Below are 56,264 nucleotides of genomic sequence, written 5' to 3' on the forward strand. Positions count from 1 at the left end.
GGCAGGAGACCTTCACCCATCAACGACTCTTACAGCGTGTCGTCACACTTTCTCAACCAACCTGCCTGGGCAGTACAGCTAGGCCAACCCCAGCTCGCGCATGCGTTCGTCGTGGGTGTGTTGGAGACGGTCGAAGAACCCGGCCAGCTGGGCCAGCCCGGCCGCCCCGGATACCACCAGGTCGACGAGTTCGTCGCGGTCGGCCAACACGTACTGGGCCTGGGTGATCGCCTCACCGAGCAGGCGGCGCGACCACAACGCCAGCCGGCTGCGTTGTTTGGTGCTGGCCGTGACCGCGCCGCGCACCTCGTCGACGACGAACTGCGAGTGCTTGGTCTCGGCGAGCACCGCACGCACCACGTCGCCCACCTCGTCGGGCAGCCCGTCGGCGATCTGCAGGTAGAAGTCGGCGGCCATCGCGTCGCCGATGTAGGTCTTGACCAATGCCTCCAGCCAGGTGCTCGGCATCGTCAACCGGTGGTAATTGTCAAGGGCGTTAGCGTATTTCGACATTGCCGCGACCGCGTCGACACCGCGGCGCTCAAGCGCTTCGCGGAGCAGTTCGAAGTGGCCCATCTCCGCGGCCGCCATCGCCGCCATCGAGATCCGGCCACGCAGATCGGGCGCCATCCGGGCTTCGTCGGTGAGCCGGTAGAACGCGGCCACCTCGCCGTAGGCCAGGACCGCGAAAAGCTCGTTGACACCGGGATGATCGGCGGACAGCCGCGGCGGGGAAGTCTGCGCTTCCGCGTCGGCGGAGGGAACCGAATTCATCACCACACTGTAGGCGTTCCGCGGCGGTGGACCGATGCCCGGCCCGACCAGGTAGTATGAGCCCCAGGCAGTGCCTATTCGGCGCTGCCGCGCAATGTGCGTACACGCGGTTGGCCCGCCTACTAGGCGAGTGCAGGGCCCCCGGCGGTGCCTTCGAATGATGGGCAAAGTATCGACCGTCGCAGTGTGTGCGCCCCGACCCGCACCGCGATCGACTGACATACCGCGCCAACTTCGAAAGGCATCTGCCCGCGCATGACCCCACTGATCTCCACCACCGTCCCCACCACCCCTCCGAGCTTCGCCGAACTGGGCGTTCGCGACGAGATCGTCCGCGCACTTGCCGAGGACGGTATCGAGCACGCCTTCGCGATCCAGGAGCTGACGCTGCCGCTGGCCCTGGCCGGCGACGACCTGATCGGCCAGGCCCGCACCGGCATGGGCAAGACCTACGGTTTCGGCATCCCGCTGCTGCAGCGGGTCACCACCAGCCCGGACCGACCGCTGACCGGTGCGCCCCGCGCGTTGGTCGTGGTGCCCACCCGTGAGCTGTGCATCCAGGTCTCCGGCGACCTGGCTGACGCGGCCAAGTACCTGACCGCCGGCGACCGTCCGCTGTCGGTGCAGGCCATCTACGGCGGCCGGCCCTACGAACCGCAGATCGAAGCACTGAAGGCCGGCGCCGACGTGGTGGTCGGCACCCCGGGCCGGCTGCTCGACCTGGCCCAGCAGGGACACCTGCAGCTGGGCGGCTTGGCCGTGCTGGTGCTCGACGAGGCCGACGAAATGCTGGACCTGGGCTTTTTGCCCGACATCGAGCGCATCCTGGCCCGCATCCCCGACGACCGGCAATCCATGCTGTTCTCGGCGACCATGCCCGGCCCGATCATCACGCTGGCCCGCAGCTTCATGAACCAGCCCACCCACATCCGCGCCGAGGCGCCGCACTCGTCGGCGGTGCACGACGCCACCGAGCAGTTCGTCTACCGGGCGCACGCGCTGGACAAGGCCGAATTGGTGGCGCGGGTGTTGCAGGCCCGTGGCCGCGGCGCCACGATGATCTTCACCCGCACCAAGCGGACCGCCCAGAAGGTCGCCGACGACCTGGGTGAGCGCGGGTTCAAGGTCGGTGCGGTGCATGGCGACCTCAACCAGGTGGCTCGCGAGAAGGCACTCAAGGCGTTCCGCACCGGCGACATCGACGTGCTGGTGGCCACCGATGTGGCCGCCCGCGGCATCGACATCGACGACGTCACGCACGTCATCAACTACCAGTGCCCCGACGACGAGAAGACCTATGTGCACCGCATCGGCCGCACCGGCCGCGCCGGCAAGACCGGTGTCGCCGTCACCTTGGTCGACTGGGACGAGCTGGCTCGCTGGACCCTGATCGACAAGGCGCTCAACCTGTGCTGCCCGGACCCGGCGGAGACCTACTCCAGCTCTCCGCACCTGTTCACCGAGCTGAACATTCCCACCGACGCCGGCAGCTCCATCGGCCAGGCGCGCCGGTCACCGGCCAAGCGGCCCGAAGGCGAGACCCGCGAGACGGCCGCCGACCGACAGCGGGCACCCCGCAACACCACCAGGTCGCGGCGGCGCACCCGCGGGGGCGGTCAGGCGGGCGCGGCCGACGGCGCCCTGCCGACCGTCGAGACGGGTGAGACCGGCACCGCCCCCTCCTCCGACGCCACCGGGCCCAGTGCCCCGCGTCGTCGCCGCCGTCGGCGTCCGAACAAGGCCGCGGCCGCTGCCGCGAACGGCAGCTGAGCTAGGCCGCCCAGATGGTGCGACCCGAGCGGCGCACCTCCGGCGATCTGGTCGCGGCGGCGGTGATCGCGGTCGTGGTCGTCGTTGTCGGGGTGGTCATCTGGTGGACCAGTGACGCCCGCACCACGATCAGCCGGCCCGCATCGGACTCGGCGACCAATCCCCCATCGGCGGCGATGGTGCCGGCAGCGTTGTCTCAACTGTGGACGACGTCCAGTCCGGCCACCTGGGCACCGGTGCTGGTCTCCGGCACGGTGATCACCGGCGAGGGCCCGAAGATGAGCGGGCGCGACCCGGCCACCGGGGAGGAGCGCTGGAGCTATTCGCGCGACGTCGACCTGTGCGGGGTCTCCTGGATCTACCGGTATGCGGTCGCGGTCTACCCCGATGCCCGCGGCTGCGGTCAGGTGAGCTCAGTCGTCGCCGCGGACGGCCTGCGCGGACCGGCCCGAACCAGCTACGCCGACCGGACCGTGCGGGTCACCTCCGAAGGCAGTTCGGTGCTCTCCGTCGGCTCCACCCGCCTGGAACTGTGGCGTTCGGACCTGGTCCGCGTGCTGTCCTACGGGGAGATCGACGCCCGGGTGAAGCCGTCGGCACGCGGCCGCGGCCAGGGCTGCACCCTGGTCTCGGCGGCGGCAGCCTCCTCGGCGGTCTCGGTGTTGGAAGCCTGCCCGGGCCAGACAGACCTGCAACTGACCCTGCTGCGCGCGGGCAAGGAAGAAGACGAGCCGGAGACCCAGCACATCGCCGAGCGCGGAGTGACAGCCGACTCCGGCGCACGGGTGCTTGCGGTGACCGACTCGGACGCCGGCGCCAACACCGCGATCTATCTGCCGACCCCACAGCCCCGGGTGGAGGTCGTCGACCAGACCGGCAGCACGATCGCCAAGACGCTGCTGCCCGCCAAGCCCTCCCCCGACAGCGCCGCACTGCCGGTGTCGCGGCCCACCGGGCTGATCTGCTGGTGGACCGGCGATGCCGTGATGGTGTTCGACTCCGGAACCCTGACCTACCGCTACACCATCCCGCGCTCGGGAGCCGCGGTTCCGCTGGGGCCGGCGGCGGCGATGGCCGGCCGCCTGCTGATCCCGGTGACCGACGGGGTCGGCGTTTTCGACCAGAACACCGGCACTGCCGAACGGATCATCCCGGTCGGTCGTCCACCCGGGGTCTCGACGGTGTTTCCGGCGGTGTCGGGTCCGACCGTGCTGGAGCAGCGCGGCGACACCGTCGTCGCGCTGGGCTGATGGCGGCGACCCGCTTCGCCCAGCTCCGCCGGCGCGAGGGTGCATAGTCGTACGCCGCCAACCGGCGTGTCGCCGTACAGACGCGCACGCTCGCGCGAAAGGGCGGCACGCTCGCGCGAAAGGGCGCTAGACCTCGGGGGTGAACGTGGGCAGCGTCTTGCCGTTCTTCCAGTACTTGAGCAACGCCTCGGCCAGCTGCCGATAGGCCTGCGCGCCCTTGTTCTTGCGCCCCGCGATCACCGACGCGCCCGATGCGCTGGCCTCGGCGAAACGCACCGTACGCGGGATCGGCGGGGCCAGCACCGGCAGCTCGTAACGGTCGGCGATGTCGAGCAACACGTCGCGACTATGGGTGGTGCGCGAGTCGTAGAGCGTCGGCAGCGCGCCCAGCAGACGCAGCTTGGGGTTGGTGATCTGCTGGACGTCGGAGACGGTGCGCAGGAACTGGCCGACACCTCGGTGCGCCAGAGTCTCGCATTGCAGCGGCACGATCACCTCGCCGGCCGCGGTCAGACCATTGAGGGTCAGCACACCCAGTGACGGCGGGCAGTCGATGACCACCACATCGAACTCGTCTTCCAGCTTGGCCAGCGACCGCTGCAGGGCGTATTCGCGGCCGGCCCGCATCAGCAGCATCGCCTCGGCACCGGCCAGGTCGATGTTGGCCGGCAGCAGGGTCATCCCCTCGTCGGTCGGCACCAGCGCGGTGTTGGGTTCCACCTCACCGAGCAGCACTTCGTGCACCGATACCGGCAGCTTGTCGGGGTCGTGCCCCAGCGAGAAGGTCAGACAGCCCTGCGGGTCGAGGTCGACCAGCAGCACCCGCCGGCCCAGCTCGGCCATCGCCGCACCCAGCGACGCCACCGTCGTGGTCTTGGCCACGCCGCCTTTCTGGTTGGCAACCGCCAAGATCCGCATCCCCGTCACACCGACATACTGGCACGGCTTGCCCCGCGGGAGCACCAAACGCCGGTCGGTGTCCGCCGTCGGGCAGAATCGACGGGCGTGGGGATCGAGGAGCACCGACTTCTGCTGCTGCGTCACGGCGAAACCGAGTGGTCCCAAAGTGGTCGGCACACTGGACGCACCGATCTGGAGTTGACCGAGGTGGGGCGGCGCCAGGCCGTCGCCGCCCGAGCGACGCTGACCAAGCTTGCGCTGGACAACCCGCTGGTGATCTGCAGTCCGCGCCGCCGCACCCAGATGACCGCCGAGCTGGCCGGACTGCACGTCGATGAGATCTCTGGCGACCTCGCCGAGTGGGACTACGGGCGCTACGAAGGGCTGACCACCGCACAGATTCGCCAGTCCGAATCCGACTGGCTGATCTGGACGCACGGCAGCGCCGGCGGTGAGTCGGTGGCGCAGGTCAGCGACCGCGCCGACCGGATGGTTGCGTTGGCGCTGCGGCAGCTCGCCTCGCGTGATGTGGTGTTCGTCGGTCACGGCCACTTCTCCCGGGCGGTGATCACCCGCTGGCTCGAGCTGCCGTTGGCCGATGGAGCGCGGTTCGGGATGGCCGTGGCGTCGCTGGCCGTCTGCGGCTTCGAACACGGGGTACGCCAGCTCGTCGCACTCGGGTTGACCGGACCGGGAGCCTGAGGTTGCCGATACCGACGTTCGTGCTGTCCGGACCCGCTGGGACGCTGTCGGCCGACACGATGACAACCGGGTTCGCCGATGTCGCCGCCGCCCAGGCCGCATTGTCCAGCGGCGAAGCATCGATTGTGGTGGGCGCGTTGCCTTTCCGCCCGAATTCCGCCGCGGCGCTGTTCGTCCCACGCGGGGTGCGACGCGACGAGGAGCTGCCGCCCGCGCGTGGCGCCGCGCTGCCGGCGGTCCACGTTGTCGCGCAGATTCCGCAGCCCGACGAGCACCGCGCCCGGATCCGCCGAGCCCTCGACGAACTGACCGCACCGCACGGATCCCTGCACAAAGTGGTGTTGGCCCGCGGGCTGCGCCTGGCCGCCGATGCCCCGCTGGACGCCGACACACTCCTGCACCGGTTGGTCGCCGCCGACCCGAGCGGCTACGGCTATCTGGTCGACCTGAGTGCGGCCGGGCCGGCCTACGCCGGCTCCGTCCTGGTCGGCGCCAGCCCGGAGCTGTTGGTCGCCCGCGACGGCGACCGGGTCACCTGCCGGCCCTTCGCCGGCTCGGCGCCGCGCTCACCGGACCGCGCCGTTGACGCGGCCAACGGCGCCGCACTGGCCGAGTCCGGCAAGAACCGCCACGAGCATCAGCTGGTCGTCGACCAGCTGCGTGCCGCACTCGAGCCACTGTGCACCGAACTCGACATCGCGCCGGCGCCGCAGCTCAGCAGCACCTCCGCGGTATGGCACCTGAACACCCCGATCACCGGCCGGCTGCGCGACACCTCCATCACTGCACTGGATTTGGCGCTGGCTCTGCACCCGACGGCTGCGGTCGGCGGGGTTCCGACCGCCGCTGCGGTCGACCTGATCACCGAACTGGAGGGCGACCGGGGCTTTTACGCCGGGGCGGTCGGCTGGTGCGACGCCGGCGGTGACGGCCGCTGGGTGGTGTCGATCCGCTGCGCGCAACTGTCCGCCGACCGCCGATCAGCCCTGGCCCATGCCGGCGGCGGGATCGTCGCCGAATCCGACCCGGATGAGGAACTGGCCGAAACCGTGACGAAGTTCCACACGATCCTGTCGGCTATGGGCGCCGTTCCGCCCAGCGCAGCGCCGCCGGACTGAACAACGCCGCCAACACCGCCACGGCCGCCGCGCCGACCGCCACGCCGTAGCCCCAGCGGTGTGAGCCCACCCCCAGGTACCAGGCGACCGGCAGCAGCAGCAGATTGGCGAACACCGCTATGCCGCGCCCAACCCGCCGGCCCCGCAGCAGCGCCCAACCGGCTGCCGAGACGGCGGCACCGACGAAGGCGAACCATGCCGCAGTACCGTAGCCATTCGCGTCGTGCTGGTCCGCGCCGGCAAATGCCCGCAGCACCAACACCGCCGCGACCGCCAGCGCGGCCACGCCCTGCACTGCGACGATCAGGCCCGCACCCCATACAGCGCGCGGTGAGTCAGCGACGGCTTTCACGCCGCCAGCGTAACCACCCGGTCCCACATCCTCGATGCCCATAGACTCGTATCCCGTGCGTGCCGTGCTGATCGTCAACCCCAATGCCACGTCCACCACGCCGGCGGGCCGAGACCTACTTGCCCACGCGCTGAAGAGCCGCCTGGACCTGACCGTGGTGCACACCGACTATCGCGGCCATGCGATCGAGATCAGCCAGGCCGCGTGCCGCGACGGCATCGACCTGGTCATCGCGCATGGCGGCGACGGGACCGTGCATGGTGTGGTCAATGGCCTGCTCGGCACCCCCGGCTCGCCACCTCCGGCGCACCTGCCCGCGGTGGCGGTGGTGCCCGGCGGGTCGGCCAACGTGTTCGCCCGTTCGCTGGGCATCGCAGCCGACCCGATCGCCGCGACCAACCAGCTCATCGAGTTGATCAACCCCCCTGGGGGCCGCCCCACGTGGCGCCGGATCGGTCTCATCGACTGCGGCGAGCGGTGGTCGGTCCTCAACGCCGGTATGGGGGTCGACGGCGAGGTGGTGGCCGCGGTGGAAGCCGAACGCGAGAAGGGCAACGCCGTCACCCCGCTGCGCTATATCCGCGCGGCGGTCCCCGCGGTGCTGGCCACCACCCGTCGCGCGCCGACGTTGACCCTGCAACTGGGCGACGACCCACCGGTCGAAGGGGTGCATTTCGTGTTCGTCTCGAACTGCGCGCCGTGGACCTACGCCGACGAGCGATGCGTGTGGACCAACCCCGACACCACCTTCGAGGCGGGCATGGGCGTGTTCGCGACCACCAGCATGAAGGTTCTACCCACGCTGAGGCTAGTGCGGCAGATGCTGTCGAAACGGCCGAAGCTGCGCGCCAAACAGCTCATCCGCGACGACGACGTGGCCGCATTGCGGGTGGATGCGGGCGACACACCGATAGCGACTCAGATCGATGGCGAATATCTGGGGCTGCGTAGCACGATGACGTTCCGCGCAGTACCCGACGCCCTGAGCGTCGTCGCGCCCCTGGTGGAGAAATCCCGCTGACCTGCGGAGATAGCGCTCAAATCGCTCGATGAGCGCACAGTTAAGCCCACTGTAGTACACCCGCGAGGGCATGCTGGGAGCAGCCCCTCGCAAACGTGACCTGGGCCACGTGATAAAGCGCACCCTTGACATCTGTCCAGGCTGTGACACGATCGAGCGATCGGAGCAAGCCGTAATCATTTCTTGCGCCGCTTATAACAGCCGAAAAGCACTAGCGCACTCCGCTGCGCCCAAAGTAAGGAGTTGGAGACCTATGGATTGGCGCCACAAGGCGGTCTGTCGCGACGAGGACCCGGAGCTGTTCTTCCCGGTGGGAAACAGCGGGCCGGCTCTCGCTCAGATTGCTTCCGCTAAGCAGGTCTGCACCCGTTGCTCGGTGGTCACCGAGTGCCTGACCTGGGCGCTGGAGACCGGCCAGGACGCCGGTGTGTGGGGCGGCATGAGCGAGGACGAGCGTCGTGCGCTCAAGCGCCGCAACGCCCGTACCCGGGCGCGCAGCGGGGTCTGACCCTCAGACAGACAACGACGCGGCCCCGACTTGGTCGGGGCCGCGTCGTTTTGTGTCGGGCCCGATTTCACAACGCCTGGCGCAGGCGGCGACCGCCGACCGGAATGCGCAGCACCATCTCGGTCCCGCCGCCCGGTGCGTCTCGAGCGGTCAGCGAGCCGTTGAGCTCCGCCGACACCAGTGTGTTGACGATCTGCAGCCCGAGCCGGTCGGAGGTTTCCAGCCGGAACCCCTCCGGCAACCCGTGACCGTCGTCGTGGACCACGACGTCGAGCCAACGTGCCGAGCGCTCGGCTCGAATGGTCACGGCACGGCGGTCCGCCTCTGCCTCAAAGGCATGCTCGATCGCGTTCTGCACCAGTTCGGTGATCACCATGATCAACGCGGTGGCCCGGTCGGCGTCCAGCGAACCGATCGATCCGATCCGGGCGACGTGGATCGGGATATCCACGCTGGCAACGTCGTTCATCATCGGCAGGATCCGGTCGATCACCTTGTCGAGGTTCACCACCTCGTCGACCGACATCGACAGCGCTTCGTGGACCAAGGCGATCGACGACACCCGCCGCACCGACTCCAGCAGCGCCTCGCGGCCTTCGGTGCTGGCTGTGCGGCGGGCCTGCAGGCGCAGCAGCGCCGCCACGGTCTGCAGATTGTTCTTCACCCGATGATGGATCTCTCGAATGGTCGCGTCCTTCGAGAGCAGCGCGCGATCGCGGCGCTTCACCTCGGTGACGTCGCGAACCAGCACCGCCGCCCCCGCCGGCTGGCCATGCACGATCAGCGGCAGGGTACGCAGCAGCACCACCGCCCCGGCCGCGTCGACCTCGAACCGCATGCTCGATCCGCCCGACAGTGACTCACGCACATGTTCGGCCAGCTCGTGCGCCTCGAACGGGTCCGAGATCAGCGGCCGGGTGATCGCGACCAGGTCGTGACCGGCCAGCTCGGCGGCCAGCCCCATGCGGTGGTAGGCCGACACCGCGTTCGGGCTGGCGTAGCGGACGGTGCCGTCCACGGCCAACCGGATGAAGCCATCGCCCACCCGCGGACTCGAGCGCGACACCGCGATGTCGCCGACGTCGGGGAAGGTGCCTTCGGAGAGCATGTGCACCAGGTCGGCGGCGCAGTCCAGGTACGCCGCTTCCAACCGGCTGGATTCGCGCCCACCCGTCAACGCGGTCTGGTGGGTGAGCACGGCCACGATACGGCCGCCGTGCCGGACCGGCACCGCTTCCATATTGCGTTGTCCGGCAGAGCCTTCCGAGCCTTCGCGCCAAATCGTCCCGGAATCGAACGCCGCAACCGCCAGCGGCATCCATTCCGGGACCACGACGGTGCCGACGGCGTCACTGAGCAGCACCGTGGGCGCGGTATTGGGCCGACATTGCGCCACGCACACCAATGCGCCGTCGGCGTCCGGGTCACGACGAACCCACATCAGGTAGTCGGCGAACGACAGGTCCGCCAGCAGTTGCCACTCCCCGACCACGGCATGCAGGTGGTCCACCGCACTGCCGGGCAAAACGGTGTGTTCGGCGAGCAGGTCACCGAGTGTGGACATCGGCTAGGTTGCGCCGTTCACACCGGCTGCGATCAGCTGATCACGGCGATGAGATCGCCGGCCTGGATCACGTCACCGACCTGCACGGCTACCTTGCTGACGGTGCCCGCGGCCTCGGCCAGCACCGGGATCTCCATCTTCATCGACTCCAGCAGCACCACGGTGTCGCCCTCGTTGATCTCGTCGCCCTCGCGGACCACGACTTCGAGCACGCTGGCCACGATCTCCGCGCGAACGTCCTCGGCCATCTTCACCTCGTTCATCACCCAGTCGACGATTACGTACATCCAAAAAGCTAGGCCCTATCGAACCACAACCGCCTCAGCCCGTCGGGCAGGGCGCTCGGGTAAGCGAACTCCAAGATAAATAAGAGGACGTAGAGAGTTCGATCCGTGATCGTGTCGTGTTTCTCCTGTGACAATTGCATAGCACCGTTACTCGAGTGTTTTGAACGCGTGACGAAATCGCCGTGACGCGGCACAAGTCGAGATCGAACTTGAGGAGTAGCGCGTTGTCTGTAAACCGTTTTGCCCAGCCACGAGTCCGGCTGACGTTGGTCTGCGCCGGCGCGATGACGCTGGCCACGCTCGGATTCGGCGTTGCGTCTGCCAAAGCTGCCCCGACGCTGGTCGATGACCCCATGCCGATTCCGGCCCCGCTCGGCACCCCGGCTCCCGTGGGCGCCCCCAGCCCGCTCGGCGTGCCCACGCCGCTGGGCGCCCCCACCCCGCTCGGCATGCCCGGCCCCGCCGCCGGAAGCTCCGCGGCCGGTGTGAACGCCGCGAACTCCTTCCTGCAGGTACTCAACGGCATGCTCAACAAGGTGGTGCCAGGGGTGGGTTCGATCATGCCGACCGACGTCAGCTCGCTGACGCCGCCCGGTGCGCCCATGTCCGCGGGTCCCGCGCTCGAAACCCCGCCGGCCCCGCCGACCCCGCCGGCACTCGTGCCGCAGACCCTGGCGGGTGCGCGGACCTTTCACTGAGGCGAATACAGGCGCGGTGGCTGCGGTGGCGGGGCCGACGGGAGGCCCCGCCACCGCGTCACACCCGGCGGCATGAGAGACTGGTCAGCCGGTATACCTGCTAGGAGGGCCAATCATGGCAAAACGTGGCCGCAAGAAGCGCGATCGCAAGCACAGCAAAGCCAACCACGGCAAGCGACCCAACGCCTAGAGCGTAGGTCCAGTTCGCTGATCGCCAGCACAGCTGATCGCAAGCCCGGCCGCAGGCCGGGCTTGCTTCGGTTAGCGCCCAAGTCTGGGTCTTTTTAGATCTATGCCGCGACGGCGACCCGCTTCGCCCGGCTCCGCCGCGCTTGCGATCGCCTTAGCCCTCGCGGTGGATGATCGTGGTCCGACTGATCTCCAGCCGCACCCGCTCATAGAGCCGCCGCGGAGCCTTGTCACCACTGCATTTGCTGGCGATCAGCGTCTTGATCCGTTCCTCGACCCCGTAGTGCCGCAGACAGCCCGGGCATTCCTCGAGGTGCTGGCGCAGCTTGGCCTTGGTCTCGGCCGTGCACTCGCCGTCCAGCAGCGTCCATACCTCGGCGATCACCTCCGAGCAGTCGGCGTCGGACCCGCCCCCGGCCGGCGAGGTGTTGCAGTCTCGCGAGCGCTCGGTCACGACGACACCTCCTCGGGAGCCTGGCCATCGCGAATGAATCCACGGTCGCGGGCGACGTCGGCCAACAGACCGCGCAACTGTCGTCTACCGCGGTGCAGGCGCGACATCACCGTGCCGATCGGCGTATCCATGATCTCGGCGATCTCCTTGTAGGGGAACCCTTCGACGTCGGCGTAGTACACCGCCATCCGGAACTCTTCGGGAAGCTGCTGCAGCGCCTCTTTGATCTCGGTGTCGGGCAGCGACTCCAAGGCCTCCACCTCCGCCGAGCGCAGCCCCGTCGACGAATGTTCGGCGGTGGCCGCCAGCTGCCAATCGGTGATCTCGTCGGTCGGGTACTCGGCAGGCGTGCGTTGCTTCTTGCGGTAGCTGTTGATGTAGGTGTTGGTCAGGATGCGGTACAGCCACGCCTTGAGGTTGGTGCCCTCCCGAAACGAACGGAACCCGGCATAGGCCTTGACCATGGTCTCCTGCAGCAGATCCTCGGCATCGGCAGGATTGCGCGTCATGCGCAACGCACCGCCATAGAGCTGGTCGAGCATGGGAATCGCGTCGCGTTCGAACCGAGCGGTCAGCTGCTCGTCGGTCTCATCGGAACGCACCGGGGCCTTGGCTTCTGCCGAAGCTTCGGTTCCGGTACCGGACGCACTCTCGCCGTCAGCCATCTCGATCGCCGCTGTCCCTTCTGTCGCGGTGCCCGCAACCGGCCCAGCCGATAGCTTGCGTTCCAGCAGACCGATCGCCGTTGACATCGGCGACTCCTTTCCGATCCTAGGGCCGTGATCGACGACTTGGCGCAGCGACCACACGAACTGCCTTACTCAACAGCGTCGGCCATGGCGCTATTTCCGGCCCGTATCCTGGCGCGGTGAGTCGCGCGGCAACCCGAGCTATCGCGGCCCTGATCGCCGCGCAGGTGCCCCACGAGGTGCTGCGTTACCGGCACGAGCCGGACCAGCACGCCTTCGGCGCCGAAGCCGTCGAGCAGCTCGCGGCCGAGGGGCCGGACGGCGTGCGGCCCGAGCAGATCTTCAAGACGCTGGTCATCACCGTCCCGCACGGTCTGGCGGTGGCGGTGCTACCGGTGCCGGCGAAGCTGTCACTGAAGGCAGTCGCCGCCGCACTCGGGGTGCCCAAGGCCACCATGGCCGACCCGGCGGCGGCACAACGGGCGACCGGTTATGTGCTGGGCGGGATCTCGCCCTTCGGGCAGCGCAAGGCACTGCCGACGGCGGTGGACGCCTCGGCGCTGGATTTCGACCGGGTGCTGTGCAGCGCGGGCCAACGCGGCTGGGACGTAGCGGTGGCGCCCGCGGACCTGATCCGGTTGACCGGTGCGGTCACCGCCGACATTCAGGCTCCCTGACCGGGCCGTCAGCCGTTCAGCCCTCCAGAACCGAACCGGGTTCGTCGCGGGGGGCGTCACCGAGGACGTCGTCGACGGTCGCGGCGAACGACAATGCGGCATCGATACCCGCGGCGGCCACCACCCGGGCGACGATCTGCTGATCGCTGACCAGGCAAAGCCTGATACCGCGCCGGCGGCAGCCGACCGATGCCTCTACCAGCACCGCGAAGGCGCAGATTCCCATGAACTCCAGTCCACTGGTATCGATGATCAACGGTCCGGGCGCGGTCGCGACCTCGGCCGCCTCGCCGACCAGGCGGCGCCAGACGGTGACGTTGGACGCGTCGATGCTGCCACCCGCACGGACCAGCAGCGCCGAGCCGCGGCGCTCCAGCAGGACGTGCAGCTGGTCTTCCGCAGGGCCCTCCTGGGCGACGAACGCCCTATCCCCGCGAAAGCCGCCGACCACCAATGCGGTGGCGCCAGCTACTGCCGCCCCCTCCGAGGCGGCCGAGGTGCGGCGCCAAACCGCGCAGCGGGTGAGTTTACGCCGTAAACCGGACAGCATGGGGTCGAAGCTACGCCGGTTTGTTTACGTTGTAAACCGGGGCGGGCAGACCCCCAGGGCGGTGTCCGCGAGCCCTCGCGGCCCGGGGTCACCCCACGAATGCGCCGCCGCCCCGCGCGCCGTAGTCAGCGCACGGGGCGGCGTTTGCGCCAGTCAGTCCTTGAAGGCGTCCTTGATGTTCTCGCCGGCCTTCTTCAGGCTGGACTTCCCCTGGTCGGCCTTGCCCTCGTTCCTCAGGCCGTCATCGCCGGTGACCTTGCCGGCGGCTTCCTTGGCCTTGCCCGCGACGTCCTGTGCGGCGTTCTTGGCCTTGTCTGCCAGTCCCATCGTGAAGCTCCTCCCTCATGTGACGTTGCACCACGAGACATACCCCGATGTTTACAACGTAAACCCCAGAAGGCGCCGATTGCCTCAGCGTTGGGCGAGCAGCAGTTCCAGTCGATCCAGCATGGCTTCCAGTGCCTCTTCGAACTCGGCGGTGCTGCGATCCTGCGACAACATCGGCTGCAGGCGCCGCAGGTGCGGGTAGTCGGTCAGATTGCGCCCCGCCCGCTCGCCACCGTCATCGAGCAGGACCTCGTCCGGGTGCAGTGCGGCGCCGCGCGCGGACACTTCCAACAGCAGGTGACCGATCAGGAATGTGGTGTAGGAGCGGTAGGCCGCCACCGCGGCGCCGTCGTCGAATCCGTACGAGATCAGCGTGTCGAGGAAACTTTCCATCCAGCGCAGGCTGCGCAGCGGGGGCCGAACCCACGGCGCCTCCGGCGCTTGGGTGGCGACCAGCGGAAAGACCTCCGGATGATCAAGGGCGATCTGTCGTACGCCGTGAGCCAGCCGCATGAGGTAGTCCTGCCAGCCGTCTTCCTGGCGCCGCGCCGCGAGTTGATCGGCGTAGAGCCGATCGATGATGTGGTCGACCACGCCGCTGAGCAGGTCGCCGCGGCCGTGCACGTAGCGGTAGAGCGCCATCGCCTCGACGCCGCAGGCCGCACCCAAGGCGCGCATCGTCAATTTCGACAGGCCCTGGCGGTCAATGAAGTCGATGGCCATTTCCAGGATCCCGTCACGGCTCAACTGCGGCGACGAGCGCAGGCCGTCGCCCGTGGCCGCAGCGTCCACCCCGCCATCCACCAGACCACCCCTTCTCAGTGCTCCGACACGAAGATCACCCGATCCGCATGTCGGTGGCGATTGGTGCCTCAGTTTACGTCGTAAGCCGGTTGTCAGATGTGAAAGTGCCGGGCCACCGCAAACGGTCCGGCGTTGAGCGCCGGCCACCCGCAGCAGACCTCCACGGCATAGGCTGACAGCCATGCCCAACACAGGCCCGCTCTCCGGGAAAACCATGTTCATTTCGGGTGCCAGCCGTGGCATCGGCCTGGCGATCGCCAAGCGGGCCGCGGCCGACGGCGCCAACATCGCGCTGATCGCCAAGACCGCCGAACCCCATCCGAAGCTCGACGGCACCATCTACACCGCGGCCGCCGAGATCGAAGAGGCCGGCGGACAGGCGCTGCCGATCGTCGGTGACATCCGTGACGGAGACTCCGTGGCAGGTGCGGTGGCCGCGACGGTCGAGCGGTTCGGCGGCATCGACATCTGCGTGAACAACGCCTCGGCGATCAACCTCGGTTCGATCCTCGAGGTACCGCTCAAGCGCTTCGACCTGATGAACGGCATCGAGGTGCGCGGTACCTACGCGGTGTCGCAGGCCTGCATTCCGCACATGATCGGCCGCGAGAACCCGCACATCCTGACGCTGTCCCCGCCGATCCGGCTGGAGCCCCAATGGCTCAAGCCCACCGCGTACATGATGGCCAAATTCGGGATGACCCTGTGCGCACTGGGCATGGCCGAAGAGCTGCGCTCGCACGGGATCGCGTCCAACACGCTGTGGCCGCGTACCCTGATCGCGACCGCCGCGGTGCAGAACCTGCTCGGCGGCGACGAAGCGATGGCGCGAGCCCGCACGCCCGACGTCTACGCCGATGCCGCCTACGCCATCGTGACCAAGCCGGCCACCGAATACACCGGCAACTCGCTGCTGTGCGAAGACGTGCTGGTGGACTCCGGTGTCACCGACCTGTCGGTCTATGACTGCGTGCCCGGCAGCGACCTGGGCGTGGACCTGTGGGTCGACACCGTCAACCCACCGGGGTACGTGCAGTCCTAGTTCCGCATGGTGAGGCGCCAGTGACCGAGGTCTTCGTCGAAAGCGAGTTTGCGCCGCTGCACACCGTGGTGCTCGCCCAGTCCGAACTGGCACTGCCGCAAGACATCCCGGACGCCGAACTGGAATTTCTTCCCTCGGGATCGAACGAAACGATCTCCGCCGGAGAGGATTTCGGTACAGCTTGCCCGCAGCGGCAGCAACTGTGGCTGCAGGAACGACGCAACTTCGAGGCGGTATTGCACCGCTACGGTGTCGAAGTGCTACGTCCGCGGATGTTGACCGCGGCCGAGAAGACCGCAGCCGGCTCCGACGGATACGCCAATTTCTTTGTGCGCGACCCGTTTTTCACCATCGGAGACGTCGTGATCGAGGGATCACTTCGGTTTCGGCACCGCCGCCGGGAGGTCTTGCCGGTCCGCGACGTCCTACTCGAGCGGGTGTATCCGGCGCCGTGTGACTATGTCGCCGTTCCGGCTCCCGAGATCGCCGACGACGGCGACGCGACGCTGGGGCCCGGGCCGTTCCTGGAGGGCGGCGACGTGCTGGTGCTCGACAAGCATGTTTTTGTGGGGACATCGGGGCTGGCGTCGAATGCGCTCGGTGCGCGCTGGCTGGACAAATTGCTCGCCCCGCGGGGCTACACCGTTGAGGTCGTCCGTTTGGCCCCCGACATCTTGCACTTGGATTGCGCGCTCGGTTTGATCCGCGACGGGTTGTTGGTCGTCTGCGAAGAGGCGTTGCTCGACGGGGTCCCGGCCGCGCTGAAATCCTGGGAGCGGATTCCGGTTTCGCCTTCGCAGACCAAGGATCTGGCCACCAACGGTTTGCCGATCTCCCCCGACGTCTATGTCACCGATCCGGTCTTCGGTTGGATCGGTGAGCAACTGGAACACCATGGCGTCACCGCCGAGTATGTCGAGTTCGGAATCAGCCGGTCGCTGGGCGGCGCGTTCCGATGCAGCACCCAGCCATTGCTGCGACGCCCCTAGCCCACGCCCCGCGGCGCGACCTCGGGGAGCAGCGGCTCGCCGGGCCGCCCCGGGATGACCAGCCTGAAGCAGGCGCCCCCGTCCTGGGGAGCGCAGGTCAGCGTCCCGCCGTGCGCGAGGGCCAGCGCCCGCGCGATCGGCAGCCCCAGTCCAGCACCACCGTGGTCGCGGCCGCGGGCGCTGTCCAGGCGCACCAGCCGATCGAAGATCCGCTCGGCATCCTCGCTACGAACACCGATGCCGGTGTCGGTGACGACCACCGCGACAGCACCGCCGTGTTGAGCGACGTCGACGTTGATCTGCCCGCCCGGCGGGGTGTAGCGGCGCGCGTTGTCGAGCAGGTTGGACAGAATCTGCGCCACCCGCGTGGGGTCGACCCGGACTGCTACGGAGTCCAGGCCCGTGCGCCCGATCCGCAGTTGCGGGGCAAGCAGCGCTGCCCGATCCAGTTGGGTGTCGACGATGCCGACCAGGTCGGCGTCCTTGAGCTCCAACGGCAATCCCGCATCGATATAGCTCAGATCCAGCATGTCGGTGACCAGCCGGGTGGCCCGCCGCGCTTCGGTCAACAACAGGCTGGCGCGACGATGCTGGCGCAGCACTTCGGGTTCGATCGCCTCTTCGCCGATCGACGGGCCGACCTGCGCGCTGACGTTTCCGGCAATCTGCTCGGCGGCGGCCTGCATTCCCGCTATCGGGGTGCGCAGTTCATGAGCGGCGTCGGCGAGAAAACGCCGGACCGCGGCCTCGGCGCGCTGTGCCCCTTGCGCGGCGCGCTGCGCTCGCTTCTCGGAGTCCTCCAACTCGTCGAGCATGTCATCGAAAGCTTCTGCCGCCCGGCCAAGTTCGGTCTTGGGGCGGTCGGGGCGCAGTCGCCGGCCCCGGTCCCCGGTGGTGATGTCGCGGGCGAGGTCGGTGAGACGGTCCAGCGGCGCGAGCAGAGCACGACTCGCACCGGCCAGCAGAGTCGACGCGAGAAGCAGAGTCCCCACGCCGGCCTCGATCATCAAGCGCCGCAATCTGCGCAGCGTCTCGTCGGACTCGGTGGTGTCGGCGACCAGGATCACCCGGTCGCCGTTGGCCAACGGATGCACCAGGACCGTCGCGGTGTCATCGGGCTCCAGCGGCGGGGCCGGAATCTTGGACCCGGTGGTCGCGTCGGGCTCGATCGCCGGGTCGCCGTAGCTGGTGCCGTCGGCAGTGACGACCAGCGCGGCGATGATGCCGCCGTTGAGTTGCTCCGACATCTGCTCAGCCGAGATCCCCAGCGCCACCAAGGAATCCGCCCGCGCGGTAGCCGCCGCGAGTCGTTCGTGCACGCTGCGTGTTGCCAACGCGGTCAACGTGGCATTGATCACCAACCCCATGGCCAGCATCAGCATGACCAGCAACGCCAGCACCATCACCGTCAGCCGGCGCCGCAGCGAGGGGGTGGCGGTCATGAAGCCGAAAGTTCCAGCCGGTATCCGATCCCGCGCACCGTATGCAGGATCCGCGGTCCGTGCACCTCGAGCTTCTGCCTCAGCCCGCTGATGTGGACCTGCACCAGGTTGGGGTCGTAGGCCTCATAACCCCACACCGCGTTGAGGATCTGTGCACTGCTGACGATGCGGCCGCGTTGTTCCACGAGGTAGACCAGCACCCGCAGCTCGGTGGCGGTCAAGCCCAGCGGGGTGCCTGAACGGGCGGCCACTCCGGCGTCGACATCGACCATCAGATCCCCGAACTGCACGGCCGCCGGCAGCCGTCCCCGTCGGCGTAGCACCGCACCGACGCGCGACACCAGCTCGGCCAGCTCGAACGGCTTGACCACGTAGTCGTCCGCGCCGCTGTCAAGACCGCGAAGCCGGTCGGGTAAGCCGTCGCGCGCGGTGAGCAACACCACCCCCACCTCGCCCCAGCGCAGGATCACGTCCATCAGCGCGAAGCCGTCGCGCCCCGGCAGCATGACGTCGAGTACCACCAGATCCGGCCGGAAGCCGTCGAGCACCTCCTCCAGACCGTGCCCGTCGCGCTGGGTGTCGGTGAGGTAGCCGGCATCGGCCAGCGCCTCACTGACCATCTCGCGAATGGTCTCGGAGTCCTCCACAACCAGCACCCGCGGCGTCCCCACACTGAAGGGGGTGCCGCCGCGGCGGTCGGCGGACCGGGAATCGGCCATGGTCCATTGATAACACCGTCACGCCGCGATGGGGAGATCCCGGCGGCGCGGCTTTCGCCCGCCATCGCGTTCTTCAGGTTCACTTCAAGTTGGCTCGCTACGGTCACGGCGACCGAGTGCGCCCCGCGCCCTTCGCACCGGCGCGAACCGGGGAAATTCAGGAGGCATGATGACGCCTACTACCAACAGGACTGTCTGACAATGGATTTCGCAATGCTGCCACCAGAGGTCAATTCGATGCGGATGTATTCGGGGGCGGGTGCACAGCCGTTGCTGGCCGCCGCCTCCGCCTGGAGCACGCTGGCCGCCGAACTGAACAGCGTGGGCCTGGCTTACGACTCGATGATCGACGAGCTGACCGCCGACTGGGCCGGCCCCAGCGCCACCGCGATGGCCGCCGCCGCGGCGCCGTACGCCCAGTGGATGCACGCCACTGCCGCCCAGGCCGAACACACCGCCGCGGCGGCCCGGTCCGCCGCCGCCGCCTACGACGCGGCGTTCGCCATGACCGTCCCTCCCCCGGTAGTCACCACCAACCGGACCCAGATGACGTCCCTGCTGGCCTCCAACTACCTGGGGCAGAACACTGCTGCCATCGCGGCCACCGACGCCCAGTACTACGAAATGTGGGCCCAGGACGCCACCGCCATGTATGGCTACGCCACCAGCTCCGCCGCCGCCACCAGGCTGGTCCCGTTCACCCAGCCCCCGCGCACCACCAACCCCGGCGGGGCGGCGAATCAGGCCGGCGCGGTCGGCCAGTCCACCGCCACCGCGGCAGGCAGCCACGCTGATACCGCGGTCTCCGCGGTCACGCAAGCCCTGCAGGGCCTCGGCGCACCGGGGTCGGCGGCGGCGGGATCGAATGCGGCGCTGACGAGCTCGATCGGTTCGGCGGCGGCGATGGAACCCGGGTTGGCGGCGTCCTACCTGGCGCTGGCCTCCAGCCTGTTCGGCACGTTTGTCATCGACTCGGCCGGCACCTTCGGCGTGGACGCGGCCGGCACCTTCGGTATCGACCTGATCGGGGTCGGCGAGATCGAGAGCGAACTTCTGCCGGAGATGGCCCTGGCCAGTGCGGTCACGCCGGTGACCGCAGAGGTGGGCGAGGCAGCCACCCTCAGCGGCCTGTCGGTCCCGCAGTCCTGGGCGACCGCGGCGCCAACGACCACGGTGATCCAGCAGGTTGGTGGCGCGTTGGCGACCGCCGCGCAGGGCGCGCTCCCGACCGCTGCGGCCGGGGCCAGCGCGCTACCGCTGGCCGCCATCGGCGCCGCCGGACTGGCCGGACGGGCCACCGCCGGCGTCGGGCGGGGTCGCGGGGCCACCACGAAGGCGAAGGCAACCCCCAAACGGGCGCCTCGCGCCATGGTCAAGCTGCGCGACCAAGCCGAGAAGCCGGAAAAGCCGCCGGTACGGCCGTTGAGCGGACCGATCACGCGGATCTCCGGCGAGCTGCGCGAGCTGGCCGATCTGCGCGATGCGGGAATCCTCACCGACGAAGAGTTCACCCAGGAGAAGCGGCGCCTCCTCGGCCGGTAGCACCATGGATTTCGCACTGTTGCCACCGGAAGTCAACTCCGCCCGGATGTACTCCGGCGCGGGCGCCGGCCCCTTGCTGGCCGCGGCGTCGTCCTGGGACGCCCTGGGGGCAGAGCTGCACAGCGCGGGCCTGGCCTACACGTCGGTGCTCACCGAACTGGGCGCCGGCTGGGCAGGCCCGAGCGCGCGGGCGATGACCGCCGCGGCAGCACCGTACGCCCAGTGGCTGCACACCGCCGCGATCCAGGCCGAGGAGACCGCCATAGCGGCCCGCTCCGCCACCGCCGCCTACGAGTCCGCTTTCGCCATGACCGTGCCGCCGCCGGTCATCGCCGCCAACCGCAGCCTGCTGATGACCTTGGTCGCGACCAACTTTCTCGGCCAGAACACTCCCGCGATCGCGGCCACCGAGGCCCACTACTACGAGATGTGGGCCCAGGACGCCACCGCTATGTACGGCTACGCCGCCGGTGCCGCCGCCGCCAGCAGGCTGGCCCCGTTCCGGCAACCACCGCGCACCACCAACTCCGCCGCCGCGTCCGCGCAGTCAGCGGCCGTCATGCATGCGGCCGCCACCACCTCGGAGGGCCACGGCGAGGGCGTCGTCACCGGACTCACCCATGCGCTGGAGTCCTCGTCTGCCCTGGCCGAGGCCATCGGCGCCGACGCGATCTTGATCAGCGAGCCCGCCATGGAGGTCGGCATCGCCGGCGTCGAGCTGGTTGTGGACTCGATGGGCACGTTCGGTGTCGACGCGCTCGGCACGTTCCTGTTCGACGCGATGGGCGCCGCCGAGGTGGGCCAGGAGTTGCTGCGGGCTGCGATGGCCGGCGCGCTGCCGATCTCGGCCAACCTTGCCTCGGCGACGTCGATCAGCGGCCTGTCGGTTCCGCTGGCCTGGGCGTCGGCCGCACCGGCGGTGGCGGCTCCGCAGATCGGCATGTCGCTGGCATCCGTCGGTACGGTCGCCGCGACGTCCGCCGTCCCGGCCGTGGCCGCCGGCGAGACGGTGATCCCCGCGGTGGGGATGGCCGCAGCCGGCGTGGCCGGAAGGGCCGGGGCGGGAGCCACCCGGGGCCTGCGCATCCCCACGGCCGCTACCGTCGCCCCGCCGCCGGTGCCGCCGCCCAACGACCTGCCGGAGTTGCCCACGCCCTCAGCGTTCGGGCTGTTGATGGGCGCCGACATCGAACTGCGGGAGCTGGCCGAGCTGCGCAATGCGGGGATACTCACCGACGAGGAGTACGCGACCCAGAAGCGCAGTCTGGTCGGAGGCTAGAGCAGGTAGCCCTGCTCGGGTTGCGGCTCGACCGGCGCGATCAGCTCGGGTGAGTTGTTCCGCACGCTGTTGACCAGCGTCGAGACCTCACGCACCGCAATCCCGGCCGGGTCCGGGGGGCGCGACAGCAGCGTGGTGTCGATCGCAGCGTCCGGATCCAGCCAGGAGTCCCAATGAATCTCGGGCAACAGCAAAGGCATCCGGTCATGAATGTCGGCGAGTTCACCGACGGCCGCGGTGGTGATGATCGCGACGCTGAGTACCGCATCGGAGAGCCGGTTGGGTCGCCAGACCGACCACAAGCCGGCCGCAAACAGCATCTCGCCGTCGCCATGGATGTAGAACGGTGTCTTGCGGGTGCTCTGAACCCCCGCCGCGCGCCATTCGTAGTAGCCGTCCATCGGCACCAGGCAGCGCCGCCGTTCCGCGGCCGCGGAGTACGCCGGTGAGGTAGTGACCTTGTCGGCACGAGCGTTGATCATCACGGGGCCGCCGGGCGCCGGCGCACCGTCGGGACCGGCCTTCGTCCACGGCGGCACCAGTCCCCAGCGCATCAGCCGTAACCGCCGCGACGGCTGGTCGCGGGGTGCATGTGGCTCGCTGTGCCGGCTGACCAGAGTCGCGACGCCGTCGGTAGGCGCCACGTTGTAGTTCGGGCCAACGTCAGCGCTGGCCGGAATCTCGTTGATCGCGTCGATGCGCGTGGCCAGCAACGCCGGATCGGTGGTTACCGCGAAACGCCCGCACATACCTTCATGGTGACAGCTAATCGATCCGGGTGGCGGTGACCGCCCAGAACGGCATGTGCACCAGGTTGTCTTCGAGCAGCGGTTGCAGGTACGCGAAGCGCTCGGCCAGGGCGCGGACTCCTGCCAGCAGGTCCTCGCGGCCCATCGCCTCCATCACCGCGATCATGTCGGTGAAGGCGTTCGGCGCGAAAGTGCCCTGATAGGTCGTGGTCCCGATGTGGTCGATACGCCACCCGGCGGATTCGAGCAGCGGACCGAAGCGCTCGGGCGACAACCCGTCCAACTGCCAACCGTTGACGTTGTGGCGTCCGGCTTCGAACATGAACAGCCGGGCTTGCGGCTTGGTCGCCCGATGCAGGTTGCGCGCATAGCGCAATTGGGTTTCTTCGTCGTCCTGAAACAGGTGGTAGAACGCGCTGTCGACCACCGTGTCGAACCGACCGTCGAACCCGACGAGTTCGACCGCGTCGGCCACTTGGAAGTCCACGGACACACCGGCTTGAGCGGCGTTGCGTCGCGCAACCGCGACGGCGGCCGGGGAATGATCGAGACCGGTCGTCGAATAGCCATGGGCCGCATAATGAATCGCGTGGTGACCCGAGCCGGTTCCGGGGTCGAGGACTTCTCCGCGCAGCGCTCCGCAAGCCACCAGTTGCTGCACCACCGGCTGCGGACGGCCGATCTCCCACGGCTCCGGGGGCCCAGTATCGCTGTTCATCGCCCACAACTGTGCGTGAGCCGGGTTAACGAAATCAGAACGCGCGGTGTACGAACGGCGACAGACGTCCTAGTGATGGCAAGATCGCCGCTGTGCGCCTCTCCGTCCTCGATCTCACGCCGGTCCGCACCGACCAGTCCACCTCAGACGCGCTGGCGGCAACGATGCGACTCGCGCAGCTCGCCGAGAGCCTCGATTACGCCCGCTATTGGGTCGCCGAGCACCACAACATTCCCTCGGTAGCGGCGACCAGCCCGGCGGTGCTGACCGCGATGATCGCCGCCGCGACCTCGCGCATCCGCGTGGGCTCGGGTGGGGTCATGCTGCCCAATCACGCGCCGCTGGCAGTGGCCGAGCAGTTCGCCCTGCTGGAGGCCGCCCATCCTGGCCGCATCGACCTGGGCATCGGACGCGCCGCAGGCGCCGATCCGGTGGCATCAGCGGTGCTGCGCGGTGCGACCGGCCGCGGTGATCGCGACATCGACGAATTCCCCGACAATCTCGCCGACGTGATCGCCCTGCTGGGCACCGCAGGCGTGTCGGTGCAACTGGCAGAACAGACCTATGTCCTGCGGTCGACACCCCACGCGCTTACGAGGCCACGGGTGTTCGTGCTGGGCTCCTCGATGCAGTCCGCCCAAATCGCCGCAGCCAAGGGACTCCCCTACGTATTCGGCCATCACCTGTTCGGCGAGCACACCGATGAGGCACTGGCGTGCTACCGGTCACAATTCGTCCCGAGCGAGCTTGCCGCCGAGCCGACCGCGTTCCTGACCGTCAACACTGTGGTTGCCGAAACACACGACGAGGCAACGGCTTTGATTCTTCCGTACCTGCGGCTACAGGCCCGGACCGCTACCGGGCAACCACCGGGACGCCTAGAACTGGTCGAAGACGCCAAGCAGTCGGCGCTCACGCCGCAACAGCACCTCCTCGCGCAGGGCGAACTCGAGCGCGCCGTGGTCGGTACGCCATCCGAAGCGCTCACCCAACTGAAGGAAGTGGCCGACCGCTTCGGGGTGGACGAGTTGATGCTCAATCCGGTCGCCTCCGCCCGTCGAGGCAGCGCTCCTGCCAGCGCGCCGGGGCGTGAATCCACGCTCCGTCTGTTAGCTGACGCCGCGTCGACAAAGTGAACAATGGGTGAAGGCAAACCAACGCCAGAGGGCTGCTCGGTGAATGTTTCGGGTGCCTTTTCCAACTGTCAATGAACAACTGCTGACAGTCTCCGAAAAGTCCCCTTCGTGGCTGTGTGTCGGGCGTCGGATCGCATAGCGTCGGGTCTGCGCTCAAGGGCGTACGCGATCCGCAATGGAGCGATCGCGGAACCTGAAAAGACTTTCGACGAGGAGCCTTCATGTCGTTCGTCACAACGCAGCCCGAAGCGTTGCTGGCCGCCGTCGCCAATCTGCGAACCATCGGTTCGTCGATGGCCGCGCACAGTGCCGCGGCCGCGGCACCCACCACCAGCGTGGTGCCGGCCGCCGCCGACGAGGTATCCGCGCTGACCGCCGCCCAGTTCGCCGCCCACGCCCAGGCCTACCAAACCGTGAGCGCGCAGGCCGTGGCCGTCCACGAGATGTTCGTGAACGCCCTGAGCAGCGGAGCCAACGCATACGCCGCCACCGAGGCTGCCAACGCAGCAGCGGCCGGTTAGGTCACCGCGATGAACTACTTGTCGTTGCCGCCTGAGGTGACCTCCACCATGATCTACTCCGGGCCCGGCTCGGAGCCCATGGTCGTGGCAGCGTCGGCGTGGAGCGCGCTGGCCGCTGAACTGAAATCTGCTGCGGCCGAGTACCGGGCGGTGATCAGCCAGCTGACCTCCGAGGAATGGCTCGGCACGGCATCGGCATCGATGGCTACCGCCGCGGCGCCCTACATCAACTGGATGGAGCTCACCGCAGCGCAGGCCGAGCAGGCCGCCGCTCAGGGGCGTTCCGCCGCAGCCGCTTACGAGGCGGCACACGCCCAGACGGTGCCGCCGGTTGCGGTCACCGCGAATCGCGAGCTCTTGCAGCAGTTGGTGGCCACCAACATCCTCGGGCAGAACACCCCGTCGATCGCGGCCACCGAGACCGAGCACAATGAGATGTGGGCCCAGGACACGATGGCGATGGTCGGCTATCACACCCAGTCCAGCGCCGCGACCCAGCTCAACGAGTTCACCGCGCCGCCCAACCCGACCAATCCGAGCGGTGACGCCGCGAATGCCAATGCGGTCGCCTCGGCGGCTGGCAACGCCACGGCCACCCAGGCTTCGGGCACCCTGCAGAGCCTGGCGAAATCGGCTGAAAGCACCACTTATGGCGCCGACGACATCCTCAACGACCCGAACTACAACCTGAGCAACCAGCTGATGACCCAACTGGTGACCAGCTCGAACCTGCAGTCGAACAACGTCTGTGCGGTGTGGCGTGGTGTCAGCGGTGTGCTCGGCCTGCAGAAGCTGTTCGCCGACGGCGCGAAGGCCGCATCGTCGGGAGCCGCCGGCGCGGCCTCCGGTGCCGCCAGCGCGGCCTCCGGTGCGGCGAGCGCGGCCTCCGGTGCCGCAGGCGCGGTCGGCGGCCTCTCGGTCCCGGCGGCCTGGGCTCCGCCGCTCGCGGCGGCGTCCACATTGGGCCCGGTTTCCGGCGGCTCCTGGGTGCCGGTGGGTCCCGCTGCCGCGGCGGCACTGCCGTCCGCGGGTGGCATTCTCGGCGGCGCCCCGATCGCGCCGCCGACGGGGATGCCCGGCATGCCCGGCATCCCGGCCGCGGGAGCGGCCGGCGCCGGCTTCCGCGGGTTCGGCGGTCCCCGCTACGGCACCGCGTTGACCGTCATGCCACGCCGTCCCTTCGGCGGATAGCACCCGAGGGGACTTGGTGATCGACTACGGGGCGCTGCCTCCGGAGGTCAATTCCACGCGGATGTATGCGGGAGTCGGCTCCGGTCCGATGTTGGCAGCAGCGGGGGCCTGGGATGTCTTGGCCCAAGAATTGAGCGTGACCGCGGCCGCGGTGGACATGACCATCGCGGACCTGACCAGCGGTCCGTGGCGGGGACCGTCGGCGACCGCCATGGCCGCGGCGGCACTGCCTTTCACCACCTGGTTCAGGGCGACGGCCGCGCAAGCCGAACAGGCGGCCATCCAGGCGAAGGCCGCGGCGGCCGCCTTTGAAGCCGCGTTCGCGATGACCGTGCCGCCGCAGATGGTGTTCGCCAACCGGGCCCAGCTGATGATGTTGGTCGCCACCAACTTCTTCGGCCAGAACACCCCGGCCATCGCGGCAACCGAGGCGCACTACGCGGCGATGTGGGCCCAGGACGCCGCCGCGATGTATGCCTACGCGGGTGGTTCCCTGGCGGCTTCGCAGCTGTCGGAGTTCACCTCGCCGCCGCAGACCACCAATCCGGCCGCACAGGCTGGGCAGGCCACCGCGACCACCCAGGCCGTCAGCAATTCCGCGGTGTCGCAGGCTACTTCCCAGGCGACGTCGCAGGGGCTGACCTCCTTGCAGTCGCTCACTCAGGCGGGCGCGGCCACCGGGGCGCCCGTGGTCCCGGGCACGGGCGCCACACCCCCCGCCGCCGTGTCACCGTGGACGGCGTTCCTGCAACAGCTGGTTACTCCGTTGACGACACTCACCCGCTACTCCAACTCGGCCATGGGACCGTTCCGGCTCATCGACATGGTCGGCCAGGGCCTCAACGGTCACGAGGTATCGGGTCAGGCGGTCGGCGACGTCAGGGCGTTGTTCACCGAACTGACGAAGGTGGCCGATGTCGCGAAAGCGGGCACGGCAGCCTCCTACACGCCGGGGTTCGGCTCGGCGTCGCCGTCGGTCGCGCTGGGCAGGGGCATCCAGGTCGGGGCGTTGTCGGTGCCGCAGAGCTGGCCGATGGCTCCTACGTCGGCCAATCAGGCTGCCGCGACACTGGTTTCCAGCCGGGTGGCCGCTGCGGAGTCCGGCGCGATGCCGCGCGGCGCAATGGCAGGGGTGGCCGGCATGGCAGGTCTGCCCGGGGCCAGTGCCGCCGCCAACGGCGGGCCCACCGGCTTCCGGTTCGTTCCCCGATACGGCTACCGCCACCGGGTGATGAACCGGCCGCCCAGCGCCGGATAGGCGCTGGGCGGGTCAGATCAACGCGCCCAGCACGGCGAGCGGCAGTATGCCCAGGTCAACGGCGAGCGGGAGGCCGATGGCGTTGAGGAGGTCGCCGTCGGCCAACTCCGAGGCGAAGATGTCGTAGTTGATCTGGGGCAAGTTGAACAACAGTGCGGTGCCCACGTCCAGGAACGGAATGCCGGTGTGCGGCGGGAAGGTACCGAAAAGGTCATCCAGCGTGGGGAAGGTCGACCCGAAGTCCGCCATACCAGTGTCGGAGATCGCGTTGATGAAGCCTTCCATCTCGGCCATGAAGCCGGGCGGAGTGTTGGTCGGGTGAAGGATCTCGTCGAAGAAGTCGGCGACGCCTTGCTGCCAGGCGTTGCTCAGCGCCTGCGGCAACTCCTGCATGAGTGCCGACAGCGTCGCCGAATCCGGCAGGAATCCCAACGGAGTTGGCACATCGGCGGGGCCTTGACTCCAGCCGTGCTCGATGTTGCCGTAGCCCAGGTTCACCAGGATGCGCGTGACCGGCTCGAACAGATCGTAGAGCGCCTGACCGCCGCTTCCGAAGAACAGCAGCGGATACAGCAGCGGCAGTCCCTCGGTCGGAATCATGTAGTAGTTGGTCAGCGAATCCGGCGACGCATTCGGCAGCAGGATCGCATCACTGATCTGATCGGGCGTCAGCCCCAGATAAGTGGTGTGCTGGAAGGCAATTCCGAAGATCGCGTTGAGAACCGACAAGAAGTTGATCGGGTATTGAGGGAAGTCGGCGAAGCCGTCGTATTCACGGTTGTAGACCTCTGCCGGGTACAGGTCAGAGGGTGCGGCTCCACTGAAGGTGAGACCTAGGCTCGGAAGAGTGGGCAGCGCATTGTCCGGCAGATTGAAGCGCTCCAGCATGCCGCCGTTCGGCGAACTGACATTGCCGATCATCACGAAATGCACGTAGTCACTGGGCACGCCCGCACCGGCGAGCTGGTACTGAAGCTGCGACTCGATGACTGCGCCCTGCGACCAGCCGAACACCACCGCGGGATTCTCGGCGCTCAGGTCTCCGTTCTGGTACTGAGCCATGATCGCGTCGTAGAGGTTCTGCTGCCCCTGCGCCACCGACTCATCCAGCGTGCCGCCGAAGGGACCCAAGAACGGGTAGAGCTGCTCTGGTGTCGTGACGACTTGTGTCGTGCCGGTGAATCCGAGCGGCTCCAGGTACAGCGACAAGGCGGCGTCCACGTACGACGGGCCGGGCGTGGCCAGGCCACTGCCCCCGATGATGAACGCCGTGCCGCCGACGAGCGGCAGAGCAGTGCCGTTGGCGGCCAAGCGCAACCCGGGAATCTGCAGGGCAGTCGACGGCGCAGCCGCAGCGGTGGGTGCGATCAAGCCCGCTCCCACGACTGCGATGGCAACGGCGCCCAACGGACCGCGTACGTGATTCACTGATGCTCCTTCGGGCAGCCCGACGACGCGGACTCGGCAACCGCTGCTCGGCCAGGCGAAAGCTGTCGAGCAACCTTGAATTACTCGAAAGCAACATAGCAATAGGCCGTGCAATCGTGCGCACTCTAATGTTTTAGTGACGCAATGCCGAGCCACTCAGGCCGCCAAGGACGCGTCCACCCCGGCCCGCACGAAGTCCAACCCGTGCCCGGGATCGCTACGCGATGTGCGGAGCCCAGGCGATGATCAGGCCGGCTTGGCCGGTTTGGCCATCTCGACGGACGGGTTGATGCCCGCGGGAACGTCACCGAATCGGCTGGCTACCACCGGAACCCAGATCTGGGCTCCGCGCTGGCCGCACTCGTTGCTTTCCACGGTGGCGACCATCGCGCCGTGCAGGACGCCCGGGATGGTCGGCTCCAGCGTGAGCACCTGGGTGGTGGTCTGACTGTCCTGTCGCCCGTCGACACCGATACACGGCGTGTGCACGGTCTGCGGCTGCGACCGCCAGGTATCGCCGGTGAATTCAAGGGCCAATTCATTGCCGCCCGACGGCGTCTTCACCGTCTTCCGGTGATCCTTGGCGTCCAGCATCGTCGCCGACGCCGTGCACGCCGAATCGTCACAAGACGATTTGACGGCCCACCAGGTGCTCACGTTGGGCGGCTCGGGGTTGGGGACGCCGTTGTACTTCTCCCCAGCCCGGTTGGCATCGACGCGGTAGGTGCCCTCGAACGCCGGCGCCTTGGGTGGCGGCGCCACAGCCGCCGCAGGTGCACCACCGGCGGCGATCGCCGCCGGGTCGGCCGGCTCCTCGGCCAGCAGGCGCGGGACGATGGCCGCCACCGATCCCACCACTGCAAGGCCCAGGGGCACCAGGACCGCGGGCCGCGCCAGCTTCGACAGCCGGCTCGGCGGAGGTGCCGGCAGCGCACGCGCGACGCCCCGCACGACTGTCCTGGCGGAGTCGGACTCGCCATCGGCGTCCGGGTCGGCAAGTTGCTCGGCCAGGGCTGCGACGAAGTCCGAGCAGTCCCGGAATCGCTCGGCAGGGTCTTTGGCCAGCGCCGCGGCCAGCACGTCGTCGAACTGTTGCAGCTCGGGACGACGGTCGCTGAGCAGCGGAGGCGGTGTGTTCAGGTGGTGACTGATCACCGTCACCGGGTTCTCGTGCTGATAGGGCGGTGCTCCGGTCAACATCTGGAAAGTGGTGGCGGCCAGGGCGTACTGGTCAGCGCATTCCAGACCTTCGGCACCCATCAGTTGTTCGGGTGCGGCGTAGGCGATGGTGCCGATGGCCAGATTGCTGGCGGTCAGCCCGGTGGGGCCGCTCAGTTGCCGGGCGATGCCGAAGTCGGCCAGCACGGCGGTCAGCACCTCGTCGCCGTCTTCGGTCACCAAGATGTTGCTCGGTTTGACGTCGCGGTGCACCACACCTTGCCCGTGGGCGTAATCCAGCGCATCGGCGATGCTCGCAACGATCGGAATGGCGATCTGAGCCGGCATCCCGGCCGGGAACTTGCGGGTGATGAGCTCGCCGAGCGTCTCGCCCTCGATGTAGTCCATCGACAGCCACAGCCGACCACGGTATTCGCCGCGGTCGTGCACGCGCACGATGTTCGGGTGCACCAGCACGGCGGCGGCTTCAGCTTCCCGCCGAAACCGCTCCTCGTAGTCGTCGTCGGCGCTCAGCGACCGGCGCAGAATCTTCAGTGCTTCGCGTCGGGGAAGCCGGGGGTGCTGGGCAAGGTAAACCTTGCCCATCCCGCCAGCACCCAACAGTTTCAAGATGGTGTACTCAGCAAAAATCGAGCCCGACGCCAGAGCCATGCCGCCGACACTAATGATGGTGGGTAAACAGTTGGGTGATACCAGGAAGCCAGCCGGCAAAAAACCTTACGAACCGCCGATACCAGCGTTGGAGCCATGCGCTGGCAGGATGAAACCGTGACGACTTGGCCGGCACCGATGCCCACCGCTCCCATCGACGCGACGGTGACCGTGCCCGGCTCGAAGTCGCAGACCAATCGGGCGCTGGTACTGGCCGCGCTGGCCGCCGGACGAGGTGGTGGTGTCTCCACCCTCTCCGGCGCCCTGCGCAGTCGCGACACCGACCTGATGCTCGACGCGCTGCGGGCCCTGGGCCTGCGGGTCGAGGCCGTAGCCCACCACGTGACAGTCAGCGGCAAGATCGACCCCGAGCCGAACATCCGACTGAACTGTGGGCTCGCCGGCACCGTACTGCGGTTCGTGCCGCCACTGGCCGCACTGGGCACCGTCACCGTCACATTCGACGGGGACGAGCAGGCCCGAACGCGTCCGATCGCGCCACTGCTGGATGCGATGCGCAGCCTGGGCATCACGGTCGACGGCGACGGGCTGCCGTTCGGGATCCACGGCACCGGATCCGTCGCCGGCGGCACCGTGGCTATCGACGCCTCCGCGTCGTCGCAGTTCGTCTCCGGCCTGCTGCTGGCCGCCGCGGCGTTCGACGACGGACTGACCGTGGTGCACACCGGGGCGACCCTGCCGTCCGCCCCGCACATCGCGATGACGGTGGCGATGCTGCGCCAAGCCGGGATAAACGTCGAGGACGCCACCCCGAACCGCTGGCGGGTCACCCCGGCGACGCCGGCTGCCCGCAACTGGGAGATCGAACCGGACCTGTCCAATGCCACCCCGTTTCTGGCGGCCGCCGTGGTCACCGGAGGCCGCGTGCGGATCGCCGGCTGGCCGGCGGTGGGGGTACAGCCCAGCGACGCCATCATCGAGGTCTTCGGTGCAACCGGCGCCAGGCTGCGCCACGCCGATGCGCACCTGGAAATTCAGGGCCCGGGCAGCTACGGCGGCTTCGACGTGGATCTGCGCGCCGTCGGCGAGCTCACCCCGACGGTGGCGGCACTGGCTGCCCTGGCGGCCCCGGGTTCGGTATCGCGGCTGAGCGGCATTGCGCATCTGCGCGGGCATGAGACCGACCGGCTGGCGGCGCTGACGACCGAGATCAACCGGCTGGGCGGCGACAGCGTCGAGACCGCCGACGGCCTGCTGATCACCGCGACCCCGCTGCACGGGGGAATCTGGCACTCCTACGCCGACCATCGAATGGCTACCGCCGGTGCGATCATCGGCCTTCGGGTCCCCGGCGTCGAGGTCGAGGACATCGAGACCACCGCCAAGACCCTGCCGGCATTCCCCCGGATGTGGGCCGACATGCTGGCCGACGCGGGGGCCGGCGCTTGAAACCGGAGGACTACGACGAATCCGACGTCAAAGTCCGCTCCGGCCGCGGCTCGCGGCCGCGTACCAAGATCCGCCCCGGGCACGCCGACGCCCAATCCGCCATGGTGGTCAGCGTCGACCGCGGCCGCTGGGGCTGTGTCCTCGACGGCCCGGACGGCCCGGCCGACATTCAGGTCACCGCGATGCGCGCCCGCGAGCTGGGGCGCACCCCGATCGTGGTCGGCGACCGCGTCGACGTGGTCGGCGACCTGTCCGGCCGGCCCGACACGCTGGCCCGCATCGTGCGGCGCAGACCGCGACGAACGGTGTTGCGGCGCACCGCCGATGACACCGACCCCACCGAGCGGGTGGTGGTCGCCAACGCCGACCAACTGCTGATCGTGGTCGCGCTGGCCGATCCCCCGCCGCGCACCGGTCTGGTCGATCGCACGCTGATCGCCGCCTACGCCGGAGGGCTGGCGCCGATTCTGTGCCTGACCAAAACGGACCTGGCGGATCCGGCGCCCTTCGCCGACCAGTTCGCCGACCTGGACCTCACGGTGGTCACCGCGGGCCGCGACGACCCGCTCGACGCCGTCGCTCCCCTGCTGGAATCCCAGGTGACGGTGCTATTGGGGCACTCCGGCGTCGGCAAATCCACTCTGGTGAATCGCCTTGTCCCGGAGGCTGATCGGGCCGTCGGACGGGTCACCGACATCGGCCGGGGGCGTCACACGTCCACTCAGTCGGTGGCACTGCGACTGGAGGGATCGGGCTGGGTGATCGACACCCCGGGAATCCGCTCGTTCGGCCTGGCCCACATCGCACCCGACGACGTGCTGCTGGCATTCTCCGACCTCGCCGAAACCATCGATGAGTGTCCACGCGGCTGCGGCCACCTGGGACCGCCGGCCGATCCCGAATGCGCACTGGACAATCTGACCGGCGCAGCGCAGCGCCGTGTCGAAGCAGCACGCCGCCTGCTCACGGTGCTCCGCGAGGGCTGACGCCCGTCTCCCCAACGCCGAGTGTGAATCTCACGACGCCTCAGCGGTGAGTTGCGTCGTGAGATTCACACTCGCGACCACTAGAGCACGACGGCCAGGCCGACTCCGACCGATGTCGGCGGTCGCTCGGTCTCATCCATTGACCGCCCTCACCTGGTGAACGGCGAGGGCCCAAGGTGAACGCCAAGCGTCATCGAATCAACGCCTTCGGGCCGGCCGATGAACATTAGCCCCGTACGGGTGAACAAAGAGTTTCGCCGCTTCTCCGATCCACGGCTCGCTGCTTAACCTGGCAATGTCCTGGAAGGTTCCTGCCAAGTCCCTGTACGTGATTGCAGGCGAAGAGGAGATAGACATGTCGACCGTTGTTACACAGCCGGAGGTATTGGCCGCGAGCGCCCGAGAGCTGCAGGCCATCAGCTCGGACATGGAAGCCGGAAACGCGGCGGCGGCCGCCCCCACCACCCAGATCACCCCGGCGGGCGCCGACCCGGTGTCGCTGCTGACCGCCACTAATTTCGCCGCGCACGCCGAGCTCTACCAGCAGGTCAGCGCCCAAGCCGCCGCCATGCGGCAGATGCTGGAGATGGTGTTGAACATCAGCGCGCGTTCTTACGACGCCACTGAGGCCGCAAACGCGGCCGCGGTCTCCTAGAGCTAGGTCGACGCCATGGACTTCGGCACATTGCCGCCTGAGATCAACTCTGCCCTGATGTACTCCGGCGCCGGCTCGGGGCCACTGTGGGCCGCCACCCGCGCCTGGGAAACCCTCGGCGCCGATATCTACACCACGACCGCCAGCTATGCGACCGTGCTGGCCGACCTGACCGCGGACTGGCACGGGCCGGCGGCGGCGGCAATGGCAAAGGCGTTCGAACCGCACCTGGAGTGGCTCAACCGGGCCGCGGCGCAGGCTGAGCAGGTCGCTGCCCAGGCGGGTGCGGCAGCCGCCGCTCACGATGCGGCTTTCGCCGCGACGGTTCCGCCGGCGGTGGTCGAGGCCAACCGCGAGACGCTGATTTCGTTGCTGGCGACGAATGTCCTGGGACAGAACACGCCGGCGATCGCGGCTACCGAAGCCGCCTACGGCGAGATGTGGGTGCAGGACGCCACGACCATGTACGGCTATGCCGGGCAATCGGCGGCCGCATCGCGGTTGACGCCGTTCACGGCGCCGGCCCCCACCGTCAACCCGGCTGGGGTGGCAGCCCAGGAGGCCGCCGTTGCACTTGCCGTCGGGACGGCGACTGCGACCGACGCCGACACCCTGACCGCCCTGACCACGACGCTGCCGGGTCAGCTCGGCAGCCTCGCGGGCCCGGCCGCATCGAACTTGATCGAAGATCTGCTCAATCCAATCACCTGGGACGGATCGACCATCACGTTCAACGGCATGCTCGGCGATCTGATGCGTGGCCTGACCGGATCGCCGACGCTGAGTGCGTCCAGCCCGTTCGACATGTTCATCCGGATGGTGTCGCCCATGCGACTTTTCACCACCGCGTTCAAGGACATGGACGGTCTGTCGCATTCCCTGGTCCCGGCAACCAAAGCTGTCGAGAAGGTCGCCGAAGGCGCCGCCAAGGCAGCTGAAGGCGCGGCCAAGAGTCTCGGTGCCGGAGTCGTCGGAGCCGCCGGAACCATCGGCCACGCCTCGCTGGTCGGCCCGCTTTCGGTCCCGCCGACCTGGGCCGCCGCCCTGCCGGCGGCCGCCGTCCACTCCGCCCCGGTCCAATTGGCCAGCTACGCCAGCTCCACCGGAGCCGCCGCCGGCCAAGCTGGCCACAGCGCCCTAGGTGGGATGCCGATGGCGGGTGCCGGCGGTGGCGGCCGCGGCGGGTTCGGCGCCTTTGGCACCCCCCGCTACGGGTTCCGGCCGATGATGGTCGGCCGGCCGCCGTCTGGCGGCTAACCAGGCAGCCCTGATCCGATCGGTCTGTTTCCCTCGCGTATGCCGCGCCATGATCCGCTCTGGCGCGGCATACGCGATGCTGAACTGAGCCAAGCCCTGGAAAGGGCTAGCCGCTGTCTACCGCGACCCGGCAACGCGCGGGTGAATCAGGCGGCCTGGTCCATCCGCTTGTCACGACGCCATCCGCGAACCGCCGAGATGGCGGTCTTAAGCCCACGACGACGGCCGGTCACCGGGTCATTCTGAGAGAACTCCGGCCCCAGCTCGGCGAACATCCTCTCGCTGCGGGTCTCGGGCGCATCGTCGGCGGTGTCGCGCAGGAAGCGGTCCGGCAGTGACAGTTTGGCGATGGTGCGCCACGTCTTGGCGTACTGCACCAGGAACGGCCCGGAGGTGTAGGGCAGGTCGTACTTCTCGCACACCGCGCGCACCCGCACCGCGATCTCCGGGTAGCGGTTGCTCGGCAGATCGGGGAACAGATGGTGTTCGATCTGGTGCGACAGGCTTCCGCTCATGAACCGCATCGGCTGCCGGGCATCGATGTTGGCGCTGCCCAGCAGCTGCCGCAGATACCACTGCCCCTTCGACTCGCCGACCATGTCGGTCTTGGTGAATTTCTCTGCGCCGTCGGGGAAGTGACCGCAGAAGATGATCGCATTGGCCCACACGTTGCGGATCACATTGGCGATCGCGTTGGCCTTTACCGTCGAGGCGAACGTCGCGCCGGGCGACAGCGAGGTCAGGGCCGGAAACGCAACGTAGTCCTTGAACACCTGCCGGCCAGCTTTGTCGCCGAACTCCCGCAGCCGGACCAGGGTGGCCTGGCGACTGTCGCGGCCTTTGAAGATCTTGCCGATCTCCAAGTGCTGCAATGCGACTCCCCACTCGAACCCGATCGCCAACATGGCGTTGTAGAACAGGTTGAGCAGGTTGAAGCGCTGCCAGCGAGTGTCTCGAGTCACCCGGATTACGCCGTAACCCACATCGTCGTCCATCCCGAGGATGTTGGTGTACTTGTGGTGGGCGAAGTTGTGGGTGAAGCGCCAGTGCTTGGAGACACCGGCCATGTCCCACTCCCAGCCGGAGGAGTGGATCTCTGGATCGTTCATCCAGTCCCACTGCCCGTGCATGACGTTGTGGCCGATCTCCATGTTCTCGACGATTTTGGCCACGCCCAGGGTGGCGGTACCGGCCCAGCGCGCCCAGCGCCGGTTACCGGCCGCCAGCAGCACCCGGCCGGTCACCTCGAGCGCCCGCTGGGCGGCGATGGTGCGGTGGATGTAGCGGGCGTCGCGTTCGCCTCGACTCGCCTCGACGTCTCTGCGGATGGCGTCCAGTTCCGCGGCGAGGTTCGCCACGTCGGCGTCGCTGAGGTGCGCAAACACCTCGACGTCGGTTACCGCCATCAGACCGCCTTTCGGAAACGCATTACCGTCTGCACCTACGCTATCGTAACCTACGACTCCGTAGGTTACCAGCGGGTAATCATTAGACGTCGAGCTCGCAATCGCCGGCGGCCGTGCTGACACAGGTCTGCACACGGGTCCCCGGCTCGTGGTCGGCACCGCTGCGCAGATCACGCGCCTGTCCCGCCACCAGCGTCACCACGCATGACTGGCAGATGCCCATCCGACACCCGAACGGCATCAGAACCCCGGCGCTCTCGCCGGCCTCGAGCAGCGTCGTTGCCGCATCCGCCGCAACGCTCTTGCCGCTGGCCGCGAAGGTCACCATGCCCCCGCCCTCGGCCGTCGCGGTACGCGCCACCGCGAACCGCTCGACATGCAAGTGGTCGGCGATCCCCGCAGCGGCCCAGACGCGTTCGGCGTCGCCGAGCATCGCCGCCGGCCCGCACGCCCAGGTCTGGCGCTCACGCCAGTCGGGCACCTCGGCGTCCAGGGTTTCGGGTCCCCGCAGCTCCAGCCGGCCCTGGTCGCGAGTGGTGCGCAGCAGCAGCCGGTAGCCGGGATGGTCGCGTGCCAAAGCGGCCAACTCATCGGCGAACAGCGTGTCGGCTGCCGTGGGCGCCGAATGCAGGTGGACGACGTCGGCGATGGCGCCGCGCCGAGCCAGCGAGCGCAACATCGCCATGACCGGCGTGATCCCGGAGCCGGCGGTGACGAACAGCACCGTGGCCGGCGCCGGGTCGGGCAATACGAACTCCCCCTGCGGGGCGGCCAGCCGGACCACGGTCCCCGGAGCGACGCCGTCCACCAGGTGGCTGGACAGGAAACCTTCCGGCATCGCCTTGACGGTGATGGAAATGGTGCGAGAACCGGTCACCGGCGGCGAGGTCAGCGAGTAAGAACGCCAACGCCATCGACCGTCGACCAGCAGCCCGATGCCGATGTACTGGCCGGCCCGGTAGTCGAATTGGAACCCCCAGCCGGGCCTGATGACCAGCGTTGCCGAATCCCCGGTCTCGCGCCGGACCTCCACCACCCGTCCACGCAGTTCCCGGGCCGACCACAACGGGTTGGCCAATCGCAGATAGTCGTCTGGCAACAGCGGGGTGGTGATCTGTGTTGCGATGCGGCGCACCGCATTCCAGACCGGGTGACGGTCGGCCCCCACGGCGGTCGGCCGCTTGGTGTCACCGATGTGGGCGACGATCGCCGAATGCTTCTTGCTCACTAAACCTACGGTACCGTAACTTGCGCGAGGCGCCAGCCGCGCGAGGTCAGAGCAGGTCGAGCAGGAACGGCAGCTCCTGGGTGGCATACCAGGCCAGGTCGTGGTCCTGGGCGTCGCCGACGGTCAGCTCGGCGTCCTCGTCGCCGAGGTCGGCGTCGTCGATCACCGCCATTGCCGCGAGCACAGCCGGCTCGGCGGCAGCGTTGTCCACATACGCCGCGACCACGTCGGTGATTGCGACCAGCCCGGCCAGCCGCACCACGGCGGTATCCAGATCGGGGCGGGCGGCAGCCCCCTCGACCTCGGCGACCAGCACCGCCCGGCGCGTGGGCAGCTTCTCGCCGGCCGAATCGGCGTCCGCACCACCGAGCAACCGCAGCGAGGCCAGCGCCGCCTCCCCCAGCGCGACCTCGGCCAGTTCGTCGTCGTCGCCGTGGGCGTAGGCCTCCCGCAGCGCCGGGGTTACCGCGAACGCGGTCCCGCTGACCGGACGCAATGAACCGTCGGCAACCAGTTGGGCCAGCATGGCCAGCGTCGCCGGGATGTATACCCGCATGTGACCAGACCTTAGCCGCGATCGCGAGCGCGGCGAAGCCGGGCGCTGCGGGTCGCGGCCATCAGGCCCAGCCGCGATCGCGAGCGCGGCGAAGCCGGGCGCTGCGGGTCACGCGTCGCCCAGCAGCGTGGCGGCGTAGTCGTCCACATAGCGATAGAGGCTGCGGTCGGGCCGCTCGTAAAAGCCGGTGACGATGGGCTTCTTCGGCAAGTCCACCCGCTGGTGCTCCACCTCGCGATACGGAATGGACTCCAACAGGTGCGACATCATGTTCAACCGCGCGTGGGTCTTCACCTCAGACTCGACCACATACCAGGGGCTGGACGCCGTATCGGTGCGGGCCATCATCTCGTCGCGGGCCCGGGAGTAGTCCTCCCAGCGGTGCAGCGCCTCAAGATCCATCGGCGACAACTTCCACTGCCGCAGCGGGTCGTTGCGCCGCTTACGGAACCGGCGCAGCTGCTCTGCCTGCGAGACCGAGAACCAGTACTTGCGCAACAGGATTCCGTCGTCGATCAATAGCTGCTCGAAGACCGGGGCCTGCTTCAGGAACTGCGCGTGCTCCTCGGGCGTACAAAATCCCATCACCTTCTCCACCCCGGCCCGGTTGTACCAGGATCGGTCGAAGAGCGTGATCTCACCGCGCGCCGGCAAGTGCGCGACGTAGCGCTGGAAGTACCACTCCCCCCGTTCGCGCTCGGTGGGGGCCGGAAGTGCCGCGATCCGCACGGTACGCGGGCTCAGGTATTCGGTGATGCGCTTGATGACGCCGCCCTTGCCTGCGGCATCACGGCCCTCGAAGAGCACCACCACCCGGGTGCCGGTATCGCGGACCCATTCCTGGAGTTTGACGAATTCGCTTTGCAGACGCAGCAATTCCTTTTCGTACACGTCATCGGCGAGCCGCCGCTTAGCGGCTTCGAATTCGTCCTCGCTCACTGTGCTGCCTCCAGCAGTTCGGCCAGCGCCTCATCCAGTAGTGCCGAGACCATTCCTACGTCACTCATCGCCTTGCGGTCGGCATTCACCCCGAAATAGAGCGTGCCGTTGTAGGACGTCACCCCGATCGTCAACGCCTTGTTCGGCAACAACGGGGGCACACTGTAGGTCTCGAGCAGCTTCGCGCCGCAGACGTAGAGCTGTCGCTGCGCGCCCGGCGCATTGGTGATCAGCAGGTTGAACACCCGCCCGGAGAACCCGGCGAACGCGGTCGCGACCCGAACGCCCATCGCGTGCAGGGTCGGCGGGGCGAAGCCCGCCACGGTCAAGATGGTGCGGGCGTCCACCAGCCCGGTCGAGGTGGGATGCGATTCGGTGGCGTAGGCAATCTGGGAGAGCCGGACTACCGGATTCGGTTCTCCGACAGGAAGGTCGACCAGGAACGGCGTGACCGCACCGATAGGTTGGCCCGCAGAGTCGAATTCGTGGTCCGGGTACACCGACAACGGTGCCAGCGCCCGTACCGTGCGCGTCGACCCGACCGGCTCGCCGCGGGCCAGCAGCCAGTTCCGCAACGCCCCGGTGACCACGGCGAGCACCACGTCGTTGATGGCGCAGCCGTAACGGGCCCGTACCGTTCGATAATCCTCCAGCGAACCGCGAGCCACCGTGAACAAGCGGTTCTGCGAGACCTGGGTGTTGAGCGGGCTGCGCGGGGCCGCGCCGCGTGCGATGGCGCGAGCCGCATCGAACGCCTTGCGGCCCGCCCAGGTCAGCGGGCTGCCGACCGTCGACCCGACCGCCTGCAGTTGGGTGCGCGGAGCCGCCACCCAGTCCCCGACCGCACCGAGCACCAGCTCGACGGCGCCGGGCTCGTCGCGCGGCACCCAGATATCCTCATCGAACGGCGGTGGGCGCTGGGTCCGGTCGACCAGGACGTGCCCCATCGCCGGGGCCGCCATGCCGTGGACCAGCGCCTGGTGCGACTTGATGTAGATGGCGATCCGGTTGTCGGCCAACCCCTCGATCAGATAGGTCGCCCACAGCGGACGGGCGCGATCCAGCGGTTGTTGCCCCAATCGGGCGATCAGCTCGTGCAGCTGTCGATCACTGCCAGGAGACGGCACCGCGAGATGCCTTACGTGGTAGGTGATGTCGAACTCGTGGTCGTCCACCCACACCGGGCGGGCCAGGCTCATGGTGACTTCGCGAATCTTCTGCCGATAGCGCGGGATCTGTGGCAGCCGTTGCTCGACGGTCTCCAGCAGTTTGTCGTAGCTCAAGCCGCCCCGCGGGTTACGCAGAATGAACAGCGACTGCACGTACATCGGCGTCGTCGTGTTCTCCAGCCGATAGAAAGAGGCTTCCGACGCCGATAGCCGGTTCACCATCGTGGCCCGTCCTCCTTTCTGGCTCGATCCGGCCGGGCACCGCACCAGTCCCGGATCGGAGAAAAACACTGCCGCTCACGGTAGCCCGCCGCTGGGCGCCGGCGCACGCGGATACGCGGCAGCCGCGATTGTGCGATGATCGCCGCACACGCCCTGCCACTCTCCAGCAGGCCCGCCACCCCGGACCGACCCTGGAGAGCTGCCGTGCCCACCGATCCGACCCCACTGCCGCGCTCGGCCGTCGCGCCGATGCTCGACTACGAACCGCCTGCCCGCCCGACCATGCCGTGTCGGCCCGCGCACCCTCCCGCATCCTCGCCGTCGGCCCGACCCCGCCACTGGCATCCCCCGCGAACACGGCCCGATCGACCCACGCGCAACGTCTTACCGGCCGCGCTGCAGTCGGCAGCGGTGTTCGCCGACGCGGCGCTGCGCCGGGTCCTGGAAGTGGTGGACGGGCGCCGGCCGTCGAGGCATCTGCATCCGCTGCTTGCCGCCGGATTGGCCGACTCAGTGGTGTCGGCCCGCCTGGCCACGCAGGCGGGCCGGGTTGAGCCGGCCATCCTGCAGCGGGTGCGGGTGCAACCGGCGGGCTCGGGCGAACCGGCCAGCGCGGTGGAGGTTTTCGGCACCTACCGGCGCGGGCGGCGCACGCATGCGCTGGCCTGCCGCGTCGAGTCCATCCCACGGACCGGAAACGGCCCAGCCTGGCAGATCGTCGCGCTGCACATCGGCTAGCGGGGGACGGATCGGCGCCATCGGCTGAGCGCGCAAACCTCAGCTCTTGCGGGGCACCTTCGGCAACCGGGGCCCCCGGCCTTCGCGGCGGGCCGCCTCGCGGCGCTCCCGGCGAGACTGGGGGTTGTTTGCTCCAGCCGGTTGCAGGTCGCGGCCCCCGCGCACCTGCGCTGAGCCGTCCTCGTCGGGACCCGAATAGGTCAGCCCCGCCGTACCGTCGGCGCCGTCAGCACCGTTGGCGCCGTCGATTCCCTTGGCGCGCAACCCGAACTCTGCCAGCCCCTCGGGGGCGTCCACCGGCGCCACCGTCTGCTTCGGGACGGCCTCGACGGCGACGTTGAACAGGAAGCCGACCGACTCCTCCTTGAGCCCGTCCAGCATGCCGCGGAACATGTCGAAGCCTTCTCGCTGGTATTCGACCAGTGGGTCACGCTGCGCCATCGCCCGCAGGCCGATGCCCTCCTTGAGGTAGTCCATCTCGTAGAGGTGCTCGCGCCACTTGCGGTCGAGAACGCTCAGCAGCACACCGCGTTCCAGCTCTCGCATGGCGCCGGCCCCAGCAGTCTCGTCGACCTGGGCCTCACGCGCCGCGTAGGAGTTCTCGGCGTCGGCAAGCAGCGCCGCGAGCAGTTCTTCGCGAGTCAGATCATCGGCCTCGCCGATGTCGTCGGCGTGCAGCAGTTCGTGATAGTCGATCCCCACCGGGTACAGGGTCTTCAGCGCCGTCCACAGCTGCTCGAGGTCCCAGTCCTCCGCGTAGCCCTCGGCGGTGGCACCGTCGACGTAGGCGGTGATCACGTCGACGAGCATGTCGTGGGCCTGCTCGGCCAGGTTCTCCCCGTCGAGGATGCGGCGGCGCTCGGCGTAGATCACCTTGCGCTGCTGGTTCATCACCTCGTCGTACTTGAGGACGTTCTTGCGGATCTCGAAGTTCTGCTGCTCGACCTGGGTCTGGGCGCTCTTGATCGCCCGGGTGACCATCTTGGCCTCGATCGGCACGTCGTCGGGCAGGTTCAACCGGGTCAGCAGCGACTCCAGCGCCGCACCGTTGAACCGTCGCATCAACTCGTCACCCAGCGACAGGTAGAACCGCGATTCGCCCGGGTCCCCTTGGCGGCCGGAGCGGCCGCGCAGCTGATTGTCGATACGGCGCGACTCGTGGCGCTCGGTGCCCAGCACGTACAGGCCGCCGGCCTCGATCACTTCCTCGGCCTCGGCGGCCGCCTCCGCCTTGATCGCGTTGAGCGCTTCGTCCCAGGCGGCCTCGTACTCATCCGGGGTCTCCACCGGGTCCAGACCCTGGTTCCGCAGCCGCTGGTCGGCCAGGAAGTCGACGTTGCCGCCGAGCACGATGTCGGTGCCGCGGCCGGCCATGTTGGTGGCCACCGTGACCGCGCCACGCCGGCCCGCCTCGGCGATGATGTGCGCCTCGCGCTCATGCTGCTTGGCGTTGAGGACGTTGTGGGGGACGCGACGCTTGGTCAGCTGCTTGGACAGGTACTCCGAGCGCTCCACGCTGGTGGTGCCGATCAGCACCGGCTGGCCGATCTCGTAGCGCTCGGCGACATCGTCGACGACCGCGAGGAACTTGGCCTCCTCGGTCTTGTAGATGAGGTCGATCTGGTCCAGGCGCGCCATCGGCTTGTTGGTCGGGATCGGCACCACACCCAGCTTGTAGATCTCGTGCAGCTCGGCAGCCTCGGTCTCGGCGGTACCGGTCATGCCGGCGAGCTTGTCGTAGAGGCGGAAGTAGTTCTGCAGGGTGATGGTGGCCAGGGTCTGGTTCTCGGCCTTGATCTCCACCCGCTCCTTGGCCTCGATGGCCTGGTGCATGCCCTCGTTGTAGCGCCGGCCCACCAGCACGCGGCCGGTGAACTCGTCGACGATGAAGACCTCGCCGTTGCGGACGATGTAGTCCTTGTCGCGGTTGAACAGCTCCTTGGCCTTGAGGGCGTTGTTGAGGTAGCTGACCAGCGGCGAGTTGGCGGCCTCGTAGAGGTTCTCGATTCCGAGCTGGTCCTCGACGAACTCCACCCCGAGCTCGTGCACACCGATGGTGCGCTTGCGCAGGTCCACTTCGTAGTGGACGTCCTTCTCCATCAACGGCACGATCCGGGCGAACTCGGAGTACCAGTTGGAGCTGCCGTCGGCCGGCCCGGAGATGATCAGCGGGGTGCGGGCCTCGTCGATCAGGATGGAGTCGACCTCGTCGACGATGGCGAAATTGTGCGGGCGCTGCACCAGCTGTTCGAGCGAATGCGCCATGTTGTCGCGCAGGTAGTCGAAGCCGAACTCGTTATTGGTGCCGTAGGTGACGTCGGCGTTGTAGGCGACGCGCCGCTCGTCCGGGGTCATCTGCGACAAGATCACCCCGACCTCCAGGCCGAGGAACCGGTGCACGCGGCCCATCCACTCACTGTCGCGCTTGGCCAGGTAGTCGTTGACGGTGACGACGTGGACGCCTTTGCCGGAGATCGCGTTGAGGTAGGCCGGGAGCACACAAGTCAGGGTCTTGCCCTCACCGGTCTTCATCTCCGCGACGTTGCCGTAGTGCAGCGCCGCGCCACCCATCAGCTGCACGTGGAACGGCCGCTGGGTCAGCACCCGCCACGCCGCCTCGCGGGCCACCGCGAATGCCTCGGGCAGCAGGTCGTCGAGGGACTCGCCGTCGGCGTGCCGCTGGCGGAACTCGTCGGTCTTGGCGCGCAACTCCGCGTCGGTGAGCGCCTCGACGTCCCCGGAGAGGGTGTCGATGTAGTCCGCTACCTTTCGGAGCCGTTTGACCATGCGGCCTTCACCAAAACGCAGCAACTTGGACAGCACGGCTATGTCCCCTACTCAGTCTTCGGCATTACGAGCGTCACCCATGGTAGGTGACACCGTTGCCAAGGGCGGTAACGCGCCGCCAACGCAGCTCCCAGAAGGCGGCGGCCTCAGACCAGACGGATCAAGCCGTAGTCGTAGGCGTGCCGACGGTAGACCACCGACGCCTGGTCGGTCTCCTTGTCCTGGAACAGGAAGAAATCGTGGCCGACGAGCTCCATCTCGTAGAGCGCGTCGTCGACCGACATGGGCGTCGCGGTGTGTTCCTTGGTGCGCACCACCTGGCCAGGCTCATGCTCGTGGCCGTCGCTGTGCCCGACCGCTTCGCGGTGGTCGGGTTCGGCGGTGCCGTCCCGGTTGAATGCGCCGGCGAGGAACTCCGGGTCCAAGTTGGTGACACCGGTGGCCTCGGCCACCGACTGTGGAGTCTTGTCGCCGTAGGAGACGTTGCGGCGGCCCTTGTCGCGGCGCAACCGGCTCTCCAGTCGGTCGATCGCGGCCTCGAACGCGGCATAGAAACTGTCGGCGCGGGCCTCCCCGCGGACCACCGGGCCGCGGCCGTGCGCGGTGATGTCGATCTGCTGGCAGGATTTTCGCTGGCGTCGATTATTGGCGTGCTTGAGTTCGACGTCGAACAGGCGAATCGAGCGGTCCAACCGCTCTACGCGGGCCAGCTTCTGCGCGACGTAAACCCGGAAATGGTCTGGAATCTCGACGTTACGGCCCTTGACCACGATCTCCGCGCCCGACTGATCGGGTCGCTCGTCCACGTCGACTGACGCCGCGCTGGTTTCCACAAATTGATTTGCCATGCTCGACACTCTCCTGTCGTCTCGACCACGTTCTCTCAAGGTCCCCCGGCCCTTGATGACGACCGTAGCCATGCCGCCGGATAACTGCCACCGGTTTGGCGCACCCATTTGACACCCGTCTCATACCGATGCGATCACAAGCGCGGCGCAAACCCTCACCCGGGCGTGACGCAGCACCCGCACCGACTCGGCCAGGGTGGCACCGGTGGTCACGACGTCGTCGACGATCAGGACATCACCCGCTGCGGGGAAGTCCGCCAGCCCACGCCGGCGCAGCAGTACTCGGCCGGCGATGTTGCGCTCTCGGGCGCCGCTGCCCAGGCCGACCGAGTCGCGGGTCAGTGCCCGCATCCGCAGCGCCGGCACCACCGCCATCCCGTGATGGCCGCCCGCCGCCGCCGCGGCGATCCGCGCGATCGGATCGCCCCCGCGCCGCCGGGCAGCGCTGCGCCGGGTGGGCGCCGGGATGATCGTCAGCGGCAGGCCCACCATCTGCCAGCACAGCAGCCGCCGCAGCGCGGCCTCCATCGCCGCCGCCAGCGGAACGATGAGGTCGCTGCGTCCGCGTTCCTTGACCGCGACAATCGCCTGCCGGCGGGCCCCGGCGTAGCAGCCCAGTGCGAACACCGGCACCTGCGGATCCAGCCGCGGGGCGATCACCCGCGGTTCGTCCGGCCCGACGGCCAGCTGCGCAGCGCAGGCGGCGCACCATCGGGTCCCGGGCGCACTGCAGCCCCCGCACTGCAGGGGAAGCACCGCGTCAAGCACAAAGCTGATGCTTCCCCCGGGGTGTGACAACTGGTCCGGTCCTAGTCGCCCGCCAGGTCGGCCGACAGGTCGGCCACCGCGGCCCCCTCGGGTGCCTGGACCTCCACGATCAGCTCCGGGCGGTCGTCGAACTCCAGCTTCAGCGCACGACAGATGGTGGCGTGCATGTCATACATGCAGGTGATGTAGGTCAACTCCATGATCTCGCGGTCGGACAGGTTCGCCTGCAGCACCGCGAAGATCTCGTCGGACACCCGCCCGCCGTCGTAGACCAGGGCATCCGTGTAGGCCAGGACCGCGCGCTCGAGCCCGGAGAAGGCGTCACTGACCTGCCAGGACGGCAACGCGGCGATCTTCTCCTCGGACATGCCCAGCGAACGCATCTGCTTGCAGTGCTGGGAGAAGACGAACTGGCTGCCGCGCGCATAACCGGCCCGAGCCTGACCGAGTTCGCGCAACAACGGGTCCAGCGAGGCGTTGCGATACAGGGCGAAACCGCGCACGGCATGGGAGAACACCTGCGGCGCCTGCGCGAACACCGTCCACCAGTCCCCCGGTGTCCCGTGGATGGTGCGGTGGCTGCCCGGAGCCGTCGCAGGTGCATCGGCGTCTAGGGGGTCCAGGGGATCTACGCCCGCGCCGAACAGCCGGTCGTAGAAGAACAGGATCTGCTCGTCGGTCACTTCGGCGCGCGGGATCTCGCGGAGTCGGGGCATGGCGGTGTCCTTTCCGGCCCGCACAGCGGACCGCTACTACGGTATGTCGTACCTCGGCGTCAAGGGGCATTTAGTCCACAGAGAAACTAACGCCAGACCCCAAATTCGTGAGGGCACTAACAGTTTCGCGAATTTTCATCCTCGATACTGTTAGCGTCCGTCCATGAGCACCGATGCGACACAGGTGGGCGCGCCCACCACCGAATCCGGCCGCGCCGAAGCGCTGGTCGGCAAGGGCTGGGCCCAGGGCGTGGCCCTGGTCATGATCTTCGGTTTCCTGGTGATGGGCATCCTGGCCTACCGCACGTACACGGCGTCAATGCCGATGCCGGACAAGGTCGTTACCGAATCCGGCCAGGAGCTGTTCTCCGGTGCCGACATCACCCGCGGCCAACAGCTCTACCAGGCCCGCGGCCTCATGCAGTACGGCTCGGTGCTGGGACACGGCGCCTACCTGGGCCCGGACTACACCGCCGAATACCTGCGGCTGGCCACCGAAGACGTCACCGATCAGTTCAAGGCCCAAGGCGTGACGAACCCGCACGACGAGGTGGTCACCGAGTTCCGGACCAACCGCTACAACGCCGACACCAAGACACTGGTGTTCACCGACAAACAGGTCCAGGCGTTCAACGACATCGAGGAGCACTACGCCGCCTACTTCGGCGAAGCCTCCACCAAGTACGGCCTGCTGCCGCACATGATCACCGACCCCGGCGAGATCCGCGATCTGACCTCGTTCTTCGCCTGGACCGCGTGGGCGGCGGCCGCCGATCGGCCCGGCCACAACTACAGCTACACCAACAACTGGCCCTCGGAGCCCCGCGTCGACAACGGGCCCACCGGATCGGTGGTGGTCTGGTCGGTGCTGTCGCTGATCATGCTGTTGGGCGGCATCGGCATCATGTTCACCGTCTACGGTCGCTGGAGCCAGAACATCGGCTGGCACGGCACCGAGATGACCAAGCTGCACTTCCGCCAGCCCGGCGAGGTGCCGCTGACCCGCTCGCAGCGCGCCGCGATCTGGATCTTCGCCGTTGTCGCCGTGCTGTTCCTGGCCCAAGTCCTGCTCGGCGGCGCAGTCGAGCACTATCGAGCGGATCTGTCGGAGTTCTACGGGATCGACCTCGCGAAGATCCTCCCCTACAACCTGGCCCGAACCTGGCACCTGCAACTGTCACTGTTCTGGACCGCGGCGGCGTTCCTAGCCGGCGGAATCTTCCTGGTGCCCTTCATCACCCGCCGCGAACCCGGCAAGCAGTCGGTCCTGGTGTACGGACTGCTCGGCGCGCTGGCCGTGGTGGTCTTCGGTTCGCTGATCTTCGAAGCGCTGTCGATCTTCGGGGTGATCAAGCCCGGCACCGTGTTCTCCCAGCAGTGGGAGTTCCTGGACCTGCCGCGACTGTTCCAGGTGCTGCTGATCGTCGGCCTGTTCTTGTGGATCGTCATCATCTGGCGTGGCATGCGCGCGAAGCTGGCCACCACCTCGAAGATGAACCTGCCCTGGATGTTCTTCTTCACCGGGCTGGCCATCCCGACGTTCTACGCGGCCAGCCTGCTGGCCGGCAGCGAGACGCACTTCTCGGTCGCCGACTTCTGGCGGTTCTGGATGGTGCACCTGTGGGTCGAGGACTTCCTGGAGCTGTTCACCACCGCGATGGTGGCCTACATCTTCGTTCAGCTCGGAGTGGTGCGCGAACGCGTCGCGCTGCTGGTCATCTTCCTCGACATCATCTTGTACTCCGCCGGCGGCGTGATCGGCACCATGCACCACCTGTACTTCTCCGGCACACCGGTGGAACACATGGCCTTGGGCGCGTTCTTCTCCGCCGCCGAAGTCATCCCGCTGACCTTCCTGACCGTGGAGGCCTGGGCCTTCCTGCAGCTGGGTGCTCGTCAGGAAGCCGGTGAGCAGAACAACTTCCCGGCCCGCTGGGCGGTGATGTTCCTGGTCGCGGTCGGGTTCTGGAACTTCCTGGGCGCAGGCATCTTCGGATTCCTGATCAACCTGCCGGTGGTGTCCTACTACGAGATCGGCACCGCACTGACCGCCAACCACGCGCACGCCGCGATGTTCGGGGTCTACGGCATGCTCGCGGTGGCGCTGGCGATGTTCGCCTTCCGCTACGTGATCCCGGCCGACAAGTGGCCGAACAAGCTGGCCCGGATCTCGTTCTGGGGCATGAACATCGGACTCGCGTGGATGGTGTTCGTCACCCTGCTGCCGCTGGGCGTGCTGCAGTTGTTCCACTCGGTCAACGCCGGCTACTTCGAGGCGCGCTCGCTGGGCTACATCACCCAGCCCGGCAACGCACTGCTGGAATGGATGCGCCTGCCCGGTGATGCGATCCTGATTCTTGCCGGCGTGGTGCCCTTCGTGTGGATCGCCTGGATTGCGCTGCGCAACTTCCGCTCCGGTGAGACGGTCGACGAGTTGCCCGAGAACCCGCTCTACGTCGAGGTCCCGGCAGACTCCGTGGCTGCAGGCAAGGGCTGAGCATGACCGGTCCGGCGACGTGGGTGTGGCTGGTTGCCGGCTACGCACTGCTGTTGCTGGCTTTCGCCTGGGGCTTCGACCGGATGGCCCAGCGGACCTCCGAACGCGCCGCGCAGTGGCGCACCGGCAAGTTCGTCTACCACGACGACCATGACGCGTGGAAGTGCCCGCAGGATCAGTGGCTCTGGCCCACCTCGTTCGACCCGGACAACCGCGTGATGCGGTACCGGGCCACGCCGTCGATCTGCAACGCCTGCCCGGTCAAGCAGACCTGCACCACCTCGCCCCACGGCAGAGAGATCAGCCGGGCGGTGGACCCGTGGCCGCACTCGGAAACCGGTCGGTTTCACCGCGGCATCGCCTGTGCGGTAGCAGGCTTCGGGATCATCCTGCCGGCGGCGACGCTTTTCGTGAACCACTCGACCGCCGATGTGCTGGTGTTGACCGCGACGATCGCCGTGGTGGCAGCCGGCAGTTTTCCCCTGCTACGTCACCTGTGGAACACCCCGAGTAACGCACCCGACGACCGGCCGCACCGATCGGTCGCCGAAGATCAGGCGTTGAAGGTCGAGGACGCGATCGACCGGTACTCCACCCGGTGGGGCAGCTTTTCCGACGACGCGTCGAGCAGGAGGCAGCAGCTCAAGTGAGTGAGGGACTGATCACCGCGCTGGTATTGGCCGCCGTGGCACTGGCCGTGCTGGCATATTTCGCGCTGAATGTGGTGCGCGAGTACGAACGCGGCGTGGTGTTTCGGATGGGCCACGCCCGCCCGCTCTACCAGCCGGGACTGAAGGTGCTGTTCCCCTTGGTGGACAAAATGATTCGGGTCGATCAGCGGGTGGTGACCCTGACCATCCCCCCGCAGGAGGTGATCACCCGCGACAACGTTCCGGCCCGAGTGAACGCCGTAGTGATGTTCCAGGTCACCGACCCGCTCAAGGCGATCATGGAGGTGGAGAACTACGCCGTGGCCACCTCGCAGATCGCCCAGACCACGCTGCGTTCGTTGTTGGGCCGAGCCGATCTGGACACGTTGCTGGCACACCGCGACGACCTCAACGCCGACCTGCGCACGATCATCGACAAGCAGACCGAGCCGTGGGGCGTGCAGGTGCGGGTGGTCGAGATCAAGGACGTGGAGATCCCCGAGTCGATGCAACGGGCGATGGCCCGCGAGGCCGAGGCCGAACGCGAGCGCCGGGCGAAGGTGATCAACGCCCGCGGCGAGCTACAGGCTTCCGAGGAACTCAGCCAGGCCGCCGAGCGGCTTTCGCAGAATCCGGCATCACTGCAACTGCGTTACCTGCAAACCCTTTTGGAACTCGGGGCCGACCAGAACTCCACCGTGGTGTTCCCGCTACCGGTGGACATCATCACCCCGTTTTTGGGCGGCGCGGCCGAGGCATTGCGCGCCGCCAAGCGCAACACGTAGCCGAAGCTCTACCGCGCCACCATCCCACCGTCGGCGTGGATGGTCTGGCCGGTGATGTAGCTGCCCGCATCGGAGACCAGAAGCAGTACCGGACCGACCATTTCGTCGGGTTCGGCAATGCGCTGCTGCAGGGTGGCGCCCCGCAGCGCCGCGATGAACTCCGGCGGGTTGTTGCGCACCATGTCCGTATCGACCGGCCCGGGGGCGATGGCGTTGACCCGGATCCGCGAGGATGCGAGCTCGGCGGCCATGGACCGAGTGAAGGAAACCATGGCGGCCTTGGCTGCCGAGTACATCGATGTCGCCGGCGAATAGACGAAGGCGCCGGCCGAGACCACGTTCACGATTGCGGCGTGCTCGCTCTTGCGAAGATGCGGCAGCGCCGCCTGAACCAGGAAGACCGGTCCTTGCAGGTTGACCGCGAACGACTTGGTCAACGCCTCCGGGGTGATCTCGCCCAACGGCAGCGCGAGCGCGTTGGCAGCGTTGTTGATGACGATGTCCACCCCGCCGAACCGCTCGACCGTGGCGTCGACCAGCGCCTGGATCGCATCGACCTCACCGAGGTGGGTGGGCACACCGAGGGCCTGCGCGCCGGCCTGGCGCAGTTGCTCCGCGGCCTGCTCGCAGGCGTCGGGTTTGCGGCTGGCCACCACCACGTTGGCGCCGGCTGCGGCCAGTCCATGCGCGACCGACAATCCGATGCCACGAGTGCCGCCGGTCACGATGGCGGTGCGTCCGGTCAGGTCGAACAACACGTTGAGGGCAGAGGCGTCCACTTCGTTCTCCTACGTCCGGACCGAGTGGCATGAAGCGTAGTTCACCCCCGATGAGCGACCCGTGCGCGGATCGGGGCTTTGTGCCCTGTGAATCCGCCGGTGTCGCCGCTACCGTGGGCAGTGCCTGCGTGCGCGCCGCGACGACGGCTTCGGGTGAGAGGACGCGATGTGGTCAGGGTCTTTCTGGTGGACGATCACGAAGTGGTACGGCGCGGCCTGATCGACCTGCTGGGCGCCGACCCCGAACTGGACGTGGTCGGTGAGGCCGGTTCGGTGGCCGAAGCCCTCGCCCGCATACCCGCGCTGTGCCCCGATGTTGCGGTGCTCGATGTCCGGCTGCCGGACGGCAACGGCATCGAACTCTGCCGTGACCTGCTGTCGCGGATGCCCGAGCTGCGGTGCCTGATCCTGACGTCCTTCACCTCTGACGAGGCGATGCTCGACGCGATCCTGGCCGGGGCCAGCGGCTACATCGTCAAGGACATCAAGGGCATGGAGCTGGCGCGCGCGGTCAAGGAGGTCGGCGCCGGCCGATCGCTGCTCGACAACCGGGCTGCGGCCGCCCTGATGGCCAAGCTGCGCGGTGCCGCCGCCAAACCCGATCCGCTGTCGGGCCTGTCCGAACAGGAGCGGACGCTGTTGAGCCTGCTGGCCGAGGGCCTGACCAACAAGCAGATCGCCGACCGGATGTTCCTGGCGGAGAAGACCGTCAAGAACTACGTGTCGCGGTTGCTGGCGAAGCTGGGCATGGAGCGTCGCACCCAGGCCGCGGTCTTCGCCACTAAACTCGAGCGCGCGCGGAATGACTGACGACGTACCCGAAGACGGCCCGAACCCCCTGCGCGACAAACTTTCTCATTTGCAGCTGCGCGAACTTCTGGTCGGCGTGCAAGACCGGGTCCAGCAGATCGTGGAAGGGCGCGACCGCCTCGACGGACTGCTGGCGGCGATGCTGGCTGTCACCTCCGGCTTGGAGCTCGACGAAACACTGCGCACCATCGTGCAGACCGCCACCAATCTGGTCGATGCCAAATACGGTGCGCTGGAGGTGCACGACCGCCACCGTCGAATGCAGCAGTTCGTCTACGAGGGCATCGACGACGACACGTTCGTCAAGATCGGCCGGCTGCCCCAGCAGGTGGGGGTGGTCGGTCTGCTGATCGACGAACCCCAAACCCTGCGACTGGACGACCTCTCCAAACATCCAGCCTCCATAGGTTTCCCGCCCCACCATCCATTGATGCGGACGTTCCTCGGCGTGCCGGTGGGCGTGGGCGGCGAGGTCGTGGGCAATCTCTACCTCACCGAGAAGGCCAACGGACAGCCGTTCAGCGAAGACGACGAGGTGCTGGTTCAGGCGCTGGCCGCCGCCGCTGGGATCGCGATTGCCAACGCCCGGTTGTACGCGCAGGCCAAGGCGCGGCAATCGTGGATCGAATCCACCCACGGCATCGCGACCGAACTGCTGTCGGGAACCGACCCCTCCACGGTGTTCCGGTTGATCGCCGAGGAGGCCAGCAAGCTCACCGGTGCCGAGTCGGCGCTGGTGGCCATCCCGCTGGACGAGGGCGTCGCCGAAGCCGAGGTCAGTGAGCTTCTGGTGGTCGAAACCATCGGGCCGACAATGGCTTGCCTGTCCGGGGGAACCCTCCCGGTGACCGGCTCCCCGGTCGGCGACGCCTTCTCGAAGCGGGAGCCGCACCGAGTCGACCGGCTGACGTTGAGCGGTGTGCGTGCGGCCGGGCCCGCCCTGATACTTCCGCTGCGCGCCGCCGACGCGGTAGCCGGAGTGGTCGTGGTGATGCGGCACAGCACCACTCCCCCGTTCAACACCGAGCAACTCGACATGATGGCTGCGTTCGCCGATCAGGCCGCATTGGCCTGGCAGCTGGCCACCACGCAGCGCCGCATGCACGAACTCGACGTGGTCACCGACCGGGACAGGATCGCTCGCGACCTGCACGACCATGTGATCCAACGGCTGTTCGCCGTCGGTCTGTCCTTGCAGGGCACCATTCCGCGCAGCCGGGACGCCGCGGTGCAGCACCGGCTCTCCGACGCGGTCGACGACCTCCAGGCGATCATCGGCGAGATCCGCACCACGATCTTCGACCTGCACGGTGTCGCCTCCGCGGCGACACCGTTGCGTCAGCGACTGGACAACGCGGTGGCCCAATTCTCCGGATCGGGACTGCACACCACCGTGCAGTTCGTCGGCCCGCTGTCGGTGGTGGAGCCGGGCCTGGCCGATCACGCCGAGGCCGTGGTCTCCGAGGCGGTCAGCAATACGGTCCGGCATTCGGGGGCCACCGCGTTGACCGTGCAGATCAAGGTCGAAGACGACCTGAGCATCGAGGTGACCGACAACGGCCGCGGGATGCCCGAGGTGATCAACCGCAGCGGCCTGGCCAACCTGCGTCAGCGCGCGGAGCAGGCCGGCGGAACCTTCAGCGTCACACCGGCTCCCGGCGGCGGGACCGTGCTGCGCTGGTCCGCTCCCCTGGTGTCCTAACCACCACGGTGCGCATCACGCGTAGAGCGCCAGCCCTTCAGCGTCTAGCGGTGCGGCCTCGCCGGTGTCGGCGACCAGCCACTGGACCGTGTCGTTGAGGAAGCGCCGCGGGGTCGCCGGCAGCGGATCGGCATTGATCGGAGCCCAGCCCACCCGCAGCAGCATCTGCGGATAGCCGCTGGTCCCGAAGACGTCGCGGCGCACCGCGGCGCGGGTTTCGGCGATCTCCAGGGGCTCGGTGACCGGGCAGCTGGCCAACCCCAATGCCGTCGCGGTCAGCAGCACCACGCTGGTGGCCTCCCCGGCGCGCAGCTGTGCCAGCCGGTCGTCGGTCTCGGTGCCCAGCGCCAGCATCACCGCGCGGTCCTCGGTCGGGACGGCACCGGGCGGCTGGGCCAGCGCCGGCCCGGCGAAGAACCGACCGGGAATCGGGGCCCCAGCATCTGAGGCCGGCACGCTGTGCGCCGGAACTCCGGCCACCGACCCGTAGCGCCCGCTCCAGGTCGCCAGCTCGGCGAGGTACTCGTAGTCGGTGCGGTGCTCGAACACCGCGCGGGCCACCACCGCGTTCAGCCGGTCCAGGGCGTCGACCCGGCGCAACATCACTCCCGCCCGGGCCGCTCGCGCACCCATCAACGCGATGTCGGCGGCGGCCACCGGCCAGCCGCTGAAGTAACGACGGTCGGTGCGACGCCGCGGGATCGCCGCCGCCAGCGCGACGTCGACCTGCGAGAGATCGGGTTGCGCGCCACGGTGTCCCAGCTCGATCGAGGCCAGCAGGTCAGGGTGTGCCGGGTCGGGCAACCGATGGACCTTGACCTGCTGGCCCAACGCGGCGAACGCGACCACGCAGTGGTGCAATGCCGCGCCGCAGCTCAAGATCATGCCCCGGCCGTCGGGGTCGACGTTGCGCAGCTGCAGATCGGGCTCGACGTACAGGTCCAGCAGGGGCGCCGACGGCGCCGGGTCCACCCGCCAGCGCCAGGGTTGGGAGTTGTGCACCGACGGCGCTCGGGCTGCCAGCATCAACGCGGTTCGAATGGTCTCCCGAACCGCCGCGGCGTCCGGGTGACCCGCAGGCTGTTCATCCACGGTCCGGCCCCTTTCTTCCCTCGCGGTCCCGAGCCCAATTCCCGCTGAGCCCAAAAGGACCTGCACCCTTCACGATCCTCCGCGTCCCACCGGCGCGACCAGGGCACGAAGACCCGCACCTGCGCGGCGGACTCGGGACTTCTGGCCCTGCCTACATTCCCGATGCCGGCGGACCATGAGAGTGGGGCGCGCGCCGGCCACTGGTGGGCGCGGGCCGAGCGGCGGTGCCGGCGGTCAGCCCGGCAGTACGGGCAGTGCGCCGCTCACCATGAACGGCCCAAGCGGCGACCAACTCTGCTCTTCTTCCGCCGCCGCAGATGACAGCGCGAGCACCCCGCGCGGATCGGCCACATAGACCGTGGACGGGTCGGCGACGATCGTCGACACCGGCAACTGCAGGTTGCCGTTGGGCGCGTCGGAATTCACCCCGTCGATGTTGACGTAGGACACCGGGTGTTTGGGGTCCGAGCGGCTCACCACGATGTCGTCACCGGTGCGCCAGCTCAGCGACACCACCGAGGAGCCGAGCCCGAAGCCCAACCGTCGGGGATAGTGCAGCACGAACTGGCCGCCCGGCATCTGCTCGACGCCGGCCAGGATCACCTGTCCGCCGATCACCATGGCCGCCCGGGTGCCGTCGCGGGACAGTTGCAGCTCGCTGATCGGACCGGGGAACCGCGCGGAGACCGCCCCGGAATCCACCGGGATCCGGGCCGGGCGGCCCGTCGCGACTTCTTGGATGGCCCGGAGCACGTTGTTGCCGTCGACCACCACCCACACGGCCTCGTCCAGCGACCAGCTCGGGCGCGACAGGGTGTGCCCCTCGGCCGCCTGCACCGCCTCGCCCCCGAGGTCGCCGATCCACAAGGTGGCCTCGGGGTCACCGGGGTGCACCACCACCGAAGCCACTTGGCGCCCATTGCGCGATAGCGCGCACGACTCCTGATCGGGCTCCCGGCCGAACGCCCCCGGCACCCGGTTGGCCTGCTGCCCATCCAGCACCAACAGCGATCCACCCACCAGTGCGTGTATCCCGGCGCCGGCACCGTCGGAGGCACCCGGATCGGTGGTGGCCACGTCCGAGGTCGTCCACCCGTCGGGGAACCGGTCGTCGAGCGCGGCACCGTCGGCGTCGATCACATAGGGGCCCTTGATGTCGGCTCGGGCCAGAGTCCAAATGAGTTGCGCGGCAAGCAATTGCCGGGTGTTCGGATCGGTTGTCGACAAGCTGTCCAGATCGATCTTCGCACCGCCGTAGCCGCGACCCACCCCGCTCTTGCCACCGTCGGCGCGGGTCACCGGCCCACGCAGCCGCAGCGGCGGTGCCAACAGGTTGCGCACCCCGGCCATCTCCGGGCGAGGGCCGGCGATCAGCTTGGACACCAGTTCGGTCGCCAACTGGTCGGGATCGGACACCGCCACGTAGCGGGGATCGGGCACCACCGTCTTGCCGGTCGGATCGACGAAGTAGAGCGTGTTGCGCTTGTAGGTGGCCTGGAACTGCTGCCAATCCAGGAACACCCCGTTGGGCAGCCGGTCGATACGCCAGCCGTCGGAGGTCTTGAGCAGTTCGATCGGCTCCGGAGCCGGCAGGGCGCCCTCGGCGGTCTCGAACACCCCCATGTCCGACAGCGAGCCCAGCATGTCGGCGCGCATGGTGACCGCGACCCGGCCGGCGCTGCGTGTCTCGACGAACACCACGTTGTCGATCAGCAGCGCGCTACCGGCGTCGTCCCAGGAGTCGGAGGCCTCCTGGGTGAGGAACTGCCGCGCCGCCCGATGACGG

Annotated in this window: 55 protein-coding genes (1 of these 55 running past the window's edge); 27 read left to right on the plus strand and 28 right to left on the minus strand. The window is 68.3% G+C overall.

Features of this window, described 5'->3' with window-relative positions:
• Positions 1-78: 78 nt before the first annotated feature.
• Positions 79-774 (minus strand): ferritin-like fold-containing protein, encoded by a 696-nt coding sequence (locus ACJH5R_RS16065; RefSeq protein ID WP_406758178.1) that lies wholly within the window; start codon positions 772-774, stop codon positions 79-81.
• 267 nt (positions 775-1,041) lie between these two features.
• Between ACJH5R_RS16065 and ACJH5R_RS16070 the strand changes: the two genes are divergently transcribed.
• Positions 1,042-2,544: a DEAD/DEAH box helicase gene (locus ACJH5R_RS16070; RefSeq protein WP_406758209.1), complete on the plus strand. Its 1,503-nt coding sequence runs from the start codon at positions 1,042-1,044 to the stop codon at positions 2,542-2,544.
• Between the two features lie 14 nt (positions 2,545-2,558).
• Complete coding sequence (locus ACJH5R_RS16075; RefSeq protein WP_406758177.1) at positions 2,559-3,794, plus strand: hypothetical protein; 1,236 nt, start codon at positions 2,559-2,561, stop codon at positions 3,792-3,794.
• Between the two features lie 126 nt (positions 3,795-3,920).
• Here ACJH5R_RS16075 and ACJH5R_RS16080 read toward each other — a convergent pair whose 3' ends face one another.
• Positions 3,921-4,721: a ParA family protein gene (locus tag ACJH5R_RS16080; RefSeq protein WP_406782348.1), complete on the minus strand. Its 801-nt coding sequence runs from the start codon at positions 4,719-4,721 to the stop codon at positions 3,921-3,923.
• A gap of 78 nt (positions 4,722-4,799) precedes the next feature.
• On the opposite strand from ACJH5R_RS16080, the gene ACJH5R_RS16085 reads away from it, so the two are divergent.
• The gene (locus ACJH5R_RS16085; RefSeq protein WP_406782349.1) at positions 4,800-5,396 is read left to right on the plus strand and encodes an acid phosphatase; all 597 of its coding nucleotides are present in this window, start codon (positions 4,800-4,802) and stop codon (positions 5,394-5,396) included.
• A 59-nt stretch (positions 5,397-5,455) separates the two neighbouring features.
• Complete coding sequence (locus ACJH5R_RS16090; RefSeq protein ID WP_406782478.1) at positions 5,456-6,514, plus strand: isochorismate synthase MenF; 1,059 nt, start codon at positions 5,456-5,458, stop codon at positions 6,512-6,514.
• Here ACJH5R_RS16090 and ACJH5R_RS16095 read toward each other — a convergent pair.
• Complete coding sequence (locus tag ACJH5R_RS16095; RefSeq protein ID WP_406782350.1) at positions 6,474-6,908, minus strand: hypothetical protein; 435 nt, start codon at positions 6,906-6,908, stop codon at positions 6,474-6,476. The genes ACJH5R_RS16090 and ACJH5R_RS16095 overlap by 41 nt on opposite strands.
• A gap of 13 nt (positions 6,909-6,921) precedes the next feature.
• Here ACJH5R_RS16095 and ACJH5R_RS16100 point away from each other — a divergent pair, with 13 nt between their 5' ends.
• Together ACJH5R_RS16100 and ACJH5R_RS16105 are read left to right on the plus strand one after the other, a co-directional pair.
• Positions 6,922-7,887: a diacylglycerol/lipid kinase family protein gene (locus ACJH5R_RS16100; RefSeq protein WP_406782351.1), complete on the plus strand. Its 966-nt coding sequence runs from the start codon at positions 6,922-6,924 to the stop codon at positions 7,885-7,887.
• Between the two features lie 253 nt (positions 7,888-8,140).
• Positions 8,141-8,395 (plus strand): WhiB family transcriptional regulator, encoded by a 255-nt coding sequence (locus ACJH5R_RS16105; RefSeq protein WP_024443658.1) that lies wholly within the window; start codon positions 8,141-8,143, stop codon positions 8,393-8,395.
• Between the two features lie 67 nt (positions 8,396-8,462).
• Here ACJH5R_RS16105 and ACJH5R_RS16110 read toward each other — a convergent pair whose 3' ends face one another.
• Together ACJH5R_RS16110 and ACJH5R_RS16115 are read right to left on the minus strand one after the other, a co-directional pair.
• Positions 8,463-9,959, minus strand: a complete 1,497-nt coding sequence (locus ACJH5R_RS16110) for a sensor histidine kinase (RefSeq protein WP_406758172.1) — start codon at positions 9,957-9,959, stop codon at positions 8,463-8,465.
• Positions 9,960-9,991: 32 nt separating this feature from the next.
• Positions 9,992-10,207 carry a biotin/lipoyl-binding carrier protein gene (locus ACJH5R_RS16115; RefSeq protein ID WP_406758207.1) on the minus strand — a complete coding sequence of 72 codons (216 nt, stop codon included), beginning with the start codon at positions 10,205-10,207 and terminating at the stop codon, positions 9,992-9,994.
• Positions 10,208-10,470: 263 nt separating this feature from the next.
• Between ACJH5R_RS16115 and ACJH5R_RS16120 the strand changes: the two genes are divergently transcribed.
• Together ACJH5R_RS16120 and ACJH5R_RS16125 are read left to right on the plus strand one after the other, a co-directional pair.
• Positions 10,471-10,944, plus strand: coding sequence for a hypothetical protein (locus ACJH5R_RS16120; protein ID WP_406758171.1), 474 nt, complete (start codon positions 10,471-10,473; stop codon positions 10,942-10,944).
• A 115-nt stretch (positions 10,945-11,059) separates the two neighbouring features.
• Positions 11,060-11,134 carry a 50S ribosomal protein bL37 gene (locus ACJH5R_RS16125; RefSeq protein WP_011728008.1) on the plus strand — a complete coding sequence of 25 codons (75 nt, stop codon included), beginning with the start codon at positions 11,060-11,062 and terminating at the stop codon, positions 11,132-11,134.
• Between the two features lie 153 nt (positions 11,135-11,287).
• Here ACJH5R_RS16125 and rsrA read toward each other — a convergent pair whose 3' ends face one another.
• The gene (rsrA, locus tag ACJH5R_RS16130; RefSeq protein ID WP_406758170.1) at positions 11,288-11,587 is read right to left on the minus strand and encodes a mycothiol system anti-sigma-R factor; all 300 of its coding nucleotides are present in this window, start codon (positions 11,585-11,587) and stop codon (positions 11,288-11,290) included.
• Positions 11,584-12,252, minus strand: a complete 669-nt coding sequence (locus ACJH5R_RS16135; RefSeq protein WP_406782479.1) for a sigma-70 family RNA polymerase sigma factor — start codon at positions 12,250-12,252, stop codon at positions 11,584-11,586. Before ACJH5R_RS16135 ends, rsrA begins: the two co-directional genes overlap by 4 nt.
• A gap of 203 nt (positions 12,253-12,455) precedes the next feature.
• Between ACJH5R_RS16135 and ACJH5R_RS16140 the strand changes: the two genes are divergently transcribed.
• The gene (locus ACJH5R_RS16140) at positions 12,456-12,953 is read left to right on the plus strand and encodes an aminoacyl-tRNA deacylase (RefSeq protein ID WP_406758169.1); all 498 of its coding nucleotides are present in this window, start codon (positions 12,456-12,458) and stop codon (positions 12,951-12,953) included.
• Positions 12,954-12,969: 16 nt separating this feature from the next.
• Here the strand turns inward: ACJH5R_RS16140 and ACJH5R_RS16145 are convergent, their stop codons facing one another.
• From ACJH5R_RS16145 to ACJH5R_RS16155, 3 genes are all read right to left on the minus strand, one after another.
• Positions 12,970-13,503, minus strand: a complete 534-nt coding sequence (locus ACJH5R_RS16145) for an anti-sigma factor antagonist (RefSeq protein ID WP_406758168.1) — start codon at positions 13,501-13,503, stop codon at positions 12,970-12,972.
• A gap of 153 nt (positions 13,504-13,656) precedes the next feature.
• Entirely contained in the window at positions 13,657-13,830 is a 174-nt protein-coding gene (locus ACJH5R_RS16150; protein WP_406758167.1) for a CsbD family protein, read from the minus strand.
• 84 nt (positions 13,831-13,914) lie between these two features.
• Positions 13,915-14,553 (minus strand): TetR/AcrR family transcriptional regulator, encoded by a 639-nt coding sequence (locus tag ACJH5R_RS16155; RefSeq protein WP_406758205.1) that lies wholly within the window; start codon positions 14,551-14,553, stop codon positions 13,915-13,917.
• A 262-nt stretch (positions 14,554-14,815) separates the two neighbouring features.
• On the opposite strand from ACJH5R_RS16155, the gene ACJH5R_RS16160 reads away from it, so the two are divergent.
• The gene (locus ACJH5R_RS16160; RefSeq protein ID WP_406782352.1) at positions 14,816-15,676 is read left to right on the plus strand and encodes an SDR family oxidoreductase; all 861 of its coding nucleotides are present in this window, start codon (positions 14,816-14,818) and stop codon (positions 15,674-15,676) included.
• A 20-nt stretch (positions 15,677-15,696) separates the two neighbouring features.
• Positions 15,697-16,665, plus strand: coding sequence for a dimethylarginine dimethylaminohydrolase family protein (locus tag ACJH5R_RS16165; protein WP_406782353.1), 969 nt, complete (start codon positions 15,697-15,699; stop codon positions 16,663-16,665).
• Here ACJH5R_RS16165 and ACJH5R_RS16170 read toward each other — a convergent pair.
• Both ACJH5R_RS16170 and ACJH5R_RS16175 read right to left on the minus strand, forming a co-directional pair.
• Entirely contained in the window at positions 16,662-18,107 is a 1,446-nt protein-coding gene (locus ACJH5R_RS16170; protein ID WP_406782354.1) for a sensor histidine kinase, read from the minus strand. The genes ACJH5R_RS16165 and ACJH5R_RS16170 overlap by 4 nt on opposite strands.
• On the minus strand, positions 18,104-18,826 hold the full coding sequence (locus ACJH5R_RS16175; RefSeq protein ID WP_406758163.1) for a response regulator transcription factor: 723 nt from the start codon (positions 18,824-18,826) through the stop codon (positions 18,104-18,106). The genes ACJH5R_RS16170 and ACJH5R_RS16175 overlap by 4 nt, the downstream gene beginning before the upstream one ends.
• 201 nt (positions 18,827-19,027) lie before the next feature.
• Between ACJH5R_RS16175 and ACJH5R_RS16180 the strand changes: the two genes are divergently transcribed.
• Both ACJH5R_RS16180 and ACJH5R_RS16185 read left to right on the plus strand, forming a co-directional pair.
• Positions 19,028-20,368: a PPE family protein, SVP subgroup gene (locus ACJH5R_RS16180; protein WP_406758162.1), complete on the plus strand. Its 1,341-nt coding sequence runs from the start codon at positions 19,028-19,030 to the stop codon at positions 20,366-20,368.
• A gap of 4 nt (positions 20,369-20,372) precedes the next feature.
• Positions 20,373-21,647, plus strand: a complete 1,275-nt coding sequence (locus ACJH5R_RS16185) for a PPE family protein, SVP subgroup (protein WP_406758161.1) — start codon at positions 20,373-20,375, stop codon at positions 21,645-21,647.
• Here ACJH5R_RS16185 and ACJH5R_RS16190 read toward each other — a convergent pair.
• Positions 21,644-22,396 carry an SOS response-associated peptidase gene (locus tag ACJH5R_RS16190; RefSeq protein WP_406782355.1) on the minus strand — a complete coding sequence of 251 codons (753 nt, stop codon included), beginning with the start codon at positions 22,394-22,396 and terminating at the stop codon, positions 21,644-21,646. The two genes, ACJH5R_RS16185 and ACJH5R_RS16190, sit on opposite strands and share 4 nt — an antisense overlap.
• 16 nt (positions 22,397-22,412) lie before the next feature.
• Positions 22,413-23,114: a class I SAM-dependent methyltransferase gene (locus tag ACJH5R_RS16195; RefSeq protein ID WP_406782356.1), complete on the minus strand. Its 702-nt coding sequence runs from the start codon at positions 23,112-23,114 to the stop codon at positions 22,413-22,415.
• A gap of 92 nt (positions 23,115-23,206) precedes the next feature.
• Between ACJH5R_RS16195 and ACJH5R_RS16200 the strand changes: the two genes are divergently transcribed.
• From ACJH5R_RS16200 to ACJH5R_RS16215, 4 genes are all read left to right on the plus strand, one after another.
• A complete protein-coding gene (locus ACJH5R_RS16200) occupies positions 23,207-24,250 on the plus strand; it encodes an LLM class flavin-dependent oxidoreductase (protein ID WP_406782357.1) in 1,044 nt (347 codons plus the stop codon).
• A gap of 221 nt (positions 24,251-24,471) precedes the next feature.
• Positions 24,472-24,771: a PE family protein gene (locus ACJH5R_RS16205; protein WP_406758157.1), complete on the plus strand. Its 300-nt coding sequence runs from the start codon at positions 24,472-24,474 to the stop codon at positions 24,769-24,771.
• A gap of 9 nt (positions 24,772-24,780) precedes the next feature.
• On the plus strand, positions 24,781-25,962 hold the full coding sequence (locus ACJH5R_RS16210) for a PPE family protein (RefSeq protein WP_406758156.1): 1,182 nt from the start codon (positions 24,781-24,783) through the stop codon (positions 25,960-25,962).
• A gap of 19 nt (positions 25,963-25,981) precedes the next feature.
• Complete coding sequence (locus ACJH5R_RS16215; RefSeq protein ID WP_406758204.1) at positions 25,982-27,220, plus strand: PPE family protein; 1,239 nt, start codon at positions 25,982-25,984, stop codon at positions 27,218-27,220.
• Between the two features lie 12 nt (positions 27,221-27,232).
• Here ACJH5R_RS16215 and ACJH5R_RS16220 read toward each other — a convergent pair whose 3' ends face one another.
• Positions 27,233-28,648 carry a PE-PPE domain-containing protein gene (locus ACJH5R_RS16220; protein ID WP_406782358.1) on the minus strand — a complete coding sequence of 472 codons (1,416 nt, stop codon included), beginning with the start codon at positions 28,646-28,648 and terminating at the stop codon, positions 27,233-27,235.
• 246 nt (positions 28,649-28,894) lie between these two features.
• Positions 28,895-30,478, minus strand: coding sequence for a serine/threonine-protein kinase (locus ACJH5R_RS16225; RefSeq protein WP_406758154.1), 1,584 nt, complete (start codon positions 30,476-30,478; stop codon positions 28,895-28,897).
• 117 nt (positions 30,479-30,595) lie between these two features.
• On the opposite strand from ACJH5R_RS16225, the gene aroA reads away from it, so the two are divergent.
• The 4 genes from aroA (at position 30,596) to ACJH5R_RS16245 (ending at position 34,786) form a co-directional block, all read left to right on the plus strand.
• Positions 30,596-31,888, plus strand: coding sequence for a 3-phosphoshikimate 1-carboxyvinyltransferase (gene aroA, locus ACJH5R_RS16230; RefSeq protein WP_406782359.1), 1,293 nt, complete (start codon positions 30,596-30,598; stop codon positions 31,886-31,888).
• A complete protein-coding gene (rsgA, locus tag ACJH5R_RS16235; protein ID WP_406782360.1) occupies positions 31,885-32,874 on the plus strand; it encodes a ribosome small subunit-dependent GTPase A in 990 nt (329 codons plus the stop codon). Before aroA ends, rsgA begins: the two co-directional genes overlap by 4 nt.
• 355 nt (positions 32,875-33,229) lie before the next feature.
• Positions 33,230-33,529: a PE family protein gene (locus ACJH5R_RS16240; RefSeq protein WP_406758151.1), complete on the plus strand. Its 300-nt coding sequence runs from the start codon at positions 33,230-33,232 to the stop codon at positions 33,527-33,529.
• 15 nt (positions 33,530-33,544) lie between these two features.
• Positions 33,545-34,786, plus strand: coding sequence for a PPE family protein (locus ACJH5R_RS16245; RefSeq protein WP_406782361.1), 1,242 nt, complete (start codon positions 33,545-33,547; stop codon positions 34,784-34,786).
• Positions 34,787-34,932: 146 nt separating this feature from the next.
• Here ACJH5R_RS16245 and ACJH5R_RS16250 read toward each other — a convergent pair whose 3' ends face one another.
• From ACJH5R_RS16250 to ACJH5R_RS16270, 5 genes are all read right to left on the minus strand, one after another.
• Entirely contained in the window at positions 34,933-36,192 is a 1,260-nt protein-coding gene (locus ACJH5R_RS16250; protein WP_406758149.1) for a fatty acid desaturase family protein, read from the minus strand.
• An 82-nt stretch (positions 36,193-36,274) separates the two neighbouring features.
• On the minus strand, positions 36,275-37,420 hold the full coding sequence (locus ACJH5R_RS16255) for a ferredoxin reductase (RefSeq protein WP_406782362.1): 1,146 nt from the start codon (positions 37,418-37,420) through the stop codon (positions 36,275-36,277).
• A gap of 46 nt (positions 37,421-37,466) precedes the next feature.
• On the minus strand, positions 37,467-37,976 hold the full coding sequence (locus tag ACJH5R_RS16260) for a DUF6912 family protein (protein ID WP_406782363.1): 510 nt from the start codon (positions 37,974-37,976) through the stop codon (positions 37,467-37,469).
• Positions 37,977-38,084: 108 nt separating this feature from the next.
• Complete coding sequence (gene ppk2 / locus ACJH5R_RS16265; RefSeq protein ID WP_406782364.1) at positions 38,085-38,915, minus strand: polyphosphate kinase 2; 831 nt, start codon at positions 38,913-38,915, stop codon at positions 38,085-38,087.
• Positions 38,912-40,306, minus strand: coding sequence for a WS/DGAT/MGAT family O-acyltransferase (locus ACJH5R_RS16270; RefSeq protein WP_406758145.1), 1,395 nt, complete (start codon positions 40,304-40,306; stop codon positions 38,912-38,914). The genes ppk2 and ACJH5R_RS16270 overlap by 4 nt, the downstream gene beginning before the upstream one ends.
• A 204-nt stretch (positions 40,307-40,510) precedes the next feature.
• Here ACJH5R_RS16270 and ACJH5R_RS16275 point away from each other — a divergent pair, with 204 nt between their 5' ends.
• Positions 40,511-41,044 (plus strand): Rv3235 family protein, encoded by a 534-nt coding sequence (locus ACJH5R_RS16275; RefSeq protein WP_406758144.1) that lies wholly within the window; start codon positions 40,511-40,513, stop codon positions 41,042-41,044.
• A 39-nt stretch (positions 41,045-41,083) separates the two neighbouring features.
• Here the strand turns inward: ACJH5R_RS16275 and secA are convergent, their stop codons facing one another.
• From secA to ACJH5R_RS16295, 4 genes are all read right to left on the minus strand, one after another.
• Positions 41,084-43,867, minus strand: coding sequence for a preprotein translocase subunit SecA (gene secA, locus ACJH5R_RS16280; RefSeq protein WP_406758143.1), 2,784 nt, complete (start codon positions 43,865-43,867; stop codon positions 41,084-41,086).
• A gap of 110 nt (positions 43,868-43,977) precedes the next feature.
• On the minus strand, positions 43,978-44,679 hold the full coding sequence (gene hpf / locus ACJH5R_RS16285; protein WP_406758142.1) for a ribosome hibernation-promoting factor, HPF/YfiA family: 702 nt from the start codon (positions 44,677-44,679) through the stop codon (positions 43,978-43,980).
• Positions 44,680-44,799: 120 nt separating this feature from the next.
• Positions 44,800-45,447 (minus strand): ComF family protein, encoded by a 648-nt coding sequence (locus ACJH5R_RS16290; protein ID WP_406782365.1) that lies wholly within the window; start codon positions 45,445-45,447, stop codon positions 44,800-44,802.
• Between the two features lie 41 nt (positions 45,448-45,488).
• Positions 45,489-46,163: a carboxymuconolactone decarboxylase family protein gene (locus tag ACJH5R_RS16295; protein ID WP_406782366.1), complete on the minus strand. Its 675-nt coding sequence runs from the start codon at positions 46,161-46,163 to the stop codon at positions 45,489-45,491.
• Between the two features lie 163 nt (positions 46,164-46,326).
• Between ACJH5R_RS16295 and ACJH5R_RS16300 the strand changes: the two genes are divergently transcribed.
• The 3 genes from ACJH5R_RS16300 to ACJH5R_RS16310 are packed head-to-tail and all read left to right on the plus strand — an operon-like array spanning position 46,327 to position 50,095.
• Entirely contained in the window at positions 46,327-48,660 is a 2,334-nt protein-coding gene (locus ACJH5R_RS16300) for a nitric-oxide reductase large subunit (protein WP_406758139.1), read from the plus strand.
• A gap of 2 nt (positions 48,661-48,662) precedes the next feature.
• On the plus strand, positions 48,663-49,310 hold the full coding sequence (locus tag ACJH5R_RS16305) for a hypothetical protein (RefSeq protein ID WP_406782367.1): 648 nt from the start codon (positions 48,663-48,665) through the stop codon (positions 49,308-49,310).
• On the plus strand, positions 49,307-50,095 hold the full coding sequence (locus ACJH5R_RS16310) for a slipin family protein (RefSeq protein ID WP_406782368.1): 789 nt from the start codon (positions 49,307-49,309) through the stop codon (positions 50,093-50,095). Before ACJH5R_RS16305 ends, ACJH5R_RS16310 begins: the two co-directional genes overlap by 4 nt.
• 8 nt (positions 50,096-50,103) lie before the next feature.
• On the opposite strand, the gene ACJH5R_RS16315 is transcribed toward ACJH5R_RS16310, so the two are convergent.
• On the minus strand, positions 50,104-50,874 hold the full coding sequence (locus ACJH5R_RS16315) for an SDR family NAD(P)-dependent oxidoreductase (protein WP_406782369.1): 771 nt from the start codon (positions 50,872-50,874) through the stop codon (positions 50,104-50,106).
• Positions 50,875-51,042: 168 nt separating this feature from the next.
• Between ACJH5R_RS16315 and dosR the strand changes: the two genes are divergently transcribed.
• On the plus strand, positions 51,043-51,684 hold the full coding sequence (gene dosR, locus ACJH5R_RS16320) for a hypoxia response regulator transcription factor DosR/DevR (RefSeq protein ID WP_406758135.1): 642 nt from the start codon (positions 51,043-51,045) through the stop codon (positions 51,682-51,684).
• A complete protein-coding gene (locus tag ACJH5R_RS16325) occupies positions 51,677-53,386 on the plus strand; it encodes a GAF domain-containing sensor histidine kinase (protein WP_406782370.1) in 1,710 nt (569 codons plus the stop codon). The genes dosR and ACJH5R_RS16325 overlap by 8 nt, the downstream gene beginning before the upstream one ends.
• A gap of 15 nt (positions 53,387-53,401) precedes the next feature.
• Here ACJH5R_RS16325 and ACJH5R_RS16330 read toward each other — a convergent pair whose 3' ends face one another.
• Positions 53,402-54,412, minus strand: a complete 1,011-nt coding sequence (locus ACJH5R_RS16330; protein WP_406782480.1) for an Acg family FMN-binding oxidoreductase — start codon at positions 54,410-54,412, stop codon at positions 53,402-53,404.
• Positions 54,413-54,712: 300 nt separating this feature from the next.
• Positions 54,713-56,264, minus strand: partial view of an MtrAB system accessory lipoprotein LpqB gene (lpqB, locus tag ACJH5R_RS16335; protein ID WP_406758133.1) — the 3' portion only. It continues 215 nt past the right edge of the window; the window shows 1,552 of its 1,767 coding nt (coding positions 216-1,767); its start codon lies off the right edge, out of view; the stop codon is at positions 54,713-54,715.

It is taken from the genome of Mycobacterium sp. SMC-19, assembly GCF_045310815.1.
Taxonomy (GTDB): Bacteria; Actinomycetota; Actinomycetes; order Mycobacteriales; family Mycobacteriaceae; genus Mycobacterium.

Coding starts and splice junctions, on each gene's coding strand:
- ACJH5R_RS16065 (WP_406758178.1), bottom strand. CDS start 774: ATGAATTCGGTTCCCTCCGCCGACGCGGAAGCGCAGACTTCCCCGCCG.
- ACJH5R_RS16075 (WP_406758177.1), top strand. CDS start 2,559: ATGGTGCGACCCGAGCGGCGCACCTCCGGCGATCTGGTCGCGGCGGCG.
- ACJH5R_RS16090 (WP_406782478.1), top strand. CDS start 5,456: ATGACAACCGGGTTCGCCGATGTCGCCGCCGCCCAGGCCGCATTGTCC.
- ACJH5R_RS16095 (WP_406782350.1), bottom strand. CDS start 6,908: ATGGGCATCGAGGATGTGGGACCGGGTGGTTACGCTGGCGGCGTGAAA.
- ACJH5R_RS16105 (WP_024443658.1), top strand. CDS start 8,141: ATGGATTGGCGCCACAAGGCGGTCTGTCGCGACGAGGACCCGGAGCTG.
- ACJH5R_RS16110 (WP_406758172.1), bottom strand. CDS start 9,959: ATGTCCACACTCGGTGACCTGCTCGCCGAACACACCGTTTTGCCCGGC.
- ACJH5R_RS16115 (WP_406758207.1), bottom strand. CDS start 10,207: ATGGCCGAGGACGTTCGCGCGGAGATCGTGGCCAGCGTGCTCGAAGTC.
- ACJH5R_RS16135 (WP_406782479.1), bottom strand. CDS start 12,252: ATGGCTGACGGCGAGAGTGCGTCCGGTACCGGAACCGAAGCTTCGGCA.
- ACJH5R_RS16145 (WP_406758168.1), bottom strand. CDS start 13,503: ATGCTGTCCGGTTTACGGCGTAAACTCACCCGCTGCGCGGTTTGGCGC.
- ACJH5R_RS16150 (WP_406758167.1), bottom strand. CDS start 13,830: ATGGGACTGGCAGACAAGGCCAAGAACGCCGCACAGGACGTCGCGGGC.
- ACJH5R_RS16155 (WP_406758205.1), bottom strand. CDS start 14,553: ATGGCCATCGACTTCATTGACCGCCAGGGCCTGTCGAAATTGACGATG.
- ACJH5R_RS16160 (WP_406782352.1), top strand. CDS start 14,816: ATGCCCAACACAGGCCCGCTCTCCGGGAAAACCATGTTCATTTCGGGT.
- ACJH5R_RS16170 (WP_406782354.1), bottom strand. CDS start 18,107: ATGACCGCCACCCCCTCGCTGCGGCGCCGGCTGACGGTGATGGTGCTG.
- ACJH5R_RS16175 (WP_406758163.1), bottom strand. CDS start 18,826: ATGGCCGATTCCCGGTCCGCCGACCGCCGCGGCGGCACCCCCTTCAGT.
- ACJH5R_RS16180 (WP_406758162.1), top strand. CDS start 19,028: ATGGATTTCGCAATGCTGCCACCAGAGGTCAATTCGATGCGGATGTAT.
- ACJH5R_RS16185 (WP_406758161.1), top strand. CDS start 20,373: ATGGATTTCGCACTGTTGCCACCGGAAGTCAACTCCGCCCGGATGTAC.
- ACJH5R_RS16190 (WP_406782355.1), bottom strand. CDS start 22,396: ATGTGCGGGCGTTTCGCGGTAACCACCGATCCGGCGTTGCTGGCCACG.
- ACJH5R_RS16195 (WP_406782356.1), bottom strand. CDS start 23,114: ATGAACAGCGATACTGGGCCCCCGGAGCCGTGGGAGATCGGCCGTCCG.
- ACJH5R_RS16205 (WP_406758157.1), top strand. CDS start 24,472: ATGTCGTTCGTCACAACGCAGCCCGAAGCGTTGCTGGCCGCCGTCGCC.
- ACJH5R_RS16210 (WP_406758156.1), top strand. CDS start 24,781: ATGAACTACTTGTCGTTGCCGCCTGAGGTGACCTCCACCATGATCTAC.
- ACJH5R_RS16225 (WP_406758154.1), bottom strand. CDS start 30,478: ATGGCTCTGGCGTCGGGCTCGATTTTTGCTGAGTACACCATCTTGAAA.
- ACJH5R_RS16240 (WP_406758151.1), top strand. CDS start 33,230: ATGTCGACCGTTGTTACACAGCCGGAGGTATTGGCCGCGAGCGCCCGA.
- ACJH5R_RS16245 (WP_406782361.1), top strand. CDS start 33,545: ATGGACTTCGGCACATTGCCGCCTGAGATCAACTCTGCCCTGATGTAC.
- ACJH5R_RS16250 (WP_406758149.1), bottom strand. CDS start 36,192: ATGGCGGTAACCGACGTCGAGGTGTTTGCGCACCTCAGCGACGCCGAC.
- ACJH5R_RS16260 (WP_406782363.1), bottom strand. CDS start 37,976: ATGCGGGTATACATCCCGGCGACGCTGGCCATGCTGGCCCAACTGGTT.
- ACJH5R_RS16270 (WP_406758145.1), bottom strand. CDS start 40,306: ATGGTGAACCGGCTATCGGCGTCGGAAGCCTCTTTCTATCGGCTGGAG.
- hpf (WP_406758142.1), bottom strand. CDS start 44,679: ATGGCAAATCAATTTGTGGAAACCAGCGCGGCGTCAGTCGACGTGGAC.
- ACJH5R_RS16295 (WP_406782366.1), bottom strand. CDS start 46,163: ATGCCCCGACTCCGCGAGATCCCGCGCGCCGAAGTGACCGACGAGCAG.
- ACJH5R_RS16300 (WP_406758139.1), top strand. CDS start 46,327: ATGAGCACCGATGCGACACAGGTGGGCGCGCCCACCACCGAATCCGGC.
- ACJH5R_RS16305 (WP_406782367.1), top strand. CDS start 48,663: ATGACCGGTCCGGCGACGTGGGTGTGGCTGGTTGCCGGCTACGCACTG.
- ACJH5R_RS16325 (WP_406782370.1), top strand. CDS start 51,677: ATGACTGACGACGTACCCGAAGACGGCCCGAACCCCCTGCGCGACAAA.
- ACJH5R_RS16330 (WP_406782480.1), bottom strand. CDS start 54,412: ATGCTGGCAGCCCGAGCGCCGTCGGTGCACAACTCCCAACCCTGGCGC.